Source organism: Streptomyces sp. NPDC000941 (assembly GCF_053599555.1).
Map to the genome: position 1 here is coordinate 1 of NZ_JBSFMM010000066.1, position 50286 is coordinate 50286.

Here is a 50286-nt window from a genome sequence, read left to right on the forward strand (position 1 = left end):
CCGCTCAGCGCCTGCCGCGGGACGCGGAGACCCAGGCGGGCGGCTGGGTGCCCGGGGCGGTCGGGGAGCGCAGCGCGGCGCCGAGCTCGGCGCGCTGGCTGATGCTCAACTTGCGGTAGACGCCGGTCAGATGCATCTCCACGGTACGCACCGTGACGAACAGCGACTCCGCTATCTCGCGGTTGCCCGCCCCGGCCGCGGCGAGATTGGCGACCGTACGCTCCATACCGGTCAGCAGATCGACCGGCGAGGTGGTGATCTCCCGCATCCGCCCACCGGAGGCCACCAGCCGCCGCCGGGCCTCCCTGGCGAGCGCGAGCGCCCCGCAGCGCCAGGCGAGGTCGGCGGCGGTCCGCAGATGCTCCCGGGCGCCGCGCGCGTCGTCCGCCTCCAGCAGCGCCCCGCCCAGCAGATACTCGGCCCGGGCGTGCTCGGCCCGGGCGGGCGAGCGGGACAGCAACTCGACCGACTCGGCGAGCAGTTCGACACCCGGGCGCCCCTGGGTGGTCACCCCCCGGGCGAGCGCGGCCAGCCCCAGCGCACGGGAAGTCCCCCAGCGGCGGGCCAGCCCGGCGCCCCACTCGACGAGATCCCCGGCCTCCTCGGGGCGTTTGAGCTCCGCGAGCAGACAGGCCGCCTCGGCCCACCAGGGCGCGAACGCCGGGTTGGTGATCCCCGTCTCCTCCAGGGACCTGCCGCAGTCGAGGAACAGGCCGAGCGCGGTCTCGCCGTCGCCCAGCGCCCACCGGGCCCGTGCCCGCGCCATCAGATACCAGTGGTACTCCATCACGAAGCCGTCCAGGTTCGGCCGGGCGATCCGCTCCAGCAGCGCCTCGGCCCGCTCCGGCTCACCGCGGTCGACGAGCGCGGTGGCCAGCGCCGTCTGCGGCATGGTCACATTGCCGCTCCACCGCTCATCGGCGATGATCTCCACCGCCGTCTGGGCGTCCGCCAGAGCGTCGGGGATCTCGCCCATCGTGTGCAGCATCACGGAACGGGTGGAAAGACCGAGCACATACGTCCACACCGCCGCGTTCTCCTGGCTGTAGCGCAGCGAGAGATCCAACGCCTCCAGCGAGCCCTGGGCGTCGTCGGCGAGGCCGAGGGTGAACGCGGAGAAGATCAGCGGCAGGGTGCCGGTCGCGGCGTCCGACGCCCGCTGCGCACGCCGGGCCTGACGCACCGCCCGCTCCGCCGAGCGGCCGTCCATCGCCGTCAGCACGCTCATCATGGCCAGCGTCTGGCGCTGCGCCGGGGTGTCCCCGGCCGGGGCGGCCATCCGCGCGAAACGGCCGCGGACGGCGGCGATCGTCGCCTTCTCGTCGCACCCGGTGATCAGCAGCACCGACTGGACGAGGGCGCGCAGTTCGCGAGCCGCGAGGTCGGGGTGGGGGTCGGCCCCCAGCTCGTCCTCCAGCGCGTCCAGGACCTCGCCGAGCACCCGTACGGCGGCGGGCGCCTGCTGCACGGTCAGACAGGCGAACCCGAACTGCACGGCGAGGGTCGCCTTCACCCGTACGTCCTCGGCCAGCGCCAGCGCCTCCGCCAGCAGCGCGATGGCCTCGGGCGGGTTGATCTCCGCCAGCGATCTGGCCAGTTGGGCGCGCGCCGACACGCTGTGCGGCTCCGCCTCCAGGACCCGGTACAGATAGCGGACCGCCGCCTCGGGGGCGCCCCGGGTCTCGGCCCCCGCCGCCGCCTCCCGCAGGACCCGCCGCATCCACGGCTGGTCCACCACGGGCACCAGCAGAAGCTGGCCCGCGACCTCCTCGGCGGGCCGCCCCGCGTCGCTGAGCAGCAGGGCCGCCCTGGCCCGCAGCTCGCCCAGCTCCTCGGTCGCGGACGAGTCGAGCACCGCCGAGCGCACCACGTCATGCGCCACGTCCACCCGGTCGGGGGCCACCACCTCGGCGCCCCGCAACACCGCCACCGCCTCCTCGACCAGCGCGACGGGCACCCCGGCCAGCGCCCCGACGTGCTCAGCCTGCTTTGAGTCCACCTCGCCGAGCACCGCGATCGCGGTGGCCACATCACGCACCCAGGGGGCCAGCCGTCCCATCAGAGCGCGTACGGACAGCGCGACCACGCCCTGGCCCACTTCGGCGACCGCGCCCAGGCTCTTCTCGTCCGGCGAGGCCCCCATGGACCGCAGTTCGCTCAGCAGCTTGGCGAGCATCAGGGGGTTGCCCCCGGAGACGGCGGCGGCGCGCTCGACGAAGGCGGTGTCGAGGCCATGGTCGGGCGTCGGGAAGACCCGCCCGACCATCTCCCCGACCCCGTCGTCGGTCAGCGGCTCCAGGCGGATCGCCGTGGAGCGGGACTGGGCCGCGATATCCGCGAGCGCGCCTGGGGCGGCCGGTTCGGCCTCGGTGCGCTGGGCCAGCACCACCAGCAGCGGCAGATCGTCCGCGCGGCGCAGCAGGAAGTCGATCCAGCGCAGCGACCGCTCGTCGCACCAGTGGGCGTCGTCCAGGACCAGCACCAGCGGGCCGCGCGCCGTCAGGTTGACCGTGAGCCAGTAGAGCCCGTGGAGTACGGGATAGACGGTCGCGGCCGTACCCGGCTCCTCCTCGGCGGGGGCGGGCCGCAGGGCGGGCAGCGCACGGCCTGCGCTGCCCTTCAGCAGCGGGGACTCATGAACGCCTCGGTCCCCGGACTCGGCGAGCCCCAAGCTGCCGAACAGGGCCCGTACGCCGCCGTAGCCCGCGTTGGTCACGACCTCGCCGCACCGGCCCTGGAGCACCGTCATGCCCTGGCACGCCCCGCCGTTCACAAAGGCGTGCAGCAAAGTCGTCTTGCCGATACCGGCCGGGCCGGAGAGGATCACAAGACCGGCGCGCCCGGAGCGCGCCGCCTCGGCATGATCCCTCAGCGCCGCCAGTTCATCGGCGCGCCCGATTAAGGTGCCTGGTAACCAGGAGTTGTCGGTCCGGTCCATCACAGTAGCCCCCTCACGCCCCAACTCGCTGCGATAAGCCGGAAAGTGTGCTACTCACTGCGATGGCAAGGCTACACGAGTGATACAAAGGTGATCAACCAATACGACAGTGATTGGTGATGTCCCACGGAATCGGTGTTCGCGCTACAGCGGGTGCGGGCATGTCGAGGCCCGGGGACGGAAGTCGCGGTGGAGGGCACTCACCTTCCGGTCCCCGGGCCGTTTCGGCATCACGGAGTGCGTGTATGCGCTGTAGCGTCCGATGGCATCTCCTTTCGTCGTAGGTCAGATGTCGGCGTGCCGATGTTGGCCGGCGCCGGGACGGACGTGCAGTTCGAACCACACGGTCTTGCCCGTCCCGGTCCGGTGGCTGCCCCATGAGCGGGCCAGCAGATCGATCATGTAGAGGCCTCGGCCACCCTCGTCGTCCTCGCAGGCCTGGCGCGACTGCGGAAGCGTGGGGTCGGCGTCCTCCACCTCACAGCGCATGGTGCCGTCCGCGGGACACAGGCACAGCGTCAGCCGGACCGCCCCGCCGGTATAGCGCAGCGCGTTGGTGACCACCTCACTGACCAGCAGTTCGGCGTCGTCCGCCGATCCCGCGAGCGCCCATACGGCCAGCTGCGACAGGACCAGCCGACGGGCGCTGGGCACCGAGGAGGGGTGGCGCGGCAGCACCCAGGAGATCCCGCGGTCGGCGACACGGGCACCACGCCGCGCCGGGCGGCGGAAGGTGCCTGGCTGCGAGGCCAGGGCCACTGTCGAGGCGTTCATGCGGCCTGGTCCGGACAGCTACGGGGGGCGGGGATGACCCGTCCGTCGGGGAGCAGTTCACCCGTGTCCGCGAAGACCACCACGCCATTGCACAGCAGGCTCCACCCTTGTTCGGGGTGGGTCGCCACGAGACGCGCCGAGTCGTGGTCCGTGGCGTCGGCGGGCGGACAGGGGGGCTGATGATCACACATGGCTGGGGCCTTCGATCTTCCGCCGACTTCCGGCGGAATCCGGAATCGAGACGACCACCAGCATGCGTCCGGGCGGATCTCCCGGGGAGGGGAGAAATCCCCGCATGGGTACCCGATCCGCCGCTGCGGCGCCCGTCCCGGGGGTCGCGGCCCCTGGATGGCCCCTGCGGTCTCCGGGCCCCAGGTCGCCGTTCAGCGGGGAGATCTCCCCACGCGACCCGATGCACCCACCGACGCCGCACCGCGGCCCGGCGGGGCCCGGCAGCCCGGCGGAGCCCGGGCGGGCCCGTGAAGGCGGGGCGCGTCGCACCCTCGCTGCGCGGGCGGCCCCGCGCCGGCTGAGGCCGCGCGACAGCTATGGGGGTGCCGGGCCTGACGGAACCCACCCGCGCCGAGCCGACGGCTCACGTGCCGGTCCAGGCCACGAGATGGCCGCGGGCCTAAGAGCGAGGCGGGATGACGGCTGCCTCGCACCGGGTCGGCTGCTCACACACCGGTCCAGCCCGCGCGACGGCCGCGAGCGCGCGAGCCGCCCCAAGCCAGCGGCTCAGGCACGCCGGGCCGCGCGACGACCGCGAGCGTGCAGGGCCCGACGGAACCACCCCGCCCCAAGCCAGCGGCCCACGCACCAGTCCAGGCCGCGCAACTGCCACGAGGGCGGGCAGGGCAGCCACCCGGCGCCACGGCCCGGCAGCCCAACGGCGCCCGCCGGGCCCCACCCACGCCAAGCCAGCAGCTCACGCGTCGGCCGAAGCCGCCCGACGACCGCGAGCACGCGGAGCACGACGGCACCACCCGGCGCCGCGACAGCGGCTCACGCTCCGGCCGAGGCCGCGCGACGGCCGTGGGGGTGGAGGCGGGGCGGGTCGTGCAGGGCGGTGGCCGCGGCCTCGTCGGCCGTCAGCCGGGCCCCCGCCCGGTACGCGGCGGCGTACGCGCGGGTCCCCAGGTCGGTGCGGAGCCGGGTGGCGACCTCGTCGTGTACGGCGGCCAGGTGCCGGAATCCCGAGGGCGAGGTGCCCATGGAGCTCCACATCGCGTCCGCCGCGCCCATCAGCCGCGCGCCGTGCCCGGGCTGCCCGCCGAAGGCCGCGGTCCAGGCCAGCACCTCGAGGCACAGCGCCATCCCCCACCCGTCGCGCACCACCCAGCGGGTCCGCAGGGCGTCCCGTACCAGCGCGGTCGCCCGCCGCCGGTCGCCGCTGTGCCAGGTGTGCAGACCGAGCGCCCACAGCGCGTACGAGCGGGCCCACTGGGCCCCGGCGGCCTCGCACAGCGCCAGGCACTCTTCGCCGTAGACCGCCGCGCGGGCGTCGCCGGACAGGGCGCAGGCCATGGTCAGCTGGTAGAGGGCGGTCATCATGCCGTTCCGGTCGCGGGCCGCGCGGTGGCCCTCCAGCGCCTTCTCGATGAGGCGGATCGCCCGCGGGAAGTCGCCCTCGTACAGCGCGAGCGCGCCGCGGTGCTGGGTGGCGCGGACCAGGGTGGGCTCGTGCCCGAGCCGCAGGGCCAGCTCCCGGCATTCGTCGAGCCGGGGCAGCGCCGAGGCCGTGTCCCCCTGGAGCGCCGCGAGCCACGCGTCCACCCACAGCGCCGTGCCGCGGGCCACGCTGTCCTCGGGGGCGAGCCACAGCGCCTGTTCGAGCCAGTGGCGGCCCTCGGCGAGGCTGCCGCCGCAGATCCAGTGGGGCCACAGCCCCGCGGCTGTCTCCAGCCCCGCGCGGGCCTCGCCGGGCTCGGCGCAGCAGAACTCCAGGGCCGTACGGAGGTTCGCGAGCTCGCCGCGCAGCCGGGTCAGCCACTCCTCCTGCCGCGCGGTGAGCCACTGCCCCTCGGCCTCGATCACCAGGGCGCGGTACCAGTCGCGGTGGCGCCGCCGCACCGCGGCCACCTGCCCGTATCCGGCCAGCCGCGCCCGGCCGTACCGCCGGATCGTCTCCAGCAGCCGGTAGCGGACCTCGTCGCCGCGCTCCTCCCGCACCAGGATCGACTTGTCGACCAGCCCGGCCAGCAGGTCGAGCACGTCCTCGCGCTCGACGCCGTCGCCGGCGCAGACCTCCTCCGCCGCCGGCAGGCCGAAGTCCCCGGCGAACACCGACACCCGGGCCCACAGGGTCCGCTCGGCCGGGGAGCACAGGTCGAAGCTCCAGTCGACGGCCGCGCCCAGAGTCTCGTGGCGGGCGCGGGTCGCACCGGCTTCCCCCGCTGTGCGCTCCCCCGCTGTGCGCTCCCCCGCTGTGCGCTCCCCCGCCACGGGCTCCAGCCACTGGTCCAGCTGGTCCAGGACCTGATCGGGGCTGAGGGTCCGCAGCCCGACCGCGGCCAGTTCGATGGCCAGCGGGAGGCCGTCGAGCCGCCCGCACAGCAGGGCCACGGCGTCGCCGTTGTGCACGTCGAGGGTGAACGAGGGCGACACCCGCGCCGCGCGGGCCACGAAGAGCTGCACCGCCGGGTAGCGGGCCAGCGTCTGGGGGCTGTGCCGCCGGTGCGGCTCGGGCACGGGCAGCGAGGGCACCCACAGGACCGCCTCCCCCTCCACCCGCAGCGGCTCGCGGCTGGTGACCAGCAGACACAGCCGAGGCGCCCGGCGCAGCAGGCGGTCGGCGAGCAGCGCGCAGGGCTCGATCAGGTGCTCGCAGTTGTCGAGGAGCAGCAGCGCCCGTTTGTCGCGCAGATGGTCGCCCAGCACCTCCACCGCGGACCGGGCGGCCTGGTCGCGCAGCCCCACCGCGCTCGCGACGGTCTGCGGGAGCAGGTCCGGGTCCTCCAGCGCGGCGAGCTCGGCGGTCCACACACCGTCCGGGAAGTCCCCGCGCACCAGGTCGGCCACGCCGAGCGCCAGCCGGCTCTTGCCGACCCCCGCGACGCCGGTGAGGGTGAGCAGCCGCGTACGTCCGAGCAGCCTCCGGGCTTCGGTCACCTCGTTCGCCCGCCCCACCATCCGGCTCAAATGACGCATCAATGCCATTCTCCCCATTTCGCCCCGACCTCATGCAACGTCCCCGGGGCCCTGCACGCCCCGGAAAGCGCCGGGCATAGCCTGGAAGCGTCGGCCCGGTCGCGCGAGGCCCGAGGGCCGGGACTGGTTCGAGGCATCCATGAGCGCGGTGGTATCAGGCACCTCGAACGGTCGGCACACCGGAAGGCTGCCGGCCGAGGTGACGAGCTTTGTGGGACGTCGGCATGAAACGGCCGAGGTCAAGCGGATGCTGTCCGCCTCACGGCTGGTGACCCTGACCGGAGTGGGCGGGGTCGGCAAGACCCGGCTGGCACTACGGGTGGCCGAGGACGCGCGCCGGGCGTTCCCGGACGGGGTGTGGCTGGTCGAGCTGGCCGCGCTGGCCGACCCCGGGCTGCTGGCGCAGAGCGTGAGCGAGGCGCTGGAGCTGCGGGACCACTCCTCCCGGCCCGCGGTCGAGGCCCTGGTCGACCATCTGCGGGACAAACAGGCGCTGATCCTGCTGGACAACTGCGAGCAGCTGGTCGAAGCGTGTGCGCTGCTCACCGGCCGGCTGCTGCGCGAGGCCCCGCGGCTGCGCGTCCTGGTCACCAGCCGGCAGGCGCTGGGCACGGCCGGTGAGCAGACGCTGCCCGTCCCGGCGCTGGCGCTGCCGGACGCCGAGGGCCCCCGGCTGTCCGTCGCGGCCCTGGCGCAGTGCGACGCGGTGCGGCTGTTCGTGGAGCGGGCCGGCGCCATCCTGCCCGGGTTCGCCGTCACCGAGGCCAACCGGGACGCGGTGGAGGGGGTCTGCCGCCGGCTGGACGGCATTCCGCTGGGCATCGAGCTGGCGGCCGTACGGCTGCGGGCGCTGTCCGTACGGCAGCTGCTCGACCGGCTGGACGACCGGTTCCGGCTGCTCACCACGGGCTCGCGGGCGGTCCTGCCCCGCCACCAGACGCTGCGCTCGCTCGTCGACTGGAGCTACGACCTGTGCACCGGCAAGGAGCAGCTGATGTGGGCCCGGATCTCGGTGTTCGCCGGGAGCCTGGACCTGGAGGCGGCCGAGGCGGTGTGCGGCGGGGACGGGATCGACCACGACGAGGTCCTGGACCTGGTGGCCGGCCTGGTGGACAAGTCCGTGCTGATCCGGGAGGACCACCCGGAGGCGGTGCGCTACCGGATGCTGGACACCCTGCGCCACTACGGCCGGGAACGGCTCGCCGCGGCCGGGGAGGAGGCGGAGCGGCTGCGCCGCCACCGGGACTACTACCAGCGGCTGGCGGCCACGGCGCGCGCCGAGCTGTTCGGCCCCTCGCAGGTGCCGTGGTTCACCCGGCTCCAGCAGGAACACGCCAATCTGCGCGCCGCGCTGGAGTACAGCTTCGCCGAGCCAGGGCAGGCGGCGGCCGGGCTCGGTATCGCGACCGATCTCCTCTACCACTGGATCACCAGCTACTACCTCACCGAGGGGCGCGGCTGGCTGGACCGGGGCCTGGTCCTGTGCCCCGAGCCGACCGAGGCGCGCGCCCGCGCGCTGTGGACCGACGGCTGGCTGGCCATCATCCAGTCCGATGTCGACGCGGCCGCCGCCATGCTGGACGAGTGCCGGGAGCTCGGCGCCCGGCTGCGCCAGGAGGCGATCCTCGGCTATGTCGCGCTCTACTCCGGGATGGTCGCCATGTGCCGGGGCGACACCGAGTCCGCGATCGAGCTGTACGAGGAGGCCGTGGCGCGCCATCGCGCCGCCCACGATCCGGTGGGTCTTGCGCTCGCCCTGATCCGGCTCTCCCTGGCGCATTCGTTCCTGGGTGACTCGCCACGCGCCATCGCGGTGGGCGAGGAGTCGCTGGCGGTGTGCGACGCGTACGAGGAGGGCTGGCACCGGGCGTACGCGACGATGGCGCTCGGCGTCGAGGTGTGGCGCCAGGGCGACCACGAGCGCGCGGCCGCCCTGGAGCGGGAGAGCCTGAACTTCAACCGCTCGCTCGACGATCCGCTGGGGGTCGGGGTCAATCTGGAGGTGATGGCCTGGATCTCGGCCGCGCAGAGCCAGTACCAGCGGGCAGCCAGGCTGCTGGGCGCCCTGCGGAACATCTGGCACCACATCGGCGCCCCGCTGTCGGGTTACGGCCACCTCGTCCGCTACCACGAGGGCTGTGAGGCGGACACCCGCCGGTCCCTGGGCAAGCAGGCGTTCCAGGCGGCCGTGAAGGAGGGCGCCCGGCTCTCCTACGACGAGGCGCTGGCCTACGCGCTCCAGGACCAACTGCCCGCCCGGGCCCCGGCCGGGGAGGGTGAGCAGCCCTCTCCGCTGACCCCGCGGGAGACCGAGATCGCACGTCTGGTGGCGCGGGGGCTGAGCAACAAGGAGATCGCGGCCGCGCTGGTGATCGCCCAGCGCACCGCCGAGGGTCATATCGAGCGCATTCTGAGCAAGCTAGGGTTCAATTCCCGGGCTCAGGTGGCAGTCTGGGTAGCCGGACAGAACCGGTCCGAACAGGATGTTGAGGCGGAATGATAACCGCTCACTTGTTCCCTTGTCCCGAACTTCTCAAACACCCCACGAAAATGCTCAGTAGACCAACGTTTGCGGGATCATGCAGCAGGCTCTGGAGACAGAGCAGCAACGGTCGTCTCCGCACGGCCCCGTGACCGAGGAGGTCCTGCTGTGACTGTTGCCGCAGTCGGCAATTCCGGGAATGCCATGGAGCTGTTCCGTGGCACCAACCACAGCCCGTCGTATTTCTCGCTCTCCCGGGCGGGACTGGGACAGGACGTCGTCGACTTCTGCATCCCCTGCAACCCGTACTTCCCCACCCCCGCGATGTTCGCGGTGCTGGCGGTCCGGCTGCGGGACATCCTCACGTACTACCCGAGCTCGGCCGACACCATCACCGCCGAACTGGCCAGCCTGCTCGGGCTGCAGCCGCAGACCATGGCGATGGGCAACGGCTCGACCGAGCTCATCACCTGGATCGACCATCTGCTGGTCAAGGAGAGCCTGGCGGTGCCGATCCCCACCTTCGGCCGGTGGACCGACCAGCCGATGGAGACCGGCAAGCGCGTCGACATGTTCCAGCTCCCGGAGATGGACGGCTTCCGGCTCGACCCGGACGCCTTCGTCTCCTTCGTGAGGTCGCGGGGTTCGCGGGTCGCGGTGATCTGCAACCCCAACAACCCCGACGGCGGACTGCTGCCCCGGCACGCCGTCGTCGCCATGATGGACGCCCTCGCCGATCTCGACCTGGTCGTCATCGACGAGTCCTTCCTGGAGTTCGCCGACTCGGAGGCATATCCGAGTGTCGTGGACGAGGCGGTGCTGCGGCCCAATGTCATTGTGCTGCGCAGCCTCGGTAAGAACTTCGGGCTGCACGGCGTCCGTTTCGGCTATCTGGTGGCCAATCCGGCGCTCGCCATCCAGATACGTTCCCGGTTGCCGAAGTGGAATCTCAACTCCTTCGCCGAGGTCATCGTCTTCATGCTGAAGCGATACCAGCCGGAGTACGCGCAGAGCCTGCGCATGCTCAGCCGCGACCGGCAGGAGATGACCGCCCAACTGGCCAATCTGCCCGGGCTGACGGTCTATCCCTCCCAGGGCAACTTCGTCTTCGTCAAACTCCCGGAGGGCGCGGACGGCGCCCAGGTGCGCGACCGGCTGCTGTCCGAACACGGCGTGCTGGTCCGTGAATGCGGCAACAAGCTGGGCAGCAGCAGCCAGTTCATGCGGCTGGTGGTGCGCTCCCAGCCGGATGTGCAACGACTGCTGACCGGGCTGAGCACGGTGCTGTACGGCACGGCCTGGTACGCCCCGCAGCCCTCCCTCGACCAGCAGCCGTCCTACGCCCTGGAACAGCCCTCGTACGCCCTGCCCCAGCAGCCGTCGTACGCGCTGGAGCAGCCCTCGTACGCCCTGCCCCAGCAGCCGTCGTACGCGCTGGAGCAGCCCTCGTACGCCTCCTACGCCCTGCCACAGCAACCCTCGTACGCGCTGCCGCAACCGCAGACCGAGCTCCAGATGCTGCTCGCGTCCGCGCAGCAGCAACAACAGCAACAGCAACAGCTGCAACCGGCCCTGTACCCCGCCACCCCGCTCCAGACGGCACAGGGCACCTACGGGGGGTACGCGGCGCAGCAGGCGATGCCCGCGGCCTATCCGCAGCCCCAGGCACAGCCCATGGCCGAGCTGACCCCCGCCGCGTACACCCCCGCCGGCCAGATGCCGCTCTACCAGTCCCAGCAGACGACGGGCGCCTACGCCCGGCTGCAAGCCATGCAGCAGGCCCTGCAGCAGGCGCCGCAGTCACTACAGGAGGTGCAGGCGCCGCAACCGAGCGCGCCGCAGCCCGCACAGCCCGCTCGGCCTGTGCAGACGGGTGGCGGCCGGATGACGGTCTACGCGCCGGACCCGGCCGCCGTCGCGGGGGACATGTCGACGGACGACACGCTGATCTACATGCCGGTCGTCACCGACTCCGCCCCCGACCCGGCCCAGGCCGCTCCGGCCGAGGTCACTCCGCCCGCCCCGCTGCCCTTTATGGACAGCGACGACCCGCCCGGCGGGGGCACCATGCGCCGCTATCCGCGGCCCGCCGCGTATCTGCAGACCGACAACGGTTCCTGACGGCGGATACGGGGCTCCGGGGTCCGACCGGCTGGACGGACCCCGGACGGGTGAGGCCCCGGACGGGTGGGGCGCCAGGCGGGTGGGACCCCGGGCGGACCGCGGCCTCTGACGGGGCCGCCGGAACGTTACGGCCCCGGCCGGGCCGGCCAGGTCGGGGAGACTCCGGCGACCACGCACACGGCGATATGCAGCACCAGCGGATGGGTGTAGGGCACGGTGCCCTCGGGCCGGTGGATCAGCCGGGGCGCCTCGGCCACCGGATCCGGCCGCCCCGGCGGCGCGTCGGACACCACCGCGCCGACCGAATACAGAGCTATCGCGGGCCAGTTGAGCCCACAGTCCGAGCGCGGCGGAACGATCCACCACCATCGGCCGACGGCGGAGTAGACACAGCCCGCCCTGGGCAGCAGCTCCATGACCTGACGTCCATGCCGCTCCGGCAGGGCGATGGCGTCGTATCCGGCCTCGGCGAACAGCGTGGGCGGCAGCTCCAGACGCTGCCTGTGGCCGGGCCTGGGCGGCGCCGCGGGAGTTGACGGGATCACGACGCCACTATGCGTAACGCCTCGTGCACTTGGCAAGGGGCACTCTGAAAAGTGCAGAGTCGCAAGTGCAGTGTGTCCGCTCCATTCGGGGCATGACACACTGCGGGCATCAGCTGCGGGAGGTAGAAGTGAGTGAACCGCGGTCCGCCCCGACCGTGGGCCAAGTCGTGCTTGGCAAGCGCCTGCGGGAGCTGCGTGAAAGTGCAGGTCTCAAGCGCGAGCAGGCCGCCAAGGTGCTGCATGTGGCCCCCGCCACCATCCGCAGGATGGAGACCGCCGAGGTCGCCCTGAAGATCCCGTATGTGCGGATGCTGCTGGACGCCTACGGCGTCACCGGCGGCGAGGCCGAGGGGTTCATCACCCTCACCGAGGACGCCAACCGGCCCGGCTGGTGGCAGCGGTTCCACGACATCCTGCCGGACTGGTTCAGCGTGCATGTCAGCCTGGAGGGCGCCGCCGCGGTCATCCGCGCATACGAGCCGCACTTCGTCCCCGGCCTGCTGCAGACCGAGGACTACGCCCGGGCCATCATGCGCACCGGCGCCGTCGGCCAGGTCGACCCCGAGGAGTCCGAGCGGCATGTCGCCCTGCGCATGGAGCGCCAGACGCTGCTCACCCGCGAGGACGCCCCGCATCTGTGGGTGGTGCTGGACGAGACCGTGCTGCGCCGCCCCGTGGGCACCCCCGAGGTCATGCGGGGCCAGATCGACCGATTGCTGACGGCCACCGAGCGGCCCAATGTCACCCTGCAGATAGCGGAGTTCTCCTCGGGACACCACCCAGGCACCTACGGGCCCTTCGTCCTCTTCCGCTTCGCTGTACCCGAACTGCCGGACATGGTCTACGTCGAATACCTGACCGGCGCCGTCTACCTCGACGAACGTGTCGAGGTGGCCTCCCATCTGGAGGTCCTGGACCGCATGGCGGCCCAGGCGGCAACCGCACGACGCACAAAGGAAATCCTCCGCGATTTCCGCAAGGAGCTCTGAATGGATCGCATTTTCAACGGCATGCGCGCGGCCGACCTCGGCACCGAGGGCTGGCACAAGCCGTGGAGCGGCGGCAACGGCGGCAACTGCGTCGAGGCCCGGAAACTGGACGACGGCCGGGTCGCGCTCCGACAGTCCACCGATCCGGAGGGCCCGGCGCTGATCTACACCCGCAGCGAGATCATCGCCTTCATCCAGGGCGCCAAGGCCGGCAAGGCCGACTTCCTGGTCTCCTGACACATCCGCACCCGCGTCCATACCCGCACACCGGCACCACCGCGCCGACCCCCATGGAGCGCACCATGTCAGCAACATCCGGGCCAGAGCCCACCAGAATCGACACCAGCAGGCCCCATCCGGCCCGCGTCTACGACTACATACTCGGCGGCAAGAACAACTACCCCGTCGATGAGCAACTGGCCGTGCAGGTGCTCGACATCGACCCGACCGTCAGAGACTCGGCCAGGATCAACCGCCTGTTCATGCACCGCGCGACCGAGTGGCTGGCCCGCTCAGGCACCCGCCAGTTCCTCGACATCGGCACCGGGATACCCACCGAGCCCAACCTCCACCAGATCGCCCAGCGGATCGCCCCCGACTCCCGCGTGGTCTACACGGACAACGACCCCATCGTGCTGCGCCACGCCGAAGCCCTGCTGCGCAGCACCCCGGAAGGCGCCACCCACTACCTCGAAGCGGATGTGCGCGAGCCCGGGAGAATCATCGAGCTGGCCACCGATGTGCTCGACCTGAGCCGACCGGTCGCCCTCTCCCTCATCTCGCTCATGCACTTCATCCCCGACGAGGACGGCGCCTACGACCTGGTGCACGGTCTGATGGACGCGCTCGCCCCGGGCAGCCATCTGGTGTTCTCGCATGCCACCGCCGACGGCAGCGAGGAGGAGGCGGAGCGGGTCGTGTCCCTGTACCGCCAGGGTGGCGTGACCCTGCGGCCACGCAGCCGGGCGGAGGTGGCGAGGTTCTTCCACGGCCTGGAGCCCGTCGGCCCGGCGCCGGTCCTGGTGTCGCACTGGCGGCCGGGCGCCGAAGAGGAAGAACTCGCCCCCGACGACCCGCCGGTCACCGTCTACGCGGGCCTGGCGCGCAAGCCCTGAGCCAAGGCCGGCGGCGGTCCCGTCTCGTACCGGCAGCGGTCCCCGCTCGTCGGCATCGCCCGCTGCCGCCCCCGCGGCGGCGGGCGAGCGGGCCCGGCCCGGTGTTCGACAGGCGGTCGGCGGCATGCGACGGCGCAGCGTGCGCCCCCTGAGCAGGCGTCCAGCGGCATGGCGTACGCATGGATACGACACATCACGTACGGCGGCGAGCGGCGATGACCGCCGTACGCCGTAGGCGCGGTGCGCTCCCCTGGCAGTGCGAGCCCGGCCGCGGACCCTTACCGCTCACCGGCGGACGGGGCCCTGGATAAAGAGGGACTGGTGCCCTCGGGGGTCCCGGCTGGGCGGCGGGGAGAGTTGATTATTCACAAACCGCCCCGGCGGGCGGTCTGCGGAGGAAGTCGATGTGATTGACATGGTATGCGCGGCGGCACGCCTCCCGCTATACGTGGACCGCCTGATTCTCCGCCAGTTTCCGGGCCCGGGCGGCGATCGCCTTTCGGGAGAAGCGCGACGGTGCGGCGGATCTTCTCCTATCCCGCCGCTCATCCCGGCCCTCGCGAGCGGCATCGTTTTGCGGCTCCGGCCAGTAGCACCGGCTCCGCCCCGCGCCTCGGGCCGGACCTGAGCCTCGCACGGCAGAGCGGATATCGCACGGCCGAGAAGGGACGGTTCACGCACAAGGTCGATTTTACGGCCCTGCCACGTAGCGGCGGGTTCCGCCTCCGCCCCACTCCGTCCCAGCCCCGGCCCGCAGGCCGAACGCCTCACGGTGCGCCGCAAATCCATCCGACCGGGTAAGGAACCCCTCAGTCGACATGCTCCGTCCCACGTCCCGGGCCGGGGCGGAGTCCGCGGATCGAGGATGCGGTAAATCGATACGGATGAGAAGGGGCGCCTCGCCCACGAGGCACCGACGACAGCGATATAAGGACTCACCGCGCAGCCGACGCTCCTCGTCGGCCCGGGGCATGAAGGAGGATCCGTCCCCGGATCGGAGGCGGGAACTCCGCACGGCGCCCCCCAGACGGGACCTCTCGCATCCATACCCCCAGGAAGGAGCGGGTCCGCGGGCGGCCGTCCCGCCCGGCCCCGGCCACGGCGAGACGCCGCCCCAGGCCCCGCACCGGGCCGGTGACCTCCGCTACGACGGGCCGTCCGGGGATACCGCCGGGAAGGGGCGATTCGCGGTCCGCGCCGATAGTCGCCATACGGCCCGCCTCGTACAACAAGCGCCGCTCCAGGGCCTGGCCGTGCGATCGAACCGAGCGCCGGCGAGCGCAAATGCATCCGCCCGGGCACGGAACGGATCATCTTCGTGTCCGGATCTGATATGCCGTGCGCGGCGACTCGATGACGACCTGTCGAAACAAGTGCGACGTCGCTTCGCGTGCGGGGCGTTGCCCGAGGGCTACGGCCGGCTACGGCCATCTACGGCCGGCGCGAACGCGCAGGCCCGGCCGCTACGGCCCGCATGACGCCGCCGTACTTCTTCTCCCGTTCTTCTCTCCCTCTCCTCCTCTCCTTCTCTCTCCCGCTTCTCTTCCTCTTCTGCCCCGCTCTCCGGCGGATGGGTTCTGCCGCCCCACGGCGCTTTTCCCCTCTCCTCCCGGCCGGATCCCCCAGGGCGGGAGCGGGGGACCGGCCCGGCGCGGGGGCCGGCGGATTCCGGGCGGCGGCGGAGTGCCGGGCCCGGTGCCGCCCGATCTCCCTCGTACCACGCGTATTTCGTCCCCCATCGCGGCCTGCGGTGCCGACGGGGTGGGTAAACCAATCCCGAGGATTACCCGGTCCGTCCGCACCGGGAAAGAATCATTTCCCGCCCCCGCCCGGACGCCGCGGGGCTCGGCCCCGTCGCCGGGCCGGGCGCGACGGGGGCCCGCCGCGTCCAGGCCGCCGCCGGCCACGGGCCGAGCCGTGCGCCCCCGGTCCTCCACGCGCCTTGCCGTGCGGTGCTGATGGAGCATCAGCTTCCGCGGGGGTGGCGTTCGACGGCGCGCGGCGGTCCGTGAGACCCCCAGCGCCTTGTGACCTGCACCGCCCGGCTGCGGTACTCGTACAGCCCGCCGGGGCTGCCGGTGGGCGAGTCGAACGCTCGTGGAGGGAACAGGCCCATGGCCCAACGAGGAAGTCACCGCCGTTCCGCACCGCCCAGCCGGATCTCGCCCCTGTGTGCCGCCCTCACCGTGGGCAGCGTGAGCATCGTCCTGCCGCTCCTGGGCGCCGATGTGGCCGTCGCGGCCCCCTCGGAAACCTGGGACAAGGTCGCCGAGTGCGAGAGCGGTGGCGACTGGAACATCAACACCGGCAACGGCTATTACGGCGGGCTGCAGTTCTCCCAGCACACCTGGGAGGCCTACGGCGGCACCAAGTACGCCGCCCGGGCCGACCTGGCCACCCGGGCCCAGCAGATCACCGTGGCCGAGGCGGTACTGCGCCGCCAAGGTCCGGGCGCGTGGCCGGTCTGCTCGGTCCGGGGGCGGCTGACCCGCGACAGCCGGCCCGCGTCCGGCGCGAACCGCGGCGGCTCCGGCCACTCCGCGAGTTCCGGACACTCGGCGGGGTCACGCAACTCCACGGGATCCCGCCACCACTCCACCGCCCCGCGGCGGCACGCCACCGGCTCCGGGCCGTACCGGGTGGTGCCCGGGGACTCCCTGTCGCGCATCGCGCAGCGCGAGTTCGTAAGCGGTGGCTGGAAGGCGCTCTATCGCGCCAACCGGCGCACCATCGGCTCCGACCCGGACAAGATCTACCCCGGTCAGCGGCTCGCCTTCCCCTCCCGCACCGGCGCGGCGCGCACGGCGGCGGCACACGGGAAGCAGCCGCAGGCGAAACGGCCACACACCAAGCAGCCGCGCTCCGCGCGAAGTAGTCACCAACAGGCCGGCAAGGCAGGGGCCACGACATCGGGCACCTCGGCCCACAGCGCCCGCCGGCCCTCCGCCCAGCGCCGCCACATGACCCCGGTCAGCGGCCCGCTCGGCACGTCGTACGGCGTCCGCGGCCCGCGCTGGGCCAGCGGCCACCACACCGGCGTCGACTTCGTGGTGCCCGTCGGCACCGGGGTGCGCGCGGCGTCCGCGGGCGTCGTGGTGACCGCGGGCTGGGGCGGCTCCTACGGCTACGAAGTGGTGATCCGCCACTCCGACGGCCTCTACACCCAGTACGCGCACCTGTCCTCGCTGGCGGTGCGCCCCGGCCAGACGGTGGACGCCGGCCTGCGCATCGGCCGCTCCGGCGCCACCGGCAACGCCACCGGACCGCACCTCCACTTCGAGGTGCGCACCGGTCCGCGCTACGGCTCGGACGTCGACCCCGTCGCGTATCTGCGCTCGCGCGGGGTCTCCATCTGACGCCTGGCGGACCGGCGAACGGGAGGCCGCCCGGCGGAGGGGGCCGGGCGGCTTCCCGCTTCCCGCACTTCGCCCCGTACTGGAGCCCGGTACCGGAGCCCCGTACCGGAGCGGGCTGGGTCGGCCGGACGCGGCCGGCACAGGCCGCTCCGGTCAGTACGCTCCGGTCAGTACGCCCGCTGCGGTCAGTACCAGATGGCGACCGGGAGCCCGTCGCGCGTCGTCTCGGGCGGGTCGGGCAGGCTCACCGCGGTGCGGAGGGCGATCCGGTGCGCGCTCCAGGCCGCCGCCGCGGCGTCCAGGACGTCGTCGGGCGGCACCCGGCCCGCCGGGCCGAGTTCGTCGGGCAGGACGATGCGCTGCTCGCCGAGCAGCCGCCGCCGCTGGACCTGGCCGTTCCAGCTCTTCTTGCTCGCGGCCACCGGGTGGCCGCCGTTCATGGCCGCGAAGGAGACCTCGGGGTGCACCTCGTACAGGCGCCGTTCGCCGCCGTCGCGGCAGGCGTTGGCCTCCCGCAGCTTCGTCGCCAGGCCCCAGGACTGACGGGACAGCATCGAGCCCGTGAGGCGCCGGCAGCGCTCCTTGGCAGCGTCGTAGTCGGGCTCCTCCCACACCGGGCGCGGCGGCACCGGGAAGACCCGCGCGCGGTGCGGGGCCACGCGGTCGAGCGCCAATTCGTCCGCGCGCCGCCGCCCCGCCTCCAGCAGCCCCAGTGGAATGTCGACCGCCACCACGGCGCCCGCCGGCACCCGCGTCAGCAGCGCCGCCAGCGCCGCGTCCGTATCGGCACCCGTAAACCGGCCGCCCCGCAGGGCCACCGCCACCCAGCCACCCGGGCAGGCGTCCACCCCCACCACATACGGGGCCGCGCCTCCGGCGGCGGAAGAGGTATCGGACACGTCGCTTTCGGAACCCATGCGCCATATCCGACCACGCACCGGGCCGCACCGCACAGCACCGTTTCGGCAGATCGGCGCGACGGTCCTAATTCGCTGGCCACCCACAGCCCACACCCGCCACCCTGGTGGCCATGCAAGAACCTCGACATCAGATCCGCGCGCTCCACACGGAGTCCACGGTCACCGTCTACCAGGCGTACGCCCCCCATCTCGGCCTGCCCGCGGCCCGCGACGGCCGCTTCCCGGTCGCCTGGAAGCGGGACCGGATGACGTGGATCAAGCCGTCGTTCCTGTGGATGATGTACCGCTGCGGCTGGGGTGCGAAGGAGGGGCAGGAGACCGTTCTGGCCGTCGAGATCACCCGCGAAGGGTTCGAGTGGGCGCTCGGCCGGTCGTGTCTGTCGCACTACGAGCGCGGGCTCCACCCCGACCAGGCCGTCTGGAAGCGGGCGTTGAAGGCCGCCCCCGCGCGCGTCCAGTGGGATCCGGAGCGGGATCTACGGCTGCGGCCGCTGTCGTATCGCTCGCTGCAGCTCGGGCTCTCGGGCGAGGCGGCGCGCCGTTACGCGGACGAGTGGACGGTCGCGATCACCGATGTGACCCCGCTGGCGCACGAGGTTCACGCCCTGGTGCGCCGGGACGAGCTCGACGCGGCGGCGAGGCTGCTGCCCGAGGAGCGCCCGTACCCGGCCGGGGACGAGCTGCTGAGCCATCTGCGCGCGCCCGTGGCGTGCTGAACGAGGAGAAACCACTGATGAGCGCGGGCAGAATGCACGCTGACGAGTTCGACATCGACGTACCGCTGGTGCGGCGGCTGGTGGCCGCGCGGTTCCCGCGGTGGGCGGATCTGCCCCTGGAGCGGTTTCCGTCGGACGGCACGTGCAACGCGATGTTCCGGCTCGGCGGCGGGATGGCCGTGCGGCTGCCGCTCGCCGAGCGGATGGTGGGGGATGTGGAGTTCGAGCACCGGTGGCTGCCGCGGCTCGCCCCGCTGCTGCCGGTCGACATACCCGTGGTGCTCGAAAAAGGGGTGCCCACCGAGGACTTCCCCTGGCCCTGGTCCGTCCACCGCTGGCTCGACGGCGAGAACCCGGTCGTCGGCGGCCTCGCCGACCCCGCCGGGCTCGCCACGGACCTGGCGGCGTTCATCGCCGCGGTGCGCCGGATCGAGCTCGCGGACGGCCCGGCCGCCCACCGGGGTGGGCCGTTGACCACGCAGGACGCCGAAACCCGCGCCGCCATCAAGGAGCTGGACGGCGTCATCGACACGCGGGCCGCCACCGCGGCGTGGGAGGCGGCCCTCACAGCGCCCGAGTGGTCCGGCCCGCCCGTGTGGGTCCACGCCGATCTGATGCCGGGCAATCTGCTGGTCGCCCGAGGCCGGCTGAGCGCGGTCATCGACTTCGCGACCGCGGGCGTGGGGGATCCGGCGTGCGATCTGATCGTCGCCTGGAACCTCCTCCCCGCACAGGTGCGGGACCGCTTCCGCACCGCCGTCGACGCCGACGACGCGACGTGGGCGCGCGGCCGCGGCCGGGCCCTGTCCATGGCACTCATCCAACTCCCGTACTACCAGCACACGAACCCGGGGATCGCGGCCAACGCCCGCCATGTGATCCGGGAGGTGCTGGCGGACCACGAGCGGTAGCCCGGGGTGAAGGGGCTGAGCGTGGCGCCGCCTCGCCACCCTCCCGCCCCCGCCCCGGGCACCGCCCTGCCGGCCCGCTAGAGCGCCGTCTCCGTGTGACCGGCCTCCAGGGTTTCCCGCGACCACAGCCGCCGCATCTCCGCGCAGCTCTCCAGCAGTTCGTCCAGCGTCCCGCGGCCGGCCACCCGGCCCCGGTCCAGGACGACGACCTGGTCGGCCCGGGCCAGTACGGCCGGCCGGTGGGAGACGACCAGCAGCGTGGCGGCGCCGGTGATCCGCTCCCACAGCAGCTGTTCGGTCTCCACGTCCAGCGCCGAGGACAGATCGTCCACCACGAGCAGATCGGGTGAGCGGACCAGGGCCCGGGCGACGGTCGCCCGCTGGGCCTGGCCGCCGGACAGCCGCATGCCCCGGGGGCCGACCACCGTGTCCAGGCCGTCGGGCAGCGCGGCCAGGTCACGGTCGAACGCCGCCGCCCCCACCGCCCGCCCGATGTGCTCGGGATCCCGGCCGAGCAGCAGGTTCTCCCGCAGCGTGGCGGAGAACAGCCGCGGCACCTGGCCGACGTACGCGGCCCGGCCGGGCACCAGGTATGCGCCGGGGTCGGCCACCGGACCGCCGTTCCAGCGGACCGTGCCGGCCACCGGCGGTTCCAGCCCGAGCAGGGTGCGCAGCAGCGTCGTCTTGCCCGAGCCGACCGCGCCGGTGATCACGGTGAGGGTGCCCCGTTCGATCTCCAGGTCCACCCCGTGCAGGCCGTGCCGGGCGGCAAGACCCCGCGCCTGAAGTGTCTTCAGCGGGTCGTCATGGGCCGCCGGTTCGGGGGCGGGGTAGTCCCGGTGGAACCAGACGCCGCTGTCGCGGGACACGCTGTCGTCCGGGCCGGTCATCCGGGTGAGCCGTTCGGTGGAGACGGCCGCCCGGGGCATCCGGGCGAGGATCGAACCGACGGTACGCGGCAGCGCGGTGAGCCAGCCGATGTACGTGGTGAACAGCGCCAGGTCGCCCGCGGTGAACTCACCGCGGCGCATGGCCGGGGCAGCCAGCAGCAGCACAAGGCCGACGCTGATCTCGACGCTCGCGCCGGTTGCGGTGGACAGCAGGTCGGTGGCGAGCCGGTCCTTCACCGCCGCGTCGCGGCGCAGCCGGTTGTGGGCCCGCAGCCGTTCCAGCGCCGCCTGCTCGGCCCCGGCGGTCTTGATGGCGAGCACGCCGGTGAAGATCTCGCCGAGGTGGCCGGTGACGGCCGCGCCGCGCGCGGCGGCCTGCCGGTGCAACCGCCCGGTCAGCCGGTTCAGCAGACGGCTCGCCACCCCGATCGCGAGGGCGGGCACGATCAGGGCGAGGGTGGCGGCCGGGTGGATGGACACCATGATCGCCAGCGCGGCGGCGCTGAAGAGCGCGGCTCCGGCCAGCGGCACCGACTCGTCCACGAACTCCACCACGTCCGCGGCGTCGTCGCGCAGCCGGGCCAGCGCCTCACCGGACGAATGCGGCACCCGCCCCTTCCCGCCGAGGATCGAACGCAGCACATTGCCCCGCAGCAGGGCCGCCGCAGCGCTCCACCAGTAGTCGCCGTACGTCCAGGCGATGACGATGGTCAGGCCGCGGACCAGTTCCACCCCCACGAAGGCCGCGCACAGCACCAGCGGCACCCGGCCCACGGTGAGGTGGTCGAACATCCGCTGCAGGATCAGCCCGCCGATGAGCGGCAGGGCGCTGGCCGGCATCCACAGCAGGCCGCCGATGAGGTAGCGGCGCAGATCGAAGCGGACCAGGGTGGCGGTGACCGCCATGAGCCGGCTCATCGGCGCACCCCCGCGAGCATCCGCGCGAACCGGCTGGCCGGGTCGGCCAATAGCTCCTCCCGCCCGCCGTGCTCGACGACCCTGCCGCCGGACAGCACCGCGATCCGGTCCACGTGGGACAGCGATTCGAGCCGGTGCGCGATGAGCACCCCGGTCCTGCCGGTCAGCAGCCGGGCCGTGCTGTGGCCGATATGGCGTTCGGTGGCCGGGTCGAGCCGGCTGGACACCTCGTCGAGCACCACGAGCCCGGGGTCGGCGAGCAGGGCCCGGGCGAAGGCCAGCAACTGCGCCTGGCCCGCGGAGACCGCGCCGAGCGGGGCGTCGAGGTCCCAGGCGGGGTCCCGGGCGGGCAGCCCCACTTCGGCCAGGACGGCCCGCAGCCGGTCGTCGTCGTATCCGGGGCGGAACAGGGTGAGGTTGTCCCGGACGTCGGCGGCGAACAGCTGCACGTCCTGGGTAACCACGGCGACCCGCTCGCGGAGCGAGGCGGTGTCCACCTCGCGCAGGTCGAGACCGCCGACCCGGACGGCGCCGGCCGTCGGGTCGTACAGCCGGGCCACCAGGCGGGCGATGGTGGTCTTACCGCTGCCGCTGCGGCCGACCAGGCCAAGGGTCTCGCCGGGGGCGAGGGTGAGGGCGATGTCGCGCAGCACCAACTCGCTGCCTTCGCCACCCTTACCCTCCTCATCGCCGTACGAGAAGTCGACGCCGTCCAGCTCAAGCCGCAGCGGCCCGCTCGCGGGCAACTGCTTGGCGGTGGCCGGGACGGTCAGCGTGCGGCGCTCGGCCAGCAGGGAGCGGATACGGGCCACTCCGGCGAGGGCCGTCTGGTAGTGGCGCAGCTGGTCGATCAGCCGCTCGAACGGGGTGCGGACCATCAGCGTGTACTGGAACAGCAGCACCGCGGTACCGATGCTGAGGGTGCCCGAAAGTCCCACCATGAGCGCCGTACCGGTCGCGAACGCCACGCTGGTGGCCGCCAGGACGGCGCTGCCGACCGCGCTGGCGCGCAGCCCGGTGCGCCACAGTGTCGCGCTGGCCTGGTGGAAGCGGCGTACGGTGTGCTCGCCCGCCCCGTTGGCGCGCAGGTCCTCGGCACCGGCGAGCCGTTCCTCCAGGAAGCCGAAGAGCGCGGCGTCGGCCGCCCGGGCGCGGGTGGCGGAGGGTACGGCCAGGCGCTGCGCGCGGACCATGCCGAGGCCGATCAGCGCGCAGTAGACCAGCAGGGCCGCACCGATGCGCGGGTCGACCGCGCACACCACCGCGATCACCCCGCACAGCAGCAGCACCCCGGCCACGACGTCCAGCAGGAACGCCACGACGAAGTCGGCGATGGCGGACACATCGCCGTCCACCCGCTCGATCAGCTCACCGGGGGTGTGCCGGCCGTGGAAGGCCAGGTCCAGGCCGAGGGTGTGCTCGGCCAGGTGTTCGCGCAGCCGGTTGGTTCCGTCCCAGGCCGCCTGGCCGGCCAGCCAGGCGGTGACGGTACGGGCACCCTGTCCGGCGACGGCCAGGGCGAGATAGATGAGCGCGGTGAGGGTGAGTGTGCGGGTGTCGTCGCCGGCGTTCGCGCCGTCGACGAGCCGACGGGTGAACTGGGGTGCCGCCAGCGGCAGGGCGGTGGCGGCGGTGATGGTCAGGGCCAGGAGTACGGCGGCGCCGCGGCCTGGCAGGAGGAAACGGAGTACGTGCCTACCGGAGGTCGTCCTCCCTGCGGCGGGCGGGGTCGATGAGGTCGACAAACGTCATGTCCTTCGCGCGAATGGCTGGGGTGGGGTGAATGGACATGAACGTGTGCCTCATCGGGCCTCCTCGTACGGCGGATCTGCCGGCGGTGAGTAGAGCAGGGGGCTCACCGGGCGGGCAACCGATTTTCACCGGGGCTGGGCCGCGCGGGGCCGCATGATGAGCGCGGCGACCAGGTAGACGCACGGCACGCGCGCGGGATTGGCGTAGCCGTGGGTGACATCGGCGGCGAAGTACACCGAGTCTCCGGCGTCGAGGTCCACCGTCCTGCTCGCGAGGGTCAGCCGCAGGGTCCCCGACTCCACCACGACGAACTCATGAGAGCCCGGGGCGTACGCGGGGAACCGGCCCGCGTCGCAGCCGGGCGGCAGTGTGGTGCGGATCCACTCGAAGTTCACGCCGGGCACCACGGGGGTGAGGATGGTCCGCCGCCATCCTCCGGGCTCCTCGACGGTGTCCTGGTCGGCCGCCCGGCGCACGATGACACGGCTGTCCTCGGGCTCGGCGACCAGATCGGCGAGCGGTACGCCGAGCCCATCGGCGATGCGGGCGAGGACGAGGACCGTGGGCGCCTTCTGGCCGCGCTCGACCGAGGACAGCATGCTCACGCTCACCTCGGCCGCGTCGGCCAACTGCTGAAGGGTCAGGCCCCGTTCGTGCCGTAGTTCCTGGACACGGGTGCCCAAGGTCAGGAGATCCAGCATTCCTCTATAATAACAACGCATTCCTCTATAGCGAAAAGAGTCCGCGCCCATGACGCCCCCGCCCCCGGAAGCGACCATCCGCCCCGCGGTCCACGCCGATCTGAAGGGCGTGGCCGACATCTACGCGCACTACGTCCGCCACACTGTGGCCACCTTCGACGAGACACCGCGCTCCACCGCCGAGTGGGAACAGCGGCTGGACGATCTCACCGGCCGTGGCCTGCCCTTCCTGGTCGCCGAACTCTCCGGCGCCGTGGCCGGGTTCGCGTACGCCGGGCCGTGGCGGCCCAAGCCCGCGTATCAGCACACGGTGGAGGACACCATCTACCTCGCCCCCGACGCCACCGGCCGGGGGCTGGGCACCGCCCTGCTCGGCCCGCTGATCGCGGAGGCCACCCGGGCGGGGCGACGGCAGATGATCGCGGTCATCGCGGACACCGGCAGCGACGCCTCCGCCGCCCTGCACCGCCGCTTCGGCTTCACCGACGCCGGCCGGCTGACCGCCGTGGGCCATAAGCACGGCCGCTGGATCGACACGCTGCTCATGCAGCGGCCCCTGTCGGAGCAGGGGCCCGGTCACGAGCCCGGCCTGCCGCCCACAGAGCGACGGTGATGAAGAGAAGCTGCTCGGGGATCCGGAACCACAGCGGCGTGGCCGGATCGCTGCCCAGCGGGATGTCCTCGATGGCGGCGTAGACGTTGGCGGGGAACATCAGCACGAACAGCGCGGCCAGGCCGATCCCGGCCGCGGTGCGTGTGTCGGCCCGGACGAGTCCCGCGGCGCCGAGGAGTTCCAGGACACCGGTGAGGTAGACCACCGCATCGGGAAACGGCACGAACGGCGGGACCATGGCCACCAGGCCGTCGTGCGTGGGCATCACGGTGACGCCCGAGGGGGCGAAGTGCGCGAGCGCGGTCATCGCGAGCATGAACGCCAGACCGTGTGCGGCGCTGACCCGCCAGGTCGCGAACCGGCGGACGCCCAGCGCGCCGAGCAGGCGGAATCCCAGGCCGGGGCCGACAAGGAGCAAGATTGCGGTGAACATGAGAGTCCAGAGTCCTTCGAAAGATGCCTTGAGCGAGGCAAGCAGCGGATGTCTCGCATGGGCACCATGCTGATACGGCCACCCTCGCCGGACCCCCAACCCCCGCCACGGCGCCGCTTTCCGACACCGGCCTACACTCACCGGGTGGATTCGGTCACGCTGGACGCCCTCGACCTGCGGCTTCTGCATGCGCTGCAGCTCGATGGGCGGGCTGCCTTCAGCAAGATCGCGGATGTTCTCGACGTTTCCGACCGCACCGTCGCGCGCCGCTTCGGCCGCCTCCGCGCTATGGGGATCGCCCGCGTGGCGGGCGTGCCCGACAGCCTCCGCACCGGCCACGCGGAATGGGTGGTGCGGCTGCGCGTTCTGCCGTCAGGGACCGCCGCTCTCGCCCGCGCGTTGGCACGGCGTCCCGACACCGCCTGGGTGACCGTGGCGTCCAGCGGCGCCGAGCTCGTCTGTGTCTTCCGCGTCGCCGGGGAAGGCCCGGCGCCCCTGACGGTGCTCGGCCGCTTTCCGCAGATCACACAGCTCGACGCACAGCGGCTGCTGCGCCCCGCCATGGACCACCGCTGGACCGGCCGGACCTCGGCGCTCACCGCCGAGCAAGTGGCCGCCCTGCGGCCCTCCGCCGCCGACGACGGTCCCGGCCCCGTCTCCGGCCCGGTCCAGCTGACCGACCTCGACCGCCGTCTGCTGCCCGTACTCGCCGCGGACGGCCGCGCCGCGTATCCGGACCTCGCCCGACAGGTCAGCTGGTCGGAATCGGCCGTCCGCCGACGGCTGGCAGAGCTCCGCCGGAGCGGTGTGCTCCGCCTCGACGTCGAGGTGGACGCGGGCCTGCTCGGATACTCGGCGCAGTGCCTGCTCTGGCTGACCATCACCCCCGCCCGGCTCGGCGGCATCGCCCGGACGCTGGCCGCCGACCCCCAGACGGCCTTCGTCTGCATGACGACCGGCGCCCACAACCTGCTCGCCATCGCCGTGTGTCGCGACGCCGAGGCGCTGCACACCTATCTCACCGACCGCGTCGGCTCCCTGGAGGGGGTCGGCCGTATGGAGACGGCCATGATCACCGCCTACGCCAAACGTGCCGCCCCGGCGCAGTGACGTACGGCGAACCGGCATCGTGACGGCTCGGGCCCGGCCTTGAGAAGATCACCAGGAGCCCGAAAGGATCGCCCAGGTCAGGCATCCCTCCGGGAGCCGCCGCGCCGGGCGGTCTCGCGGCGCGGGCGTACGGGCGCGTCCTGGTCGCTGAACAGCTCGGGGTGGCGGGCCCGGATCTTCTCCACATCGCTGAAGACCAGCCGCAGATGCGAGCACAGCGCCTCGTCGGCCCGGTCCAGATCGCCCGCCTCCAGCAGCTCGACGATCTCGCGGTGCTGGCCGACCAGCCGGGTCATCTGCGCCGTCAGCGGCAGCGACAGCCGGCGCGCCCGGTCGAGCTGGGCCTTGGCCTGGCTGACCACCGGCCAGGCGGAGCCATGTCCGCTGACGGCCATCAGCCGGGCGTGGAACTCCTCGTCGAGCCGGAAGAAGCCCTCCCGGTCGGTCCGCCGGTCGGCCTCCTCCTGGGCGGCGAGCAGCGCCTTCAGGTCGGCGATGTCGCGCTCGGTGGTCCGGCCGACGGCGTCGCGCAGGGCCGCGCGCTCCAGCGCCTCCCGGATGAACTGGGCCGAGGCGACGTCCCGTTCGCGGATGCGCGAGACGAACGTCCCCATCTGCGGATAGATGTCGACGAGACCTTCGTCGGCGAGCAGGATCAGGCTCTCGCGCACGGGGGTGCGGCTGACGCCGAGCTCGGCCGCCAGGTCGTTCTCCGAGATGGCCGTCCCGGGCTCCAACTCCAGGCTGACGATGCGCGAACGCAGCGCCTCATGGACCAGTTGCCGGGTGTTGCGTCCCCGGGAACGAGCCGCGTGCAGTCCTTCCACCGGTGTCATCGAACCCCTCACCGTCCCTTGACCCGCTCGGCCGCCATACTTGTATGGTAGTCGACCAGCATAACCCCAAGCATCCAGGGCCCCAAGGAGCAGCACATGGCCACGATCACCGAGGCGACGGTCATCGTCACCTCGCCCGGCCGCAACTTCGTGACGCTGAAGGTGACCACGTCCGACGGCGTGACCGGACTCGGTGACGCGACCTTGAACGGCCGTGAGCTCGCCGTCGCCTCGTATCTGCGCGACCACCTCGTACCGCTGCTGATCGGCCGGGACCCCGCCCGTATCGAGGACATGTGGCAGTACCTCTACAAGGGCGCGTACTGGCGCCGCGGCCCGGTGACGATGACCGCCATCGCGGCCGTCGACACCGCGCTGTGGGACATCAAGGGCAAGGTCGCCGGCATGCCCGTGTACGACCTGCTGGGCGGCCGGGCCCGCGACGGGGCCATGGTCTACGGCCACGCCAGCGGCGGCGACGTACCCGAACTCCTCGACGACGTCGCCCGCTTCCGCGACCTCGGCTACCGCGCGATCCGCGCCCAGGCCGCCGTCCCCGGTTCGCCGGGCAGCTACGGGGTGCGCAAGGGCGTGGTCTACGAGCCCGCCGCCGCCTCCCTCCCCGATGAACAGACCTGGTCCACCGAGGACTACCTGGACTTCGCGCCCCGCCTGCTGACCGCGGTCCGCGAGCGCTTCGGCTTCGGCTTCCACCTGCTGCACGACGTCCACCACCGGCTGACCCCCACCGAGGCGGGCCGGCTCGGCCACCAGCTGGAGGACCTGCGGCTGTTCTGGATGGAGGACCCCACCCCCGCCGAACTCCAGGAGTCCTTCCGCCAGATCCGCCAGGCCACCACCACCCCCATCGCGGTCGGCGAGGTCTTCAACTCCATCTGGGACTGCCAGCAGCTCATCACCGAGCGGCTCATCGACTACATCCGCGCCTCCGTCGTCCACGCCGGCGGCATCACCCACCTGCGGCGGATCTTCCACCTCGCCGAGCTCTACCAGGTCCGCACCGGCTCCCACGGGGCCACCGACCTGTCCCCGGTGTCCCTGGCCGCCGCCGTCCATCTGGACGTCACGGTCCCCAACTTCGGCGTCCAGGAGTACATGTCCCACGACCCGCTCACCCACGAGGTGTTCCGCCCCGGCTACGAACTGCGCGACGGCGCCCTCCACCCCTCGGACGCCCCCGGCCTCGGCGTCGAACTCGACGAGGAGGCGGCCGCCCGCTTCCCGTACGACCCCAAGTACCTGCCGGTGAACCGCCGTACCGACGGGTCGGTGCACGACTGGTGAGCGCCACACCCCACGACCGGGCCGCACCCGCCCCCGGGCGGCTTTCCGCCGCGACCCTGCGCGCCGTCCCCGCCGAGAGCCGCCCCGCGGTCGACCCCGGCGCGCTGCGGCCGCGCATCGTCCACCTGGGCATCGGCGCCTTCCACCGGGCCCATCAGGCCGTCTATACGGAGCAGGCCGAGGTGACCGCCGGCGGCGGGTGGGGAATCGCCGGCGTCACCCAGCGCAGCAGGGCCGTCGTGGACGCGCTGCGCCCCCAGGACGGGCTGTACTCGCTCACCGAGCGCCACCCCGGCGGGCCGCTCACCCGCGTCGTCGGCACGGTGACCGAGGTGCTGCACGCGGCGGACGACGGCGCCCGCCTCACCGAACTGCTCGCCTCCCCGGACGTCACCGTCGTCACCCTCACCGTGACCGAGAAGGGCTACCGCCGGGACCCCGCGACCGGCGGCCTCGACCTGACCGACCCGCTGGTCCACAGGGACCTGACACAAAGCGACCCGGTACGAGACCTCGCGAGCGCGCCCGCCCCGGCGACCGTGGCCGGGCAGCTGGCGTACGGGCTGCGCGCCCGGCTGCGCTCCGGTGGCGCGCCCCTGTCGGTGGTCTCGTGCGACAACATGGCCGGCAACGGCGCGGTCGTACGCCGCCTGGTACGGGACTTCCTCTCCGCCACCCGATGGCCCGAACGCGAACGCCTGCTGGAGTGGACGGCCACCGCGGTCGCCTTCCCCTCCACCGTCGTCGACCGCATCGTCCCCGCCACCACCGAGGGCGATCTGCGCACCGCCGCCCGCGCCCTGACCGTGCGCGACGAGGGCGCGGTGACCGCGGAGCCCTTCACCCAGTGGGTGCTCGAGGACACCTTCGCCGCCGACCGGCCGCGCTGGGAGGCCGGGGGCGCGCGCTTCGTCGCGGACGTCGCCCCGTACCAGCTCACGAAGCTCCGGCTGCTCAACGGCTCGCACTCGCTCATCGCCTATCTGGGCCTGGCGGCCGGCTGCGAGACCGTGGCCGATGTCATGGCCACCGGATGGGGCGAGGACACCGTCCGCGCCTACTGCGCGGAGGCCGCCGCGAGCCTGCCTCCGGCGGACGGCCTGGACATCCCCGGCTACGTCGACAGCCTCGTACGCCGCTTCGCCAACCCCGCGATGCACCACCGGATCCGGCAGATCGCCGCGGATGGTTCGCTGAAGATCCCCGAGCGTTGGCTGGCCCCGCTGCGGGAGCTGCGCGCCACCGGCCACGACACCCCGCGGCTGACCGCCGCACTCGCCGCCTGGGCCCGCGCCACCCGGGACACCCCAGCCGAGGACCCGGCCGCCGAGCGGTTGCGCCGCGCCTGGGACCGGCCGGCCCCGGACGCCCTGCGGGCACTGCTGCTCGTGCTCGGCGCGGAGGACCTGGCGGAGGACACCGCCCTGGTCACGGCGGTACACCGGGAGCTGAACTCCCCAACCGTCCCACCGCTCTGAACGCGCCGCTCCCCGCCCCGGCCCCCGGGGCGGGGAGCGGCGCGCGCCCCGTCACAATGGGGCCATGTCCCGACGCGCACGACGCCCGCAGCCGCCCCGCCCGGCGCCCTGCCCCTGCGGGCTGCCCGCCGCCTACGACGACTGCTGCGGCAGACTGCACCGCGGCCAGGCCCGGGCAGCCACCCCCGAGCAGCTGATGCGCTCCCGCTACAGCGCCTTCGTCCGCCGGGACGAGGCGTATCTGCTGCGCAGCTGGCACCCCGACACCCGGCCGCCGCGGATCGACTTCGACCCCGCGCTGCGCTGGCGGGGCCTGGACGTTCTCGACACGACCGAGGGCAGCGCGTTCCACACCACCGGCACCGTCGAGTTCCGCGCCCACTACACCGAGCGCGGCCGCGCCGGCGAGCTCCACGAGACCAGCCGCTTCGTACGCCACGACGGGGACTGGGTCTACGTGGACGGCGTCATCGACGCCTGAGCGCCCGCGCCGCGAAGGGCGTCGCACGTCGGTTCACACCGGCTCGCACGGCGTGGTGTGCGCCGCGATGTACGCCGGTTCGCGCGCCGCCGTACGGGCCGTGCCGCGCGCCGCGATGTTTCCCAGGATGTTGCCGACGACTCCTGGCGCAAGGTCAACTCCCCCCGGGATGCTGGGGCGCTGTGCGTGTGAACCACGCGAAGCCGAGGGTTTCTGGAGTTGCCGTGCCCCCTGTCGCTCTCGTCAGACCTGTGGCGGTACTGGCCGCGGTGTCCGCCCTGTTGCTGGGCGCCGCCGGTCAGGCCGCCGCTGACAACCCCCACTCCCCCGCTCCCGAGCCGCTGCCCCGGTCCTCCACCGAGATGCTGCGGTCCATCGCGCCGCCGGCCGCCAGCGGTGCGCGCGGGCGCGGCGACGCTTCGGTGCGGTCCGTCGTCGACGGCGACGGGATCGAGACCGCCCGCAGCTCGCGGCCGGTCGCCCCCGGGGTGAAGCTGACCTCGTACGACCGGCTGGAGTCCGACAAGTGGCTGCGCGTCGACTCGCTGTCGGTGGACCTGGCGAGCGGCACAAAGATCGACTACCTCCACCCGGACAAGGTCGCCGCCCGCGAGCCCGTCTCCGAGCTCGCCGCCGAGCACGACCCGGGGCCTGGCCGCCGTACGGTCGCCGCCATCAACGGCGACTTCTTCGACATCAATCAGACCGGCGCCCCCGAGGGGACCGGTATCAGCGCGGGCCGGGTGGTCAGTTCGGCCTCGGCCGGCGCGGCCGGGGGCCGCGCGGTGGGCATCGGGCCGGCCGACGCGGGCCGGGTCCTCCAGCTGTACTTCGACGGCACACTCACTCTCCCTGACGGTCCGCACCCGCTCGCCGCGCTCAACTCGGCCAATGTGCCGGCCCAGGGCATCGCCGCGTACACCGCCCAGTGGGGCGAGGCGGACCGCGCCCAGACCGTCGACGGGGCCGGCACCAAGCGCACCGCCGAAGTGGCCGTCGTGGACGGCAAGGTCACCTCCGTGGCCACCGCGCCCGGCAAGGGTGCGATACCCCCCGGCACCACCCTGCTGATCGGCCGCGACGCGGGAGCCGACGCGCTGGCGAACCTGGCCGTAGGCGACGCGGTCTCATGGGAGTACCACCCGCGCCCCGACAGCGGCGACGTGCCCGACACGGCCGTCAGCGGCCGGGAGTTGCTGGTCGTGGACGGCGCGGCGGTCGGCCATGACGGCGAGGGCAACAACACCGCCGCCCCGCGCACCGCGGTCGGCTTCTCCCGCGACGGCCGTACGATGCAGGTCCTCACCGTGGACGGGCGACAGGCCGACAGCGGCGGCGTCACGCTCACCGAACTCGGCGTGATGATGAAGGACGCGGGCTCCTACAGCGCCCTCAACCTCGACGGCGGCGGCTCCTCCACGCTGGTGGCCCGCGCGCCCGGCAGCGATACGGCGCGGGTGGAGAACAGCCCGTCCGACGGCAGCGAGCGCACCGTCCCCAACGGCCTGGCCTTCACCGCCCCCGACGGCAGCGGCCGGCTCAAGGGCTTCTGGGTGGAGACCGCGGCCGCCGCCGGAGCGGCGCCCACCGTCGACCCCGTCAAGGGCGGCCACCCCGAGCGCGTCTTCCCGGGGCTGACCCGGCGGCTGACGGCCGCCGGATACGACGAGACGTACGGCCCCGCCGAGGGCGCCGCGACCTGGCACTCGGCCGACCCCCGTATCGGACGGGTGAGCGCCGACGGCACCTTCACCGCCCGGAACAGCGGCGACGCGCAGATCATGGCCCGCCGCGGGGCGGCGAAGGGCGATATCGAACTGACCGTCCTCGACGACCTGGACCGGATCCAGCCCACCACCCGGCTGATCGGCCTGAAGGACGCCGAGGCCACCGGCCGCTTCGGGGTGGTGGGCCTGGATGCGCACGGCACCAGCGCGCCCGTCGAACCGTCCGACGTCCGGCTCGACTACGACCACGACCTCTTCGACATCACCCCGGACCCGGGCTCGGGGGACTTCACCGTCAAGGCCCACGGCGGGCAGGGCGCGGGCCAGATCAAGGTCACCGTGGCGGGCACCACCACCCGGCTCGCGGTCACCGTGGGGCTGACCGAGCGGCAGGAGGCCGCCTTCGACGACGCGGGTGAGTGGAAGTTCAGCCAGGCCCGCGCCTCCGGTTCGCTCGCGGCCACGCCCGACGGCCACACCGGCACCGGTCTTGAGCTGACGTACGACTTCACCCAGTCCACCGCCACCCGCGCCGCGTACGTCAGCCCGCCGCAGCAGATCGCCGTGGAGGGCCAGCCGCAGTCGTTCGGCCTGTGGATCAAGGGGGACGGCAACGGGGCGTGGCCCACGCTCCACCTCAAGGACGCGGCGGGCTCCGACCAGTTGCTGCGCGGCCCGTACGTCACCTGGACCGGCTGGCGCCACGTCGACTTCGCCGTCCCGGCCGGGGTCTCGTATCCGCTGAAGGTCAACCGCTTCTATCTCGCCGAGACCGGCGCCACCCGCCAGTACACCGGCCGCATCACCATCGACGACCTCACCGCGCAGGTCCCGCCCGCCGTGGATCTGCCCGAGCAGACGGCGTATCCGGACCCGCTGATCACCACCGCCGCGCGCGCCGAGGGCCGGGACTGGCGGTTCGCGGTGATGTCGGACGCCCAGTTCGTGGCCCGCGACCCGGACAGCGCGATCGTCGTCCAGGCGCGCCGCACCCTGCGCGAGATCAAGGCGGCGCGCCCCGACTTCGTGGTCATCGACGGGGACCTGGTCGACGAGGGCTCCCCCGCCGACCTCGCCTTCGCCCGTAAGGTCCTCACCGAGGAGCTGGGCTCTGGTGAAGGGGCCGTGCCCTGGTATTACGTGCCGGGCAACCATGAGGTGATGGGCGGGAAGATCGACAACTTCGAGGCCGAATTCGGCCCCGCGCACCGCGTCTTCGACCACCGCGGCACCCGCTTCATCACCCTGGACACCTCCAGCCTGAGCCTGCGCGGCGGCGGCTTCGACCAGGTCCGGGAGTTGCGCGCCCAGCTCGACGCGGCGGCGAAGGACCCGGCGGTCGGCTCGGTGATGGTGATCGAGCACGTACCCCCGCGCGACCCCACCCCGCAGCAGGGCAGCCAGCTCGGCGACCGCAAGGAGGCCGCGCTGCTGGAGGGCTGGCTCGCCCAGTTCCGCCGTACGACCGGCAAGGGCGCGGCCTTCATCGGCGGCCATGTGGGGACCTTCCACGCCTCGCGGGTCGACGGCGTGCCGTACCTGATCAACGGCAACTCGGGCAAGAACCCGGCCACCCCGCCCGGTCAGGGTGGCTTCACCGGCTGGTCCATGGTCGGCGTCGACCAGGTCTCCCAGCATGAGCAGGCCCGCGCCCGGCAGGCTCCGTGGGCCGGCGGGCCCGACTGGGTGTCCGTACAGACCCGGGCTCATGTGGACGGGCTGACCGTCACCGCCCCGGCCGAACTGCCCACCGGGCAGCACGCCGAGGTCACCGCGACCGTGCTCCAGGGCGAGGGCGCCGACCCCCGCCGGGTGCCGGTCGGCTTCCCGGTGAGCGCGGACTGGACCGGATCGCCGAACCTCTTCATCGGCGACCCGGACGACGCCGCCCGGCACCGGCCGCGCTACGTCGCCGCGTACGACCCGACGACGGGCCGGCTCACCGCGCTGCGGCCGGGGTCCGCGACCCTGGCGGTGACGGTGAACGGGGCGGTGGCGAAGGCGAGCTTCACGGTCACGGCCCGCGCCGCCGGGGGATCCGCCGCCGGGGGATCCTCGGCGGCATGACGGAGCGGAGCTGAGGGGCCTCAGGACCGGACCGTAGGGGCGAGGGGCCGCGGGTGACTGCCCGAAGGGGCAATCCCCGCTGCCCCTCCCCGACGGGTCCTGACCTGGACGACACCCGGCCCCTGCCGCGACGCTGGGAGCGGACTTCCGCTATTCCCCGGGGAGCGGCAGATGCGCACACACGACCATGGACATGAACAAGAGCACGAACATGAGCACGACGAGTCCTTCAAGACTCCGGAGCGAACGGACCTTCAGCAGTCGGCGGACCTCCCCCATCTGCTGAAGGCCGTCGCCACCGGCCATACGGAGGTGATCGGCCGCTCCGGTATGGGCACCCTTCAGCGGACCGTCGGCAACGCGGCCCTCGGATCCGCGATCCAACGAGACGCCAACCAGGCTGCCCCGGCCTTGGACGAGGACGACCAGCGCTCGAGCGTCCACGATGTGATCTCCTCCGGCGGCGGACAGCCCCTGGACACCGACGTCCGCGCCGACATGGAGACCAGGCTCGGAGCCGACTTCTCCGGGGTGCGGCTGCACACGGACTCGGCGGCCCACGAATCGGCGAAGGAGGTCGGCGCGCGGGCCTACACCGTCGGCGAGAACGTCGTCTTCCAACGGGACAGCTACGATCCGGCCTCACACCAGGGCCGCACCACGCTCGCCCATGAGCTCACCCATGTCATGCAGCAGCGCAGCGGCCCGGTGGACGGTACGGAGACGCCGGGCGGGATCCGGGTGAGCGATCCGTCCGACCGCTTCGAGCAGGAGGCGTCGGCCAACGCCGAGCGGGCGATGACCGCCCCGGCCCCCGCACCCGCGCCCGCGCCGGCCGAGGCCCCCGTACCGGCACCGTCCGCGGCCCCGGTGCAGCGCCAGGCGGAGGACGAGGACGAGCAACCGGCGGACGTGCAGGGCTCCTTCGTACAGCGGGCGCCCGAGGCGGGGGCCGAGGAAGAGGAGGAGTCTCCCCCCGAGGCGTGAGACCCGTACGTCAATCAGCCCCGGTCAGCCCCCGGCCTCAGCCATTGGCCTCCTTGCCCGGGGCGAGCTTGCCGCCGAGGAACAGCGACTCCGAACACTGGGACGGCGTGGGGGCCTTTACCGGTTTGCCGACCTCCCGGCAGCTGACGGAGATCGTGACCGTGCCCTTCGCCCGCACCTCGATGGGGGTGACGAAGTGGTAGTCGGAGTCGCGGAAGTTCTCGAGTGCGAGGTTGAGCAGCTGCCCGTCGTCGCTGGAGATGACCAGGGTGCCGGCGTCGCCCTGCGGGTTCTGGACGACGATGTCGGTCAGCTGGAGCGTCTTCCCCGCGGGGACCTGGTACGCGGTCTCCCGCGCGGAGCCGCCCCCCACCCGGTCCCGCACCTGTACCCGGGCGCTCGTCGGAATGGCGGACCCGCCCGCTCCGCCGGGCTCCGCGCTCGCGTCGCCGCCCGGGGACCGCGACGCATCGCCACCGGAACCTCCCGAGTCGCCCTGCTGGGAATCCCCGCCGCCCGCCCCTTTCTGGCCGCCGCCCTGCTGTCCGCCCTGCTGCCCGCCCTTCTGCTCCTCGGCGTTGCGCTCCTTGTCCGCTTGACGCGCGGCGGACTCGACCGCCTGGGGGGTGATCGCCTCCCGGGCCGCCGACCGTACGGTGGGCCGGAGCAGCGCGAACCACAGGCCCACCAACACGGCGGCCACCAGCACCGCCACGGCCAGCACCCGGGGCAGCCAGCGCGGCAGGATGGCCTGCTGCTCGTACGAGCCGTCGAGGACCACCGGCTCGTACGGGTCGTGCCCCTCCTCCGCCCGCGGTGTCACCATCACCTGGAAGGGATGGGTGACCGGTGTCCCCCGCCACACCCGCTTGGCCGGGCGCACCTTGAGCGCGGCGAACTTGGCCTGGCCGGGCGGGATGGTCAGCTCGGTGGCCTCGAAGCCCAGCCGCGCCCGTTCGGTGGCTCCCCGTGCGCTCAGCCCCACCGTGACCGGTGTGTTGCCCCTGCTGTCGATCGCCACCTTGTGCCGCCCGCGCAGGATGCCGGCCGATCCGCGCGGCACCAGTTCTGAGGTGACCTCGGTGAACGGCAGGATGGTCACACCGCGTTCGAGGGCCACCGGCTGATTCCGGTCGCTCGTCGGCACGACCCTCAGCCCGAGGGGGGTGTCCCCGGGGGCGATCTCCCAGCTCCGCGGCGGGCGAAGGGTGACGGTGGCGGTGCCCGTCGCCCCCGGATAGAGCGACAGACTCGCCGGCTCCACCGTGGTCCAGGCGGCGCACGGCCCCACCACCTCGAACCGGCATTCCTCGACGGTGTCCCCCGAATTGAGCACCTGTAGGGCGATATCCGCCTCACCGCCGGGCTGGGCGGTGACGGTGGACTCGTCCAGGCTCGCCGAAACACTCATGCGGCGCACCGTAAACTCCGGCATCACATCCCGGCACCGGCCGCGCAGGAACACTTTCGGGCAATCAGCGTTGCCCGGGAACGCACGTTCAATTCCCTTGGAGAAGCAAGAGCATTACTGTGGTTGCCCGTTGCAGGGAGGGGAATGTGAGGAAATCGTGATGTCATGTGCATGATCTAGGTGCATGCCATGTACGTCACCGCGCAATTGTCACGCCACCTCCCTCATCAGTCGCCCGAGGGGAGAGAGCGACGTGCAACAAACGAACGGAGAACGCATCACGGTAGCGCTGCGCGCCCAAGACCCGGTATCCCAAGCCGGAGTTGTAAGCCAGCTGCGCACCCGGCCAGAAATCACGATCATCGACTGGGACGAATCGGATGCGCCGCAGGTGGCCGTGGTCGTCCTGGACGTTCTCGACGACGACGCACACCGTGTATTACGCCAGATCCAGCGGACCAGCACCGCGCGGGGGGTACTGGTCATCACCCGTATCGACGAACAACAACTCGTGGACGCCGCCGAATGCGGCTTCGTCGGAATCGTCAGACGCGCCGAGACCACCCCGGAACGCCTGGTCCAGGTGATCAGCTCCGTGGCGCAGGGCGAAGGGCATGTCCCTCCCGATCTGCTGGGAAGCCTCCTGGAACAGGTCGGAAAGCTCCAAGGCCAGGTCCTGGCACCGCGCGGGCTCAACTTCACCGGGCTCGCGGCCCGCGAGATCGAGGTGCTGCGGCTGGTGGCCGAGGGATACGACACCGCCGATATCGCCATGAAGCTTTCCTACTCCGAGCGGACGATCAAAAACGTACTGCACGCCGTCATGACGCGGCTGAATCTGCGTAACCGCTCACACGCCGTGGCATACGCGCTGCGCCAGGGTCTGATTTAGGAAACGCGCCACCCGTGGACCCCACGGTGCCTTGGTGCCTCGGTGCCTCGGTGCCTCATAGGGCAGCCGGCCCTTCCCGAAGGGCTGGCTGCCGCCCCGGTGCGCTTCCGCATTCCGACCCGCGACAGTGGAACACCGCACGCCGATGCCGAGTGGAGTGTTCTGTGCGTTCCATACGGGGGTTCCTTCGCTTACGGCCGCGGACCGGCGCGGGTGCCAAGGCGCATGCCCGCGCCCTGCGCATCGGCGCCCTGACCGCCGTACTGTCCCTGACGATCAGCGTCCTTCCGGGCGCGGCGGCGGGCAAGCGGGTGCCCTCGCCAGAACCCACGGTGACCCCCGCGGTGGTGGACGAGCCGCTGGACCCGGGCGACTCGCTCGCGGTCGACAAGAAGGTGCGTACGCCCGCGATCCCGCCGCGGCCCGATGTGGTGCTGCTGGTCGACGGGACGCGAAGCATGCAGCCCACCATCGACAACGTCCAGGAAAACCTGGACCGGATCACCGACAGGGTGCGCGAGGAGCAGCCCGACTCCCGCTTCGCGGTGGCCACCTTCGGTGACAAGGTCGACGGCGACCGGGTCTTCACCGTGCTCCAGGGGCTCACGGACAAGCTGGACGAGGTACGGCGAGGAGTGGACGGCCTCGCCTCCGACCGCGGTCTCGGGAGCCCCGGCCCCGCCGAGGACTGGATCAACGCCCTGTGGCAGATCGGCAACGGGGCGGGCGGGAAAACCGTCTTCCGCGAGGGCGCGAGCCCCATCGTCGTCCTGGTAGGCGACGCCTCCAGCCACGACCCCAGCATTGACCACTCGCTGGGTGACGGCATCAACGCCCTGAAGAGCGCGGGGGTCCGGGTCCTCGGCGTGGATGTGGCCACCGAACTCGGCGACGGTCTCAACGGCAACGGCAACAACGGCAACGGCCCTGGTCAGAACGGCGAACCGACACACGATCCCGACCAGGCGAGCAAGGTCATCCAGGCCACGGGCGGCAAGCTGTTCCAGAACATCGACGCGGACCAGGTGGCGGACACCATCGCGGAGGGGCTGACCAACCTGCCCACGACGGTCAGCTATCAGGCGGTGGCCTGCGACCCCGCCCTCTCCGTCTCGCTGACCCCGGCGAGCAGGGACGTGACCAGCGGTGCGGTGGCGGACTTCAGCGAGACCATCAAACTGGCGGACGACGCCCCACAGGGCGCGACGCTCGACTGCACCGTCCAGTTCCTGCTGAACGGCAAGGTGCCGAGCGGAGAGATGCCCGCGGATGTGCCGCCCGCGCGGGAGTTCCGTGACCGGCGGGAGGGGACTGGTGGGGACGGTTCCGACCACGGGAGCTCCGGTTCCGGCGGAACGATCGCCGGGGCGATCGGCGGCGCGGTCGGCGGAACCGACGGCGGAACCGACGGCGGGCAGAACGGTGGGGTCATCGGCGGGGCGGCGGGCGGCGTGTCCAGCGGATCCGACGGCTGCGGCGGCGGAACCATCGCAGGGCTGGCGGTGGGCGGGGTCGGCGGATACGACAGCGAACGCAATGGCGGCCTGATCGCCGGGGTGCTGGGCGGCGCGATCGGCGGTTCCGAGGATGGCTGTGGCGGCGGGGCCTCCGGCAATGGGTCGGGCAACGGGTCGGGCGGTGGAACGATCGCCGGGGTCATCGGTGGCCTGATCGGTGGAGTGATCAGCGGCGCTTCCAGCGGAACGGGCGGTGAGGACGGAGGTCAGACGGGCGGGCCGGGTGGAGACAACACGGGCCAGAACGGCGGACCGGGTGGAGACAACACCGGCCAAAACGGCGGACCAGGCGGAGACAACACCGGCCAGAACGCCGGCCAAAGCGCAGGGCAGAACGCAGGCCAGGACGGAGGCGGAGGCAACGGAGACGGAGATGGGGACGGGAACGGAGACGGAGACGGAGACGGAGACGGAGACGGAGACGGAGACGGAGACGGAGACGGAGACGGCAGCGGAGACGGGGAGCCCACCCCAGAGGACTACCAGCAGCGCATCACCATCACCGTCAACGACGTAACGGCCCCGGTCGTCACCGTGGACGACCGCATCATCGAAGCGACCGACAAGAACGGCGCCAAGGTCGACTTCACCGCCACCGCCGAGGACGCGGTCGACAGCGATCTACCAGTGACCTGCGACCCCACCTCCGGTTCACGCTTCCCCGTAGGCACGACAAAGGTCACCTGCACCGCCACGGACTCGTCGGGCAACACCGGAACCGACACGGCCACCTTCACCGTCAGCCCCGCCCCGGTGCCGAACCAGGCGGACATCGCCGTGACGGCGACCGCCGGCCCCTCCCCCCGCTACGCGGGGCAGCGGACCGGCATGCGCTTCACCCTCACCAACGCGGGCCCCAAGACCGCGAAGAACATCGCGCTCACCACCACCTGGCCCCGTACCAAAGACGCCAACAAGCGCAGCCTCTCGGCCCTCTCCGGCTGCACCCGCGCCGCCCCCTGCTCCCTCGCACCCGGCGAGCGCCTGACCGTGACGCAGTCCGCGGTCTACCGCACCGCCGTCCGGGGAGACATCCGCGTCTCCGTCACCGGCTCCCCACGCGACCCCAAACGCGCCAACAACACGGACACCGCCCGTATCCGCGTCCTGCAGCCCAAGTTGACCGTCACCCCCAAGGTCGCCAGGCCCGGCGATGTGGCGGTGGCGCGGGGCAAGGACTTCCCGCCCGGCGCGACGGTCGCGCTCACCTGGAAGCCGGCCATCACCGCGGCCCGTTCGACCGTACGCGTCGACGGCGACGGCACCTTCGAGGCGCAGGTGCTGGTCCTGCGTAAAGACCAACTCGGCCCGCGCAAGCTCCGCGCCACCGTACGGGGCCTGGACCGGCTGGAGAAGCCGGTGCTGATCGTGCAACGCAGCCTCCAGCCGCCCGACTTCGCGGGCCGGAGGTGACGGCACCGGTGATCCACGAGGTCGACGAGGCGCTGCGCGCGATGTTCAGGGCAGAGGCCCTGGCGGGCGGCGCCCAGGTGTCGGTCGTCTTCGACGCCCCCACCCGCGACTGGGCCGCCAAGGTCAACGCCCCCACCGTCAATCTGTATCTGTACGACATCCGCGAGGACATGCGCCGACGGGAGCGCGGTCTGCTCAATGAGTACGACGAACGGGGCACGATCGTGGCCCGGCGCCGCCCGCCGCGCTACTTCAAGCTCTCGTATCTCATCACGGCGTGGACCAAGCGCCCCGAGGACGAGCACCGTCTGCTCTCATCGCTCCTCTCCTGCCTGCTGCGCTACGAGGCGCTGCCCGCCGAACGGCTCACCGGCACGCTCGCCGAACTCGGCGTACCCGTCCCCATGACGATCGCGCTGCCGCCGCCCGAGGACCGTTCGTTCGCCGATGTGTGGAGCGCGCTGGGCGGGGAGCTGAAACCGTCCCTCGACCTGGTGGTGAGCGTGCCGGTCACCGAGTCGCCGGTCTACCCGGCCGGCCCGGAGGTCGGCGAGGAGGGGCTGAGCGTCGGTTTGTCCGACGTAGCGACGGACGCCGGGACGCGCACAAACCGTTCACCGGGTCCAGGGAACCTCCCCGTGTACGGCACCAAACGCACCGCCGTGTCCTCCCAAATATCAGAAGAACAACCCGAATGACTGACACTCCAACCGACCCGAGCCTGCGCCACCTCCTGGACCGGGCCGTCCTCATCGAACAACGGGTGAGGCGGGCCGTAGACGCCAGGCAGCAGACGGACCCGACCCCCGATGACGCCTTCCGGGGCCTGTATCTCACCGACGAGACGATCCACCACCTCCTGGAACACGGCCGCCACCTCAGGGCCACCGCCCCCGACGACACCGACGCCGCGTTCCTGGCCGAAGCAGAAGCACGCGCCGACGCCGCGACCGCCGCCGGCCGCCAGCCCCGACTGCGCTCCCTGGCAGCCGACTTCGACCTCACAGCCCTGGACATCGAAATCCTGCTGATCGCGCTGATCCCGGACCTGGACGACCGCTTCGAGCAGTTCTACGGCTATCTGAACGACGACGTCACCCGCCGCCGCCCGACCATCGGCCTGGCACTCGGCCTGTGCGGACTGTCCCCGGCCGACGCCGGAGCCCGTGCCCGCCTGTCCCCGCAAGCCCCCCTCCGCTCCGGCGGCCTCCTCCTGGCAGAGGAACCGGACCGCCCCTTCCTGGCCCGCGCGCTACGCGTCCCCGACCGCGTCACCGCACATCTCCTGGGCGACGACACCCCCGACCCACGCATCGTGGACCTCCTAGCCCTCTGGCAGAACGCACCAACGCAGCTGGGCAACCCGACCCCACTCGCACGCTCACTCGCCTCCGGCGTCCGCCTGGCATACCTGCGCGAGGACCAGGGCGGCGCAGGTACTGCCCTGGCATCTGCTGCCCTCACGGGGGCGGGCCATGGCGTCCTGACCGTGAACTTGGAAGCGCTCGCCCATGACCCGCACCCAGCAGAGGCGGTAAGAGTCCTAGCCAGGGAAGCTCAGCTAACGGCCTCAGGCCTGGTGTGCACCCCCATAGACGCCCTCACCCAGGACAAACCCGAGGTCATCCGCGCGGTGTCGGATGTCCCCCTCCCCGTCGTCCTGGTCGGCCGCGCCCCCTGGGACGCGGCTTGGTCAACCCACCCGCCCCTGCTGCTCCATGCCCCACGGGTGGAACCGACGGCGCGGGCGGCGCTGTGGTCGGCGGCGTACGAGGGCGAACGGACCAGGGACCGAACAGTAAACCGAGCCCAGCCACCGGGTGAGCGGACACCCGATCAAGAGCAGCAGCTGAAGGAAATCCCCCCAAACCTGAACATCACCCACCTCCTGTCCCCCTTCCTCCTCACCCCGGACCAGATCACCCGGGCCGCCCAGGGCGCGGCCCAGTCCGCGATGCTGGACGGCGGCACCCTGTGCCCGGACCACGTCCGCGCCGGAGCGCGCGCCCAGAACGCCGCGGGCCTCGACCGCCTGGCCCGCCGTATCGAACCCGCGGTGGCCTGGCCCGACCTCGTCCTCCCACCGGACGCCCTCGCCCAACTCCGCGAACTCACCGCCCGAGCCCGCCACCGCGACCAGGTGCTGGTCGAATGGAGCATGCGGCCGGGCGGAGGCAGGGGCCGGGGCGTCACCGCCCTCTTCGCGGGCGACTCGGGCACCGGCAAGACGATGTCCGCCGAAGTCATCGCCGCCGACCTGGGTCTGGACCTCTACACGGTCGATCTGGCGACCGTCATCGACAAATACGTAGGCGAAACGGAGAAAAACCTGGAGCGCATCTTCTCCGAAGCGGCCGGAATCAACGGCGTCCTGCTCTTCGACGAAGCCGACGCGATCTTCGGCAAGCGCTCCGAGGTCAAGGACGCCCACGACCGCTACGCCAACGTCGAGAGCGCGTACCTCCTCCAGCGCATGGAAACCTTCGACGGCCTGGCCATCCTCGCCACCAACCTCCGCGCCAACCTCGACGACGCCTTCACCCGCCGCCTCGACCTCGTCATCGACTTCCCCCTCCCGGACGCCCCCCAGCGCCGCACCCTCTGGGACCGCTCCCTGGGCCCCGCCCTCCCCCGCGCCGCCGACCTGGACCTCGGCTTCTGCGCCGATTCCTTCGAACTCGCCGGCGGCAACATCCGCTCGGTCGCGGTCACCGCCGCCTACTTCGCCGCCGAGTCAGGGCATCCCGTGACCATGTCCGACCTGATCCACGCCGTACAGCGGGAGTACCAAAAGCTGGGCCGCCTGACCCTGGCGTCGGAGTTCGGCCCGTACATGTCGCTGCTCAGCTGAGGCAGTTACTTCCTCAGCCCCGCCCAGCAAACCAGGTAGACCTCGCTCGTAAGAACGGCTGCACCTCCCACGCGGCCAACCCAAGCGCTTGCCAAGCACCCGTGTATGCCTCATGCGACGACGACCCGGGTGCCATTGAAGTTCGCGACGATCTCCACCTGGCCCCCCAGGGCCGCGATGTAGGCGGCAATCGTTCCAACCTCCGCAGCCGTCGCGCTTCCGCGTTCGATCGCGGACACGCGCTCCTGCCGCACATGCATGCGGGCAGCGACCTCTCTCTGTGTAAGGCCAAGCTGCCTTCGCATCTCGGCCAGCCGGTGCGCGCGCGCCTCGGCCACCATGCGCTGAGCCCCGGCATCGATCGCATCGAGGTCTTCCGCGTCGAAGACCTCGCGCTTGACGTCGCCCCAAGCGTGGAACCCGGTCGTTGCTCTACCTCCTCCTGCCGTCGCGCCGGGTGATCCAGCCACTTGGCAACAGCACCCGGACCTCGCTGGCCCCGGCTGATCCCGGTACCCTGATGTACTGCCCGCCTGTCGAGCACAGGAACGCTCTAACAGACACCCGAACGGGTGACTATTGCGGCGACGGGTCAGGACTTGGCTGGTTATCCACAGGCCCACACGCGATCGGGAACTTCACGCCATAGTGCGGCATGACGATCAGCGACGAAGTCCTTAGGAATGTACGTGCCTTGGCCGCCAGGCAGGACTGGGTGGTAACCGCCGCACAACTCCGCACGGTCGGCGCCGAACGGGCGGACGTCCGCCGCATGATCCGGGCAGGCCAGTGGGTACCGCTGACCCGGGGCAGCTACTGGCTCGGGCGGGACGCCCGGGGGCCATCGCTGCGGGCCCGGGTCCGGGGCCTCCTCCTCACCTGCGGCTCGCAGGCCATGGCGGCGGGCCCCACGGCCGCCCGGCTGCTGGGCATCCAGGGCCTCCCGCCGGACGACGGCACTCTGCACCTGGCCACCCCGCACGACACCATCCGCAACCGCCAAGGCGTCCATATCCACAGAACCCTCGCACCCGACCATGCCCACACAACGCTGCGCGGCATCCCCTTGACCACCCCCGCCCGCACCTGCGCCGACCTCCTCCTCCAGCTCCCCCGCGCCCAGGCCGTCAGCACGCTGGACTCCGCCCTCCACCAAAACGTACTCACATCTGCCGACCACCTCATCCTCCCGGCCCACCTGTCCGGCCGCCCCGGCGCACGCCGGGCCCGCGCCTGGATCCCCTTGGCCGACGCCCGGGCCGAATCCCCCCTGGAAACCCGAATCCGGCTGATCTGCCTGGACGGCGGCCTGCCCCCGCCCCTCCCCCAGTGGCCCATCCCGGACCCCGAGCGAGGCCGTATCCTCCGTATCGACCTGGGCTGGCCGGCCCAGCGGGTCGGCATCGAAGCCGACGGCCATGGCCCCCACGACACACCCCAGGCCCTCTACCAAGACCGCTTCCGCCAGAACCGTCTGGCCACCCTCGTCCCAGGCCTGACCCTGCTCCGCTTCACCTGGGCCGACACCTACCGCCCGGACGACATCCTCATCCCCCTCCGCCAAGCCCTCCAACGCCCATGATCCCCACGAACGCGACGCCAGGCCCACCCTGCAACGCCTCGGCGTGGGCCCAACGCCGCAGCGGATGCGGCACGTCGTACAGCCGACTCGCGTCACTGCTTCGCCAGTTTCGCCAGCCATGGATGTCCGGGATAGGCGCGCTTCAGCCACCCGCCGAGGGCATCGCGCCGCGCCTGGCTCAGCAGCGGCAGGACCCCGTCGAAGTCGGCGTGATCCTTGGGACGTACCGACTTCGCCTTGAACAACAGCACCACCTCTGGCACCAAGTACGGGATGCCGTCAGCCGTCCGTTCGATGATCGTGTCGTACGGCAGCCGCAGGCTCTCGTCCCGCCGACAGATCCACATCCCGCCCTCGTGCGGCTCGCGGAAAACGTCGAAGAGGAACTGACCGCTCGCCGGATCCCGCAGCCAGGTCTGGTGCGTGGCCGCAAGCACCTCAGCTCCTGCCCCTGCCCAGATCCGCCCCGAGCCCACCGCGTCAAACATGTACTCGGGGAAGCGTTCCCGAACCTCCGCGAACCCCGCCGCGGGCACTGCGATCTCCAGATCGCCGTGTGGCCGCGACTGTCCTCCGCGAAACAAATCCAGCGCCCACCCGGCCACGATGCACCAGGGCGCGCTGATCCCGCCCAACCGCTCCGCGACCTGTTCCGGATCCCAGGCGTCCGCCCACCGGGCATGCAGTTCGTCCCCATCAAGGACGGTGCCGCCGGGCGGCAGAGAATCGGCCATCGGAACAACCTACTGCCGCGGCCCAACCGAGGTGCGGCGCTTTGATCGGGTCCGGATCACGAAAAGCGTGTGCGGCTACCGTCGGCCTTGAGTCGGCAGTCGCGGGCGGCGAGCAGCAGCGAGGCATCATTCACGGCAGCATGAGCAATCACCAAGGCGTGATCCATTGACCGAGAGGTACTAATGAGGCTACTGCTGAGCTCCTGGTTTCTGACCCCCGACAGCCGTCCGTCGGCGCTGCCCAGCACCCTTCGCACCGGCAGAGCGGGCATCGTCCTGAACGCGCTCGACGGGTACGGCCTCTCACGCGCTCGCGATTATGCCCGTGAGAGGCGCACTCTTGAGACCTTCGGCTACACCTGCGAAGAACTCGACCTCCGCGACTACTTCTCCGCCCCCAAGGAACTCCCCAAGCGCCTGGCCGACCTCGACCTCGTCTGGTCTCTGGGCGGCAACGCGTTCGTCCTGGCCCGCGCCATGACCCAGACCGGATTCCGCGATGCCCTCCATGAGCAGCAGCATCGTGCCGAGTTCACCTACGGCGGCTACTCAGCGGGAGCTTGCGTCGCCGGACCGGACCTCAAGGGCATCGACCTCATGGATGACCCAACCGTCCTGCCCGAAGAGTATCCACCGGCCACCGCACCGGAGTGCCTCCTCCTGGTGCCCTACCGGATCGTTCCCCACTGGCGATCCGAACACCCCGAAACGGAAGACGCGGAGCGAGCCGCGGCTCATCTCGCCGAGAGCGGGCTGCCGCACCGATGTCTACGCGACGGGGAGGCAGTCAACATCCACGACACCACCGGGCCGGTCAGCTGACCGCCGAAAGAGCCGCACCCTGTACGGATCGCGGGCAAGCCGATCGCGCTCCACTACCGCAACGGTCAGCAGGTGTTCGAAGCAAACAGGAACGACGCGGGTGTGGAGATGGCGCCCGCCGGTGACGAGGACGGCGAGTCGCGAACTCCGGCCAGGATCCGCAGCCCCATGCCGCACCCGAAGCACGCGGCGTCGGCTACGTCCTGGCCGTCGCCGGCTAACCCTGGGAAGGGTCAACCACAGCCGCACCCCCGACCGCGCGGATACCATCGCCAGCCGCCTGCTGGCCACCCTCGCACCCAGCCTCACCCTGCTCCGTTTCACCTGGTCCGACACCTACCGCCCGGACTCCATCCTCATCCCCCTCCACCAAGCCCTCCAACGCCCACGATCCCCACGAGCGCGACACTATGCCCACCCTGCAGGGCCGAGCGCGGGCGCAACGCCTCACCGGACGCCGCGCCCTGTGCCATCTCCGAACTTGCCTTCCCTGACGCCTCCCACGAAAGCAGCCCAGGCATCAACGGCGAAGGAAAGTGCCGGACCACCGGGAGCCTTGGAGTCCCGCACCCCACCCGCGTCCAGAGACATGCGACCTGAACGCACTCGTTCCCGCGCCAGTGCAGCCACCCCCCGCGCCACCGCCGCCGTCAGTTCGAAGCGCACGACCCCCGAGCCGTCTGTTGCCGTCCCCGCGCGCAACCGCACCCATCCATGTCCATGCCGACCAGCCGCAGCGCGCCATCCAGTTCCCCGACTACCGCCGTCGCTTCCCACCGGCCCGCTAGGTAGTCCGCCCCGCGCACCCAGCCGGACCACCCCAGTTGCTTGCAGGCTCGGGGGTGGTCCGGCGTCGTATATGTGGTTGTCGCGAGTGCGGCTCGCCCGGCTGGGGCAGACCTCAGTACCGCTGTCGGCCGCCTGGGTAGTGGATCGGCTCTCGGCACTCCGGCGCGTCAGCAGGCGCAGGCTCAGCGCCCAACGCGTAGCACAGGGCCGCGTGCAGTTGCTCCGCCTCGGCCACCGTCAGCAGCAGCGAGGCAAGTGCGACGTGCTGCCCGGAGCGGACGACCTGAAGCGGCAGCGCCAGGTGTCCATTCCGCTCACGGTGCAGACCACGGCCTGGAACAGGCCCGACATCCCAACCCTCTGACGCACCTGATCGGGCTCGGCTCATTCGCCCGCTCCCCACTCAGACTCCGGAGCGCCGTCCGGGCCCTCGTACGGCTCGCCGTCGGCACAGGCAGGCAGCCGCCCACCCCGACTCTCGGCGACCCGAAGCGCGTCGGTCAGCGCCTCGCGCAGGGACTTGACGAGGAACCTCAACTCTCCCTCGCTCACCTTGTGAGCGCGCAGCATCTCGCCCGCGTGGCCGAGGAGTTCGACGCCCGCTGTCAGCTGCGCGGCCTCCATCTCATCGGCGAGCCTCGACAGACGACTGTTGCCGTCGTCCGTCACGAGATAGCAGCGCTTCCCGGCCGAGTCCGGCCACGGCAGCAGACGAGGCCGCGTACTCATGTCGCCACCGCCTTTGCCCGATGTCCGGCGGCACCACCCCGCCGCTGGCGCTCATGCGCGACCACATGCGGCCGGACAAGCCCCGTACCCGGGACGTCCGCGCCACGCGGCAGCCATACGTGAGCCAGGGGGACACGCGACAGACGAACTGTCGGCGTATCCAGGCGCCGGACGTCTGGCCGGATTCCAACGGCCCGATGCCATCCTGGAGAAGGCAGCAGCAGCTGTAACAGCCATTCCGCAAATCGGGCGGTAGTCTTCCGCATTGTTGACGCTCCTTTGCAGCGTTGACCACGCCCCCGGACGCAGCCACGTCGCGGGGGTCTCTTGCGTCTGCCAACTGTCCTGCGGAATGACCGTGCTGACTTCCCGCCCGTGGCTATCCCCATGATGGGTAGGCTGACAGTCAGCACTTTGCGACACACTGTCACCAGCAGGCGCAACGGGGCACACGATGACCGCTTACCAACCGCCCACAGCACTACCGCGAGAACTTCTCAACCACGCAGAGATGCGCGCCGCGATCGTGGCCCACGACTTCGGCGCCGTCTTCTCCCTTGCCCGAGACTTAGCCAAGATCAGCTACTCGAAGATCGCCGCCGAGTGTGACATCAAGCCCGAACGAGTCGGCACCCTGGCACGTGGCCAGGGCCGCATCACGTCGTTCGACAAGATCGCGACGATCGCCGACGCACTACGCATCCCCGGCCATCTACTCGGCCTCGCACCCCGCGACTGGGAAACGGCAGTCGCACCCGGTCACGCCCCGACCGCCTCAGCACGCATCACATCCACAACCCGAGAGGGAAGCGAAACAGTGCTGCGCAGGGAATTCTTCCGAGCCTCGGTCGGGGCGGGTCTGGTCCTCGGCCTACCCGAGCTGACCCAGATCAAGGCGAGCCGACAGATCGGCCGAGACGTGCCCGAACAGTTGCGACAGCGCACGGCACGGCTGCGGCGACTCGATGACATCCTGGGCGGAGGTGACACCTATCGCGTCTACCTCGGCGAGTACCACGCGACCAAGACAATGCTTCGAGAGGGCAGCTACACGGAGGAGACAGGCCGCGCGCTCCTGTCCGTCCTCTCCGAGCAGGCCCAGCAAGCAGGATGGGCCGCATTCGACGCCGGCAAGCACACCGACGCCAGCAGCCTCTACGAGGCCAGCCACCGGGCCGCCACCGAAGCGAAAGACACCGCCCTCGCCGGAAACGCCCTCGCGTTCCTCGCCTACCAGAAGATCAACGCGGACCGCAGTGCCGGGATAGATATCGCGGTTGAGTCCTGTAGCACAGCAGGCCCCGGCGCTCCGGCAGGCGTACGCGCGCTGCTCTACGGGCGCCTCGCCTGGGCGTATGCCGCCGCTGGTGACGCGGACGAGACCGAACGTGCCCTCGATGCCGCTGAATCCGCGCTCAGGGAGGACGACGGCATTCCGCAACCCGACTGGGCAGCATGGGACGGAAACGGGCTGCACATCATGGCGGGGCGGTGCTGGACCGAGCTGTGTCGCCCGCTTCGCGCCGTTCCCGTGCTGGAGGACTTCCTCTCCCACTACGACGACACCCACGCCCGCGACAAGAGCCTCTACCTGTCGTGGCTCGCCGACTCCTACCTGGCCGCCGGGGAGATCGAGCAGGCCGCGGCCATCACCGGCCGCGCCCTGGAACTCTCCGCCGGAGTGGCCTCCGTCCGCCCACGCCAGCGCCTCACCCCGATCCTCCAACAGCTCAGCGCCCATCGCGAGCTTCCGACCGTGGCCGAAGTCCTGGAGAAGGCCAGGGCCTGAGAGGGGTCAGCTCGCAGGGGCCGGATCAGTGGTCCGCTCCACCCATCGCAGGTAGGCATCCGAACCCGCGACGATCGGCACAGCCGACACCTCAGGGTTCTCCCATGGGTGATGCTCCAAGAGGTGCGCTTCAAGATCGGCGTAACGGTCAGCACGGGTCTTGAACAAGAGCTGCCACTCTTCCCCCGTACCGAACTCGCCCTGATGCCAGAAGACGGAGACCACCGGCCCGACGATCTGCGCACCGGCCGCGAGCCGAGCCGTCACCACCGACCCCGCCAGCTTCTCGGCTTTCTCACGGGTCTCCGTCGCCGTCGCCACCTGAAGGAAATCAGTCATACCGCGAGCCTAGTACTCCAGCAGGATTTCGCAGTCTGTCCTGCGGGTTTCACCGGGCGGCTGGAGTGTAGCGGGCTGTGGAGTGGTCAGGGGCGGTTTC

40 protein-coding genes are annotated in these 50286 nt (G+C 71.9%); 23 read left to right on the top strand and 17 right to left on the bottom strand.

The window, feature by feature from the left end:
* Window positions 1–4 precede the first annotated feature (4 nt).
* From ACWDSL_RS21940 to ACWDSL_RS21955, 4 genes are all read right to left on the bottom strand, one after another.
* Entirely contained in the window at window positions 5–2938 is a 2934-nt protein-coding gene (locus tag ACWDSL_RS21940) for an AAA family ATPase (protein WP_450487809.1), read from the bottom strand.
* A gap of 285 nt (window positions 2939–3223) precedes the next feature.
* Window positions 3224–3712 (bottom strand): ATP-binding protein, encoded by a 489-nt coding sequence (locus ACWDSL_RS21945; RefSeq protein ID WP_450487811.1) that lies wholly within the window; start codon window positions 3710–3712, stop codon window positions 3224–3226.
* On the bottom strand, window positions 3709–3903 hold the full coding sequence (locus tag ACWDSL_RS21950; protein ID WP_450487812.1) for a DUF5999 family protein: 195 nt from the start codon (window positions 3901–3903) through the stop codon (window positions 3709–3711). The genes ACWDSL_RS21945 and ACWDSL_RS21950 overlap by 4 nt, the downstream gene beginning before the upstream one ends.
* Before the next feature lie 814 nt (window positions 3904–4717).
* On the bottom strand, window positions 4718–6862 hold the full coding sequence (locus tag ACWDSL_RS21955; RefSeq protein WP_450487813.1) for an ATP-binding protein: 2145 nt from the start codon (window positions 6860–6862) through the stop codon (window positions 4718–4720).
* Window positions 6863–7073: 211 nt separating this feature from the next.
* On the opposite strand from ACWDSL_RS21955, the gene ACWDSL_RS21960 reads away from it, so the two are divergent.
* Window positions 7074–9362 carry an ATP-binding protein gene (locus ACWDSL_RS21960; protein ID WP_450487815.1) on the top strand — a complete coding sequence of 763 codons (2289 nt, stop codon included), beginning with the start codon at window positions 7074–7076 and terminating at the stop codon, window positions 9360–9362.
* 150 nt (window positions 9363–9512) lie between these two features.
* A complete protein-coding gene (locus ACWDSL_RS21965; RefSeq protein WP_450487817.1) occupies window positions 9513–11465 on the top strand; it encodes an aminotransferase class I/II-fold pyridoxal phosphate-dependent enzyme in 1953 nt (650 codons plus the stop codon).
* A 128-nt stretch (window positions 11466–11593) separates the two neighbouring features.
* Here ACWDSL_RS21965 and ACWDSL_RS21970 read toward each other — a convergent pair whose 3' ends face one another.
* Window positions 11594–12013, bottom strand: a complete 420-nt coding sequence (locus ACWDSL_RS21970; protein WP_450487819.1) for a hypothetical protein — start codon at window positions 12011–12013, stop codon at window positions 11594–11596.
* A 128-nt stretch (window positions 12014–12141) separates the two neighbouring features.
* Between ACWDSL_RS21970 and ACWDSL_RS21975 the strand changes: the two genes are divergently transcribed.
* From ACWDSL_RS21975 to ACWDSL_RS21990, 4 genes are all read left to right on the top strand, one after another.
* Window positions 12142–13002, top strand: a complete 861-nt coding sequence (locus ACWDSL_RS21975) for a helix-turn-helix domain-containing protein (protein WP_450487821.1) — start codon at window positions 12142–12144, stop codon at window positions 13000–13002.
* Entirely contained in the window at window positions 13003–13239 is a 237-nt protein-coding gene (locus ACWDSL_RS21980) for a DUF397 domain-containing protein (RefSeq protein WP_089508268.1), read from the top strand. It begins immediately after the preceding gene.
* Window positions 13240–13304: 65 nt separating this feature from the next.
* The gene (locus tag ACWDSL_RS21985; RefSeq protein WP_450487823.1) at window positions 13305–14117 is read left to right on the top strand and encodes an SAM-dependent methyltransferase; all 813 of its coding nucleotides are present in this window, start codon (window positions 13305–13307) and stop codon (window positions 14115–14117) included.
* A gap of 2114 nt (window positions 14118–16231) precedes the next feature.
* Entirely contained in the window at window positions 16232–17473 is a 1242-nt protein-coding gene (locus ACWDSL_RS21990; protein ID WP_450487825.1) for a transglycosylase family protein, read from the top strand.
* 185 nt (window positions 17474–17658) lie between these two features.
* Here ACWDSL_RS21990 and ACWDSL_RS21995 read toward each other — a convergent pair whose 3' ends face one another.
* Window positions 17659–18390, bottom strand: a complete 732-nt coding sequence (locus ACWDSL_RS21995; protein ID WP_450487827.1) for a DUF429 domain-containing protein — start codon at window positions 18388–18390, stop codon at window positions 17659–17661.
* Between the two features lie 113 nt (window positions 18391–18503).
* On the opposite strand from ACWDSL_RS21995, the gene ACWDSL_RS22000 reads away from it, so the two are divergent.
* Together ACWDSL_RS22000 and ACWDSL_RS22005 are read left to right on the top strand one after the other, a co-directional pair.
* A complete protein-coding gene (locus ACWDSL_RS22000; protein WP_450487828.1) occupies window positions 18504–19109 on the top strand; it encodes a DUF4291 domain-containing protein in 606 nt (201 codons plus the stop codon).
* A gap of 17 nt (window positions 19110–19126) precedes the next feature.
* Window positions 19127–20020 (top strand): aminoglycoside phosphotransferase family protein, encoded by an 894-nt coding sequence (locus tag ACWDSL_RS22005; RefSeq protein WP_450487830.1) that lies wholly within the window; start codon window positions 19127–19129, stop codon window positions 20018–20020.
* 77 nt (window positions 20021–20097) lie between these two features.
* Here the strand turns inward: ACWDSL_RS22005 and ACWDSL_RS22010 are convergent, their stop codons facing one another.
* From ACWDSL_RS22010 to ACWDSL_RS22020, 3 genes are all read right to left on the bottom strand, one after another.
* Window positions 20098–21828: an ABC transporter ATP-binding protein gene (locus tag ACWDSL_RS22010; RefSeq protein WP_450487832.1), complete on the bottom strand. Its 1731-nt coding sequence runs from the start codon at window positions 21826–21828 to the stop codon at window positions 20098–20100.
* Window positions 21825–23573, bottom strand: coding sequence for an ABC transporter ATP-binding protein (locus ACWDSL_RS22015; protein WP_450487834.1), 1749 nt, complete (start codon window positions 23571–23573; stop codon window positions 21825–21827). Before ACWDSL_RS22015 ends, ACWDSL_RS22010 begins: the two co-directional genes overlap by 4 nt.
* Window positions 23574–23705: 132 nt before the next feature.
* Window positions 23706–24281, bottom strand: coding sequence for a helix-turn-helix domain-containing protein (locus ACWDSL_RS22020; RefSeq protein WP_450487836.1), 576 nt, complete (start codon window positions 24279–24281; stop codon window positions 23706–23708).
* Window positions 24282–24330: 49 nt separating this feature from the next.
* Between ACWDSL_RS22020 and ACWDSL_RS22025 the strand changes: the two genes are divergently transcribed.
* Window positions 24331–24894 (top strand): N-acetyltransferase family protein, encoded by a 564-nt coding sequence (locus tag ACWDSL_RS22025; protein ID WP_450487838.1) that lies wholly within the window; start codon window positions 24331–24333, stop codon window positions 24892–24894.
* On the opposite strand, the gene ACWDSL_RS22030 is transcribed toward ACWDSL_RS22025, so the two are convergent.
* The gene (locus tag ACWDSL_RS22030; protein ID WP_450487840.1) at window positions 24824–25327 is read right to left on the bottom strand and encodes a DoxX family protein; all 504 of its coding nucleotides are present in this window, start codon (window positions 25325–25327) and stop codon (window positions 24824–24826) included. The two genes, ACWDSL_RS22025 and ACWDSL_RS22030, sit on opposite strands and share 71 nt — an antisense overlap.
* Window positions 25328–25471: 144 nt before the next feature.
* On the opposite strand from ACWDSL_RS22030, the gene ACWDSL_RS22035 reads away from it, so the two are divergent.
* Window positions 25472–26437, top strand: coding sequence for an Lrp/AsnC family transcriptional regulator (locus tag ACWDSL_RS22035; protein WP_450487842.1), 966 nt, complete (start codon window positions 25472–25474; stop codon window positions 26435–26437).
* A 77-nt stretch (window positions 26438–26514) separates the two neighbouring features.
* Here the strand turns inward: ACWDSL_RS22035 and ACWDSL_RS22040 are convergent, their stop codons facing one another.
* Window positions 26515–27273, bottom strand: coding sequence for a GntR family transcriptional regulator (locus tag ACWDSL_RS22040; RefSeq protein ID WP_450487844.1), 759 nt, complete (start codon window positions 27271–27273; stop codon window positions 26515–26517).
* A gap of 96 nt (window positions 27274–27369) precedes the next feature.
* On the opposite strand from ACWDSL_RS22040, the gene manD reads away from it, so the two are divergent.
* The 5 genes from manD (at window position 27370) to ACWDSL_RS22065 (ending at window position 35318) form a co-directional block, all read left to right on the top strand.
* Complete coding sequence (manD, locus tag ACWDSL_RS22045) at window positions 27370–28578, top strand: D-mannonate dehydratase ManD (RefSeq protein ID WP_450487846.1); 1209 nt, start codon at window positions 27370–27372, stop codon at window positions 28576–28578.
* Window positions 28575–30056, top strand: a complete 1482-nt coding sequence (locus ACWDSL_RS22050; protein ID WP_450487848.1) for a mannitol dehydrogenase family protein — start codon at window positions 28575–28577, stop codon at window positions 30054–30056. Before manD ends, ACWDSL_RS22050 begins: the two co-directional genes overlap by 4 nt.
* A gap of 64 nt (window positions 30057–30120) precedes the next feature.
* A complete protein-coding gene (locus ACWDSL_RS22055) occupies window positions 30121–30537 on the top strand; it encodes a YchJ family protein (protein WP_450487850.1) in 417 nt (138 codons plus the stop codon).
* Window positions 30538–30788: 251 nt separating this feature from the next.
* Entirely contained in the window at window positions 30789–34331 is a 3543-nt protein-coding gene (locus ACWDSL_RS22060) for a phosphodiester glycosidase family protein (RefSeq protein ID WP_450487852.1), read from the top strand.
* Window positions 34332–34502: 171 nt separating this feature from the next.
* A complete protein-coding gene (locus ACWDSL_RS22065; protein WP_450487854.1) occupies window positions 34503–35318 on the top strand; it encodes an eCIS core domain-containing protein in 816 nt (271 codons plus the stop codon).
* 37 nt (window positions 35319–35355) lie between these two features.
* Here ACWDSL_RS22065 and ACWDSL_RS22070 read toward each other — a convergent pair whose 3' ends face one another.
* Window positions 35356–36729, bottom strand: a complete 1374-nt coding sequence (locus ACWDSL_RS22070) for a COG1470 family protein (RefSeq protein WP_450487856.1) — start codon at window positions 36727–36729, stop codon at window positions 35356–35358.
* Between the two features lie 253 nt (window positions 36730–36982).
* Between ACWDSL_RS22070 and ACWDSL_RS22075 the strand changes: the two genes are divergently transcribed.
* The 4 genes from ACWDSL_RS22075 to ACWDSL_RS22090 all read left to right on the top strand — a co-directional run bounded on the left by ACWDSL_RS22075 (window position 36983) and on the right by ACWDSL_RS22090 (window position 43402).
* The gene (locus tag ACWDSL_RS22075; protein ID WP_450487858.1) at window positions 36983–37621 is read left to right on the top strand and encodes a helix-turn-helix transcriptional regulator; all 639 of its coding nucleotides are present in this window, start codon (window positions 36983–36985) and stop codon (window positions 37619–37621) included.
* Between the two features lie 164 nt (window positions 37622–37785).
* The gene (locus tag ACWDSL_RS22080; protein WP_450487860.1) at window positions 37786–40551 is read left to right on the top strand and encodes a VWA domain-containing protein; all 2766 of its coding nucleotides are present in this window, start codon (window positions 37786–37788) and stop codon (window positions 40549–40551) included.
* Between the two features lie 8 nt (window positions 40552–40559).
* Entirely contained in the window at window positions 40560–41249 is a 690-nt protein-coding gene (locus ACWDSL_RS22085; RefSeq protein ID WP_450487862.1) for a DUF4255 domain-containing protein, read from the top strand.
* Window positions 41246–43402, top strand: a complete 2157-nt coding sequence (locus ACWDSL_RS22090) for an ATP-binding protein (RefSeq protein WP_450487864.1) — start codon at window positions 41246–41248, stop codon at window positions 43400–43402. Before ACWDSL_RS22085 ends, ACWDSL_RS22090 begins: the two co-directional genes overlap by 4 nt.
* A gap of 110 nt (window positions 43403–43512) precedes the next feature.
* Here the strand turns inward: ACWDSL_RS22090 and ACWDSL_RS22095 are convergent, their stop codons facing one another.
* Window positions 43513–43872: a helix-turn-helix domain-containing protein gene (locus ACWDSL_RS22095; protein WP_450487866.1), complete on the bottom strand. Its 360-nt coding sequence runs from the start codon at window positions 43870–43872 to the stop codon at window positions 43513–43515.
* A gap of 224 nt (window positions 43873–44096) precedes the next feature.
* On the opposite strand from ACWDSL_RS22095, the gene ACWDSL_RS22100 reads away from it, so the two are divergent.
* Window positions 44097–44984, top strand: coding sequence for a hypothetical protein (locus ACWDSL_RS22100; protein WP_450487868.1), 888 nt, complete (start codon window positions 44097–44099; stop codon window positions 44982–44984).
* A 92-nt stretch (window positions 44985–45076) separates the two neighbouring features.
* On the opposite strand, the gene ACWDSL_RS22105 is transcribed toward ACWDSL_RS22100, so the two are convergent.
* Window positions 45077–45718 (bottom strand): nucleotidyltransferase domain-containing protein, encoded by a 642-nt coding sequence (locus ACWDSL_RS22105; RefSeq protein WP_450487870.1) that lies wholly within the window; start codon window positions 45716–45718, stop codon window positions 45077–45079.
* Between the two features lie 183 nt (window positions 45719–45901).
* On the opposite strand from ACWDSL_RS22105, the gene ACWDSL_RS22110 reads away from it, so the two are divergent.
* The gene (locus ACWDSL_RS22110) at window positions 45902–46540 is read left to right on the top strand and encodes a Type 1 glutamine amidotransferase-like domain-containing protein (protein ID WP_450487872.1); all 639 of its coding nucleotides are present in this window, start codon (window positions 45902–45904) and stop codon (window positions 46538–46540) included.
* 447 nt (window positions 46541–46987) lie between these two features.
* On the opposite strand, the gene ACWDSL_RS22115 is transcribed toward ACWDSL_RS22110, so the two are convergent.
* Window positions 46988–47131, bottom strand: a complete 144-nt coding sequence (locus ACWDSL_RS22115; protein WP_450487882.1) for a DUF397 domain-containing protein — start codon at window positions 47129–47131, stop codon at window positions 46988–46990.
* A gap of 409 nt (window positions 47132–47540) precedes the next feature.
* Between ACWDSL_RS22115 and ACWDSL_RS22120 the strand changes: the two genes are divergently transcribed.
* On the top strand, window positions 47541–47693 hold the full coding sequence (locus ACWDSL_RS22120) for a hypothetical protein (protein WP_450487874.1): 153 nt from the start codon (window positions 47541–47543) through the stop codon (window positions 47691–47693).
* A gap of 20 nt (window positions 47694–47713) precedes the next feature.
* Here ACWDSL_RS22120 and ACWDSL_RS22125 read toward each other — a convergent pair whose 3' ends face one another.
* Entirely contained in the window at window positions 47714–48058 is a 345-nt protein-coding gene (locus ACWDSL_RS22125; RefSeq protein WP_450487876.1) for a hypothetical protein, read from the bottom strand.
* 511 nt (window positions 48059–48569) lie between these two features.
* Between ACWDSL_RS22125 and ACWDSL_RS22130 the strand changes: the two genes are divergently transcribed.
* Window positions 48570–49847 carry an XRE family transcriptional regulator gene (locus ACWDSL_RS22130; RefSeq protein WP_450487878.1) on the top strand — a complete coding sequence of 426 codons (1278 nt, stop codon included), beginning with the start codon at window positions 48570–48572 and terminating at the stop codon, window positions 49845–49847.
* Between the two features lie 6 nt (window positions 49848–49853).
* Here ACWDSL_RS22130 and cutA read toward each other — a convergent pair whose 3' ends face one another.
* The gene (cutA, locus tag ACWDSL_RS22135; protein WP_450487880.1) at window positions 49854–50186 is read right to left on the bottom strand and encodes a divalent-cation tolerance protein CutA; all 333 of its coding nucleotides are present in this window, start codon (window positions 50184–50186) and stop codon (window positions 49854–49856) included.
* Window positions 50187–50286: the final 100 nt, after the last annotated feature.

Coding starts and splice junctions, on each gene's coding strand:
- ACWDSL_RS22010 (WP_450487832.1), bottom strand. CDS start 21,828: ATGAGCCGGCTCATGGCGGTCACCGCCACCCTGGTCCGCTTCGATCTG.
- ACWDSL_RS22020 (WP_450487836.1), bottom strand. CDS start 24,281: ATGCTGGATCTCCTGACCTTGGGCACCCGTGTCCAGGAACTACGGCAC.
- ACWDSL_RS22130 (WP_450487878.1), top strand. CDS start 48,570: ATGCGCGCCGCGATCGTGGCCCACGACTTCGGCGCCGTCTTCTCCCTT.
- ACWDSL_RS21990 (WP_450487825.1), top strand. CDS start 16,232: ATGGCCCAACGAGGAAGTCACCGCCGTTCCGCACCGCCCAGCCGGATC.
- ACWDSL_RS22040 (WP_450487844.1), bottom strand. CDS start 27,273: ATGACACCGGTGGAAGGACTGCACGCGGCTCGTTCCCGGGGACGCAAC.
- ACWDSL_RS22105 (WP_450487870.1), bottom strand. CDS start 45,718: ATGGCCGATTCTCTGCCGCCCGGCGGCACCGTCCTTGATGGGGACGAA.
- manD (WP_450487846.1), top strand. CDS start 27,370: ATGGCCACGATCACCGAGGCGACGGTCATCGTCACCTCGCCCGGCCGC.
- ACWDSL_RS22025 (WP_450487838.1), top strand. CDS start 24,331: ATGACGCCCCCGCCCCCGGAAGCGACCATCCGCCCCGCGGTCCACGCC.
- ACWDSL_RS22115 (WP_450487882.1), bottom strand. CDS start 47,131: ATGTCTCTGGACGCGGGTGGGGTGCGGGACTCCAAGGCTCCCGGTGGT.
- ACWDSL_RS21995 (WP_450487827.1), bottom strand. CDS start 18,390: ATGGGTTCCGAAAGCGACGTGTCCGATACCTCTTCCGCCGCCGGAGGC.
- ACWDSL_RS22070 (WP_450487856.1), bottom strand. CDS start 36,729: ATGAGTGTTTCGGCGAGCCTGGACGAGTCCACCGTCACCGCCCAGCCC.
- ACWDSL_RS21980 (WP_089508268.1), top strand. CDS start 13,003: ATGGATCGCATTTTCAACGGCATGCGCGCGGCCGACCTCGGCACCGAG.
- ACWDSL_RS22065 (WP_450487854.1), top strand. CDS start 34,503: ATGCGCACACACGACCATGGACATGAACAAGAGCACGAACATGAGCAC.
- ACWDSL_RS22030 (WP_450487840.1), bottom strand. CDS start 25,327: ATGTTCACCGCAATCTTGCTCCTTGTCGGCCCCGGCCTGGGATTCCGC.
- ACWDSL_RS22055 (WP_450487850.1), top strand. CDS start 30,121: ATGTCCCGACGCGCACGACGCCCGCAGCCGCCCCGCCCGGCGCCCTGC.
- ACWDSL_RS22125 (WP_450487876.1), bottom strand. CDS start 48,058: ATGAGTACGCGGCCTCGTCTGCTGCCGTGGCCGGACTCGGCCGGGAAG.
- ACWDSL_RS22000 (WP_450487828.1), top strand. CDS start 18,504: ATGCAAGAACCTCGACATCAGATCCGCGCGCTCCACACGGAGTCCACG.
- ACWDSL_RS22090 (WP_450487864.1), top strand. CDS start 41,246: ATGACTGACACTCCAACCGACCCGAGCCTGCGCCACCTCCTGGACCGG.
- ACWDSL_RS21950 (WP_450487812.1), bottom strand. CDS start 3,903: ATGTGTGATCATCAGCCCCCCTGTCCGCCCGCCGACGCCACGGACCAC.
- ACWDSL_RS21985 (WP_450487823.1), top strand. CDS start 13,305: ATGTCAGCAACATCCGGGCCAGAGCCCACCAGAATCGACACCAGCAGG.
- ACWDSL_RS21945 (WP_450487811.1), bottom strand. CDS start 3,712: ATGAACGCCTCGACAGTGGCCCTGGCCTCGCAGCCAGGCACCTTCCGC.
- ACWDSL_RS21940 (WP_450487809.1), bottom strand. CDS start 2,938: ATGGACCGGACCGACAACTCCTGGTTACCAGGCACCTTAATCGGGCGC.
- ACWDSL_RS22005 (WP_450487830.1), top strand. CDS start 19,127: ATGAGCGCGGGCAGAATGCACGCTGACGAGTTCGACATCGACGTACCG.
- ACWDSL_RS21955 (WP_450487813.1), bottom strand. CDS start 6,862: ATGCGTCATTTGAGCCGGATGGTGGGGCGGGCGAACGAGGTGACCGAA.
- ACWDSL_RS22110 (WP_450487872.1), top strand. CDS start 45,902: ATGAGGCTACTGCTGAGCTCCTGGTTTCTGACCCCCGACAGCCGTCCG.
- cutA (WP_450487880.1), bottom strand. CDS start 50,186: ATGACTGATTTCCTTCAGGTGGCGACGGCGACGGAGACCCGTGAGAAA.